Origin of the sequence: Acidovorax delafieldii, from assembly GCF_007993815.1 — a bacterium.
Lineage (GTDB): Bacteria > Pseudomonadota > Gammaproteobacteria > Burkholderiales > Burkholderiaceae_C > Acidovorax > Acidovorax delafieldii.
Map to the genome: position 1 here is coordinate 1 of NZ_VJWE01000019.1, position 55,969 is coordinate 55,969.

The 55,969-nt window shown below is 64.8% G+C and carries 51 protein-coding genes, 2 tRNA genes, 1 rRNA gene and 1 riboswitch (1 of these 55 cut by a window edge); of the genes, 31 read left to right on the forward strand and 23 right to left on the reverse strand.

Going from position 1 to position 55,969, the window contains the following annotated elements; all coding sequences use genetic code 11:
* The first annotated feature begins 187 nt into the window (after positions 1 to 187).
* From rrf to ATF69_RS22070, 12 genes are all read left to right on the forward strand, one after another.
* Positions 188 to 300, forward strand: a 5S ribosomal RNA gene (rrf, locus tag ATF69_RS22015).
* A 97-nt stretch (positions 301 to 397) separates the two neighbouring features.
* A complete protein-coding gene (locus tag ATF69_RS22020) occupies positions 398 to 1,150 on the forward strand; it encodes a 16S rRNA pseudouridine(516) synthase (protein WP_146872298.1) in 753 nt (250 codons plus the stop codon).
* A gap of 274 nt (positions 1,151 to 1,424) precedes the next feature.
* A complete protein-coding gene (locus tag ATF69_RS22025; protein ID WP_056067105.1) occupies positions 1,425 to 2,411 on the forward strand; it encodes a YncE family protein in 987 nt (328 codons plus the stop codon).
* A 23-nt stretch (positions 2,412 to 2,434) separates the two neighbouring features.
* Positions 2,435 to 3,256 (forward strand): polysaccharide deacetylase family protein, encoded by an 822-nt coding sequence (locus ATF69_RS22030; RefSeq protein WP_146872413.1) that lies wholly within the window; start codon positions 2,435 to 2,437, stop codon positions 3,254 to 3,256.
* 97 nt (positions 3,257 to 3,353) lie between these two features.
* Complete coding sequence (locus ATF69_RS22035) at positions 3,354 to 4,367, forward strand: sterol desaturase family protein (RefSeq protein ID WP_146872299.1); 1,014 nt, start codon at positions 3,354 to 3,356, stop codon at positions 4,365 to 4,367.
* Between the two features lie 35 nt (positions 4,368 to 4,402).
* A complete protein-coding gene (locus tag ATF69_RS22040; RefSeq protein WP_146872300.1) occupies positions 4,403 to 5,344 on the forward strand; it encodes an EI24 domain-containing protein in 942 nt (313 codons plus the stop codon).
* On the forward strand, positions 5,341 to 6,162 hold the full coding sequence (locus ATF69_RS22045) for a competence/damage-inducible protein A (protein WP_146872301.1): 822 nt from the start codon (positions 5,341 to 5,343) through the stop codon (positions 6,160 to 6,162). Before ATF69_RS22040 ends, ATF69_RS22045 begins: the two co-directional genes overlap by 4 nt.
* A 172-nt stretch (positions 6,163 to 6,334) precedes the next feature.
* Positions 6,335 to 7,750 (forward strand): type I glutamate--ammonia ligase, encoded by a 1,416-nt coding sequence (gene glnA / locus ATF69_RS22050; protein ID WP_056067757.1) that lies wholly within the window; start codon positions 6,335 to 6,337, stop codon positions 7,748 to 7,750.
* A 222-nt stretch (positions 7,751 to 7,972) separates the two neighbouring features.
* Entirely contained in the window at positions 7,973 to 8,494 is a 522-nt protein-coding gene (locus ATF69_RS22055; protein WP_056067114.1) for a hypothetical protein, read from the forward strand.
* An 81-nt stretch (positions 8,495 to 8,575) separates the two neighbouring features.
* On the forward strand, positions 8,576 to 9,601 hold the full coding sequence (glnL, locus tag ATF69_RS22060) for a nitrogen regulation protein NR(II) (RefSeq protein ID WP_056067116.1): 1,026 nt from the start codon (positions 8,576 to 8,578) through the stop codon (positions 9,599 to 9,601).
* 51 nt (positions 9,602 to 9,652) lie between these two features.
* Entirely contained in the window at positions 9,653 to 11,290 is a 1,638-nt protein-coding gene (ntrC, locus tag ATF69_RS22065) for a nitrogen regulation protein NR(I) (RefSeq protein WP_121943289.1), read from the forward strand.
* A 228-nt stretch (positions 11,291 to 11,518) separates the two neighbouring features.
* Positions 11,519 to 12,466 carry a ferritin-like domain-containing protein gene (locus ATF69_RS22070; protein ID WP_056067120.1) on the forward strand — a complete coding sequence of 316 codons (948 nt, stop codon included), beginning with the start codon at positions 11,519 to 11,521 and terminating at the stop codon, positions 12,464 to 12,466.
* A 146-nt stretch (positions 12,467 to 12,612) separates the two neighbouring features.
* Here the strand turns inward: ATF69_RS22070 and xth are convergent, their stop codons facing one another.
* The 4 genes from xth to ATF69_RS22090 form a co-directional block, all read right to left on the reverse strand.
* Positions 12,613 to 13,392: an exodeoxyribonuclease III gene (gene xth, locus ATF69_RS22075; RefSeq protein WP_146872302.1), complete on the reverse strand. Its 780-nt coding sequence runs from the start codon at positions 13,390 to 13,392 to the stop codon at positions 12,613 to 12,615.
* Positions 13,393 to 13,471: 79 nt separating this feature from the next.
* Complete coding sequence (locus tag ATF69_RS22080) at positions 13,472 to 13,960, reverse strand: dihydrofolate reductase (protein ID WP_146872303.1); 489 nt, start codon at positions 13,958 to 13,960, stop codon at positions 13,472 to 13,474.
* A 32-nt stretch (positions 13,961 to 13,992) separates the two neighbouring features.
* Positions 13,993 to 14,601 (reverse strand): DUF4337 domain-containing protein, encoded by a 609-nt coding sequence (locus tag ATF69_RS22085; RefSeq protein ID WP_056743682.1) that lies wholly within the window; start codon positions 14,599 to 14,601, stop codon positions 13,993 to 13,995.
* 74 nt (positions 14,602 to 14,675) lie between these two features.
* Positions 14,676 to 15,545: a thymidylate synthase gene (locus ATF69_RS22090; protein WP_146872304.1), complete on the reverse strand. Its 870-nt coding sequence runs from the start codon at positions 15,543 to 15,545 to the stop codon at positions 14,676 to 14,678.
* 112 nt (positions 15,546 to 15,657) lie between these two features.
* On the opposite strand from ATF69_RS22090, the gene ATF69_RS22095 reads away from it, so the two are divergent.
* On the forward strand, positions 15,658 to 16,170 hold the full coding sequence (locus ATF69_RS22095; RefSeq protein ID WP_146872305.1) for a GNAT family N-acetyltransferase: 513 nt from the start codon (positions 15,658 to 15,660) through the stop codon (positions 16,168 to 16,170).
* 105 nt (positions 16,171 to 16,275) lie between these two features.
* On the opposite strand, the gene ATF69_RS22100 is transcribed toward ATF69_RS22095, so the two are convergent.
* A complete protein-coding gene (locus ATF69_RS22100) occupies positions 16,276 to 16,569 on the reverse strand; it encodes a hypothetical protein (RefSeq protein ID WP_056067132.1) in 294 nt (97 codons plus the stop codon).
* A gap of 55 nt (positions 16,570 to 16,624) precedes the next feature.
* Positions 16,625 to 16,918 (reverse strand): DUF4148 domain-containing protein, encoded by a 294-nt coding sequence (locus tag ATF69_RS22105; RefSeq protein WP_146872306.1) that lies wholly within the window; start codon positions 16,916 to 16,918, stop codon positions 16,625 to 16,627.
* 439 nt (positions 16,919 to 17,357) lie between these two features.
* On the opposite strand from ATF69_RS22105, the gene ATF69_RS22110 reads away from it, so the two are divergent.
* From ATF69_RS22110 to ATF69_RS22160, 11 genes are all read left to right on the forward strand, one after another.
* Positions 17,358 to 18,689 (forward strand): ABC transporter substrate-binding protein, encoded by a 1,332-nt coding sequence (locus ATF69_RS22110; RefSeq protein ID WP_099729859.1) that lies wholly within the window; start codon positions 17,358 to 17,360, stop codon positions 18,687 to 18,689.
* 157 nt (positions 18,690 to 18,846) lie between these two features.
* Positions 18,847 to 19,710, forward strand: coding sequence for a carbohydrate ABC transporter permease (locus tag ATF69_RS22115; protein WP_146872307.1), 864 nt, complete (start codon positions 18,847 to 18,849; stop codon positions 19,708 to 19,710).
* 15 nt (positions 19,711 to 19,725) lie between these two features.
* On the forward strand, positions 19,726 to 20,571 hold the full coding sequence (locus ATF69_RS22120; RefSeq protein ID WP_056067136.1) for a carbohydrate ABC transporter permease: 846 nt from the start codon (positions 19,726 to 19,728) through the stop codon (positions 20,569 to 20,571).
* Positions 20,572 to 20,617: 46 nt separating this feature from the next.
* Entirely contained in the window at positions 20,618 to 21,661 is a 1,044-nt protein-coding gene (locus ATF69_RS22125) for an ABC transporter ATP-binding protein (protein WP_146872308.1), read from the forward strand.
* A 17-nt stretch (positions 21,662 to 21,678) separates the two neighbouring features.
* Entirely contained in the window at positions 21,679 to 22,413 is a 735-nt protein-coding gene (locus tag ATF69_RS22130) for an SDR family oxidoreductase (protein ID WP_146872414.1), read from the forward strand.
* Between the two features lie 19 nt (positions 22,414 to 22,432).
* The gene (gene dalD / locus ATF69_RS22135; protein WP_146872309.1) at positions 22,433 to 23,836 is read left to right on the forward strand and encodes a D-arabinitol 4-dehydrogenase; all 1,404 of its coding nucleotides are present in this window, start codon (positions 22,433 to 22,435) and stop codon (positions 23,834 to 23,836) included.
* 29 nt (positions 23,837 to 23,865) lie between these two features.
* Positions 23,866 to 24,801, forward strand: coding sequence for an AraC family transcriptional regulator (locus ATF69_RS22140; RefSeq protein ID WP_056743668.1), 936 nt, complete (start codon positions 23,866 to 23,868; stop codon positions 24,799 to 24,801).
* A gap of 127 nt (positions 24,802 to 24,928) precedes the next feature.
* Entirely contained in the window at positions 24,929 to 26,413 is a 1,485-nt protein-coding gene (gene xylB, locus ATF69_RS22145) for a xylulokinase (RefSeq protein ID WP_146872310.1), read from the forward strand.
* A gap of 28 nt (positions 26,414 to 26,441) precedes the next feature.
* Positions 26,442 to 27,449 carry a PfkB family carbohydrate kinase gene (locus tag ATF69_RS22150; protein WP_146872311.1) on the forward strand — a complete coding sequence of 336 codons (1,008 nt, stop codon included), beginning with the start codon at positions 26,442 to 26,444 and terminating at the stop codon, positions 27,447 to 27,449.
* 100 nt (positions 27,450 to 27,549) lie between these two features.
* Complete coding sequence (locus ATF69_RS22155; protein ID WP_146872312.1) at positions 27,550 to 27,825, forward strand: hypothetical protein; 276 nt, start codon at positions 27,550 to 27,552, stop codon at positions 27,823 to 27,825.
* Positions 27,822 to 28,310 carry a GNAT family N-acetyltransferase gene (locus ATF69_RS22160; RefSeq protein WP_146872313.1) on the forward strand — a complete coding sequence of 163 codons (489 nt, stop codon included), beginning with the start codon at positions 27,822 to 27,824 and terminating at the stop codon, positions 28,308 to 28,310. Before ATF69_RS22155 ends, ATF69_RS22160 begins: the two co-directional genes overlap by 4 nt.
* Positions 28,311 to 28,454: 144 nt before the next feature.
* Here the strand turns inward: ATF69_RS22160 and ATF69_RS22165 are convergent, their stop codons facing one another.
* From ATF69_RS22165 to ATF69_RS22180, 4 genes are all read right to left on the reverse strand, one after another.
* On the reverse strand, positions 28,455 to 29,075 hold the full coding sequence (locus ATF69_RS22165) for an SMI1/KNR4 family protein (RefSeq protein ID WP_146872314.1): 621 nt from the start codon (positions 29,073 to 29,075) through the stop codon (positions 28,455 to 28,457).
* Between the two features lie 21 nt (positions 29,076 to 29,096).
* Positions 29,097 to 29,564 (reverse strand): GNAT family N-acetyltransferase, encoded by a 468-nt coding sequence (locus tag ATF69_RS22170; RefSeq protein ID WP_146872315.1) that lies wholly within the window; start codon positions 29,562 to 29,564, stop codon positions 29,097 to 29,099.
* 134 nt (positions 29,565 to 29,698) lie between these two features.
* Positions 29,699 to 31,114 carry an FAD-binding oxidoreductase gene (locus ATF69_RS22175; protein ID WP_146872316.1) on the reverse strand — a complete coding sequence of 472 codons (1,416 nt, stop codon included), beginning with the start codon at positions 31,112 to 31,114 and terminating at the stop codon, positions 29,699 to 29,701.
* Between the two features lie 57 nt (positions 31,115 to 31,171).
* Positions 31,172 to 31,603: a DUF2069 domain-containing protein gene (locus ATF69_RS22180; protein ID WP_146872317.1), complete on the reverse strand. Its 432-nt coding sequence runs from the start codon at positions 31,601 to 31,603 to the stop codon at positions 31,172 to 31,174.
* Between the two features lie 21 nt (positions 31,604 to 31,624).
* Between ATF69_RS22180 and ATF69_RS22185 the strand changes: the two genes are divergently transcribed.
* Positions 31,625 to 32,875: a YihY family inner membrane protein gene (locus tag ATF69_RS22185; RefSeq protein ID WP_146872318.1), complete on the forward strand. Its 1,251-nt coding sequence runs from the start codon at positions 31,625 to 31,627 to the stop codon at positions 32,873 to 32,875.
* A 104-nt stretch (positions 32,876 to 32,979) separates the two neighbouring features.
* On the opposite strand, the gene ATF69_RS22190 is transcribed toward ATF69_RS22185, so the two are convergent.
* The 3 genes from ATF69_RS22190 to ATF69_RS22200 all read right to left on the reverse strand — a co-directional run bounded on the left by ATF69_RS22190 (position 32,980) and on the right by ATF69_RS22200 (position 35,620).
* The gene (locus tag ATF69_RS22190) at positions 32,980 to 33,327 is read right to left on the reverse strand and encodes an Mpo1-like protein (protein WP_099729870.1); all 348 of its coding nucleotides are present in this window, start codon (positions 33,325 to 33,327) and stop codon (positions 32,980 to 32,982) included.
* A 161-nt stretch (positions 33,328 to 33,488) separates the two neighbouring features.
* A complete protein-coding gene (locus tag ATF69_RS22195) occupies positions 33,489 to 34,307 on the reverse strand; it encodes an alpha/beta fold hydrolase (protein ID WP_146872319.1) in 819 nt (272 codons plus the stop codon).
* 2 nt (positions 34,308 to 34,309) lie between these two features.
* On the reverse strand, positions 34,310 to 35,620 hold the full coding sequence (locus ATF69_RS22200; RefSeq protein WP_146872320.1) for an O-acetylhomoserine aminocarboxypropyltransferase: 1,311 nt from the start codon (positions 35,618 to 35,620) through the stop codon (positions 34,310 to 34,312).
* Between the two features lie 158 nt (positions 35,621 to 35,778).
* Between ATF69_RS22200 and ATF69_RS22205 the strand changes: the two genes are divergently transcribed.
* Entirely contained in the window at positions 35,779 to 36,228 is a 450-nt protein-coding gene (locus tag ATF69_RS22205; RefSeq protein WP_015013536.1) for a CBS domain-containing protein, read from the forward strand.
* 63 nt (positions 36,229 to 36,291) lie between these two features.
* Here the strand turns inward: ATF69_RS22205 and ATF69_RS22210 are convergent, their stop codons facing one another.
* A complete protein-coding gene (locus ATF69_RS22210) occupies positions 36,292 to 38,529 on the reverse strand; it encodes a sensor domain-containing protein (protein ID WP_146872321.1) in 2,238 nt (745 codons plus the stop codon).
* Positions 38,530 to 38,733: 204 nt separating this feature from the next.
* Between ATF69_RS22210 and aroC the strand changes: the two genes are divergently transcribed.
* Positions 38,734 to 39,831 (forward strand): chorismate synthase, encoded by a 1,098-nt coding sequence (gene aroC / locus ATF69_RS22215; RefSeq protein WP_056067164.1) that lies wholly within the window; start codon positions 38,734 to 38,736, stop codon positions 39,829 to 39,831.
* Positions 39,832 to 39,867: 36 nt separating this feature from the next.
* The gene (locus ATF69_RS22220) at positions 39,868 to 41,673 is read left to right on the forward strand and encodes a bifunctional metallophosphatase/5'-nucleotidase (protein ID WP_146872322.1); all 1,806 of its coding nucleotides are present in this window, start codon (positions 39,868 to 39,870) and stop codon (positions 41,671 to 41,673) included.
* 47 nt (positions 41,674 to 41,720) lie between these two features.
* On the opposite strand, the gene ATF69_RS22225 is transcribed toward ATF69_RS22220, so the two are convergent.
* The 4 genes from ATF69_RS22225 to ATF69_RS22240 all read right to left on the reverse strand — a co-directional run bounded on the left by ATF69_RS22225 (position 41,721) and on the right by ATF69_RS22240 (position 45,735).
* Positions 41,721 to 42,623, reverse strand: coding sequence for a DMT family transporter (locus ATF69_RS22225; protein ID WP_146872323.1), 903 nt, complete (start codon positions 42,621 to 42,623; stop codon positions 41,721 to 41,723).
* Between the two features lie 274 nt (positions 42,624 to 42,897).
* A complete protein-coding gene (gene nrdR / locus ATF69_RS22230) occupies positions 42,898 to 43,347 on the reverse strand; it encodes a transcriptional regulator NrdR (protein ID WP_015013541.1) in 450 nt (149 codons plus the stop codon).
* A gap of 24 nt (positions 43,348 to 43,371) precedes the next feature.
* Complete coding sequence (gene glyA, locus ATF69_RS22235) at positions 43,372 to 44,616, reverse strand: serine hydroxymethyltransferase (protein ID WP_146872324.1); 1,245 nt, start codon at positions 44,614 to 44,616, stop codon at positions 43,372 to 43,374.
* Between the two features lie 35 nt (positions 44,617 to 44,651).
* Positions 44,652 to 44,805: riboswitch (ZMP/ZTP riboswitch) on the reverse strand.
* Positions 44,806 to 44,889: 84 nt separating this feature from the next.
* Positions 44,890 to 45,735: a lytic transglycosylase domain-containing protein gene (locus ATF69_RS22240; RefSeq protein WP_146872325.1), complete on the reverse strand. Its 846-nt coding sequence runs from the start codon at positions 45,733 to 45,735 to the stop codon at positions 44,890 to 44,892.
* 951 nt (positions 45,736 to 46,686) lie between these two features.
* Between ATF69_RS22240 and ATF69_RS22245 the strand changes: the two genes are divergently transcribed.
* Positions 46,687 to 49,458: a DUF349 domain-containing protein gene (locus ATF69_RS22245; RefSeq protein WP_146872326.1), complete on the forward strand. Its 2,772-nt coding sequence runs from the start codon at positions 46,687 to 46,689 to the stop codon at positions 49,456 to 49,458.
* A 150-nt stretch (positions 49,459 to 49,608) separates the two neighbouring features.
* Here ATF69_RS22245 and ATF69_RS22250 read toward each other — a convergent pair.
* Both ATF69_RS22250 and ATF69_RS22255 read right to left on the reverse strand, forming a co-directional pair.
* Positions 49,609 to 49,693, reverse strand: a tRNA-Leu gene (locus tag ATF69_RS22250).
* Between the two features lie 186 nt (positions 49,694 to 49,879).
* Positions 49,880 to 49,964, reverse strand: a tRNA-Leu gene (locus tag ATF69_RS22255).
* A 19-nt stretch (positions 49,965 to 49,983) separates the two neighbouring features.
* Here ATF69_RS22255 and rnr point away from each other — a divergent pair.
* Positions 49,984 to 52,317, forward strand: a complete 2,334-nt coding sequence (gene rnr, locus ATF69_RS22260) for a ribonuclease R (protein ID WP_146872327.1) — start codon at positions 49,984 to 49,986, stop codon at positions 52,315 to 52,317.
* Positions 52,318 to 52,410: 93 nt separating this feature from the next.
* Here rnr and ATF69_RS22265 read toward each other — a convergent pair whose 3' ends face one another.
* Entirely contained in the window at positions 52,411 to 53,421 is a 1,011-nt protein-coding gene (locus ATF69_RS22265; RefSeq protein ID WP_146872328.1) for an alpha/beta fold hydrolase, read from the reverse strand.
* A 120-nt stretch (positions 53,422 to 53,541) separates the two neighbouring features.
* Here ATF69_RS22265 and ATF69_RS22270 point away from each other — a divergent pair, with 120 nt between their 5' ends.
* Entirely contained in the window at positions 53,542 to 54,282 is a 741-nt protein-coding gene (locus tag ATF69_RS22270) for a helix-turn-helix domain-containing protein (protein WP_146872329.1), read from the forward strand.
* Between the two features lie 3 nt (positions 54,283 to 54,285).
* Here the strand turns inward: ATF69_RS22270 and ATF69_RS22275 are convergent, their stop codons facing one another.
* Positions 54,286 to 55,815 (reverse strand): NAD(P)H-hydrate dehydratase, encoded by a 1,530-nt coding sequence (locus tag ATF69_RS22275; RefSeq protein ID WP_146872330.1) that lies wholly within the window; start codon positions 55,813 to 55,815, stop codon positions 54,286 to 54,288.
* A gap of 100 nt (positions 55,816 to 55,915) precedes the next feature.
* Positions 55,916 to 55,969, reverse strand: the end of a protein-coding gene (locus ATF69_RS22280) for an FAD-dependent oxidoreductase (RefSeq protein ID WP_146872331.1). 1,179 nt of this gene lie beyond the right edge of the window; only the last 54 of its 1,233 coding nucleotides appear in the window; its start codon lies off the right edge, out of view; it ends in the stop codon at positions 55,916 to 55,918.

Here is a 55,969-nt window from a genome sequence, read left to right on the forward strand (position 1 = left end):
TGCGTTAAGCTAACTGATACTAATTGCTCGTGCGGCTTGACCCTATAACTTTGATAGCCAACACGCAACCAGCGTGAAGCTCAAAGTCTGTTATGCCAAGTTAGACGCAGTCAAAACACAAACATCTGATTCCAGACTCTATGAATTCGCCAGGCAGTTCACAAAAACTGCCCAGCACCAAGTTATGCCTGATGACCATAGCAAGTTGGTCCCACTCCTTCCCATCCCGAACAGGACAGTGAAACGACTTTGCGCCGATGATAGTGCGGGTTCCCGTGTGAAAGTAGGTCATCGTCAGGCTCTTACAGCCCAGAAAACCCCAGTCAGATATGACTGGGGTTTTTTGCTTTGGGATAACAACAAATCATCCCTTCTCGCTGACCCCCGGGTATTGACCATGCAACTACAAGACATTCTGTATTCCCAAGGTTTTGGTACGCGTCGTGTTTGCGCAGGCCTGATTCAGCAGGGATGGGTCTCGGTGCGTGAGGCATCTTCGCCCAATGCCGAGTACGCGCTCTGCACGGAGGCTACCGCAGGCTATGAGCCCGAAGGACTGCTGTTACGTGTACAGGGTGTGGATTGGCCGTTCCACGCCAAAGCCTACGTGCTGCTTCACAAACCCGCCGGCACGGAGTGTTCTCAAAAGCCTTCTACGTACCCCAGCATCTACACGCTTCTGCCTCCACCGTTGCGCCAGCGGCCTACGAAGAGTGCGGTACAAGGAGTGCAGGCGGTAGGGCGCCTTGATCAGGACACCACGGGTATGTTGCTATTGAGCGATGACGGGCAATTCATTCATCGCTTGAGTTCGCCCAAGAAGCATGTTCCGAAGGTTTATCAAGTGACGACCAAACATCCCGTGGACGAGACACAGGTGTCGAAATTGTTGGCGGGGGTTGTGCTGGACGATGATCCTAAGCCGGTGCGTGCTGCAAACTGCTCCATTGTGGATTCCCATCGCTTGGATATGACGCTGACTGAGGGCAAGTACCACCAGGTCAAGCGGATGATTGCAGCGGTTGGCAATAGGGTGGACGGGCTACATCGCTCTCGCATTGGACGCATGGATTTGCCTGCGGATTTGGCCCCCGGCCAATGGCGATGGCTCAATGCTTCCGATCTGGCACTGTTGAACAGCAGTGCTTGAGCATGTTATCCGGAGGAGCGGCCTCTTTGGACTGGCTTAGAGGGCGCGGCCAGGGCACTGTGACTCATGTCGTTGATCCCTTGACTGCCGACGCTGGGAGAGCTCTGCTGGCAAGTTGTGGTCTCGCCCTGCGAGATGGCCTGGAACCCTAGGCTGCGCCAATACCGGGATGACCTGAGTCAAAGAGAGCACGATCGTCCTGATGTTACGTGTTGTCGCTCGGGTCCGCGCTGGGCGCGGCGCTACACTTCAAGGCTGTGTTGAAAGTGGTTTTGTGAAGATTCTCTCGATTGCACGCATCTGCGTTGTGGCCCTTGGTGGGTGGTGTTACTCCTTGGCCAGTGTGGCGGCGGGCGCTCCGCCGCTTTTTGTACTCAATTCGCTGGAGGCCAACGTCAGCGTCATCGACCCGGTGACCTGGACTGAGACGGCCCGCATACCTACAGGTAAAGAGCCGCACCATCTGTATCTGACCCCCGATGAAAAGTCGATCATCGTGGCCAACGCGCTCGGTGACACGCTGACGTTTGTGGACCCCCGTACCGCCGAGGTGCAGCGAACCGTACGTGGGATTGTGGACCCCTACCATCTGCGATTCAGTCCCGACATGAAATGGTTCATCACGGCCGCCAACCGTCTGAATCACGTGGACTTTTACCGCTGGGACGGCAAGGACCTGACCCTGGTGCAGCGCGTGGCCACATCGCGCACCCCCAGCCATCTGTGGATCGATAGTCGCAGCACCACCGTCTATTCGACCATGCAGGACAGTGACGAACTGGTGGCGATTGATATTGCCACCCAGACCATCAAATGGCGCGTCAAAACAGGCCCCATGCCTGCGGATGTCTACGGCAGTCCCGATGGCAAGCACCTGTTTGTGGGACTGACGGGCGGTGACAGCGTGGAGGTGTTCGATATCTCCGGGCGTGAAGCGGTCAGCGTCAAGCGGATCAAGACAGGCAACGGTGCTCACGCCTTTCGTGCTGCTGGCGACGGGCACCACCTGTATGTGAGCAATCGCGTGGCCAACTCGATCAGCAAGATCGACATGAACACCCAGCAAGTCGTCGAGTCGTACCCCGTGCCGGGCGGGCCCGATTGCATGGATGTTTCGGCGGATGGCCGTTATATCTACGTCAGTTCGCGTTGGGCCCGGAAGCTGTCTGTGGTGGACACCCAGGCAAAGAAGGTGGTGCGCCAGGTCAACGTGGGTAAATCGCCCCACGGCGTATGGACCCTGCAACACGCGCCACGTTGAGCGCGGTGCAGCCGGTGAGAGGTATGTTTCTCAGCGCTTTTTGTGGATCACGCAGCAGGCGTCGCGATGCTATTGTGTTGATAGCTGTTTGGGCATGTTTCACTAGCGCTACCGCCCAAAATGACTGCAAAAAGCCCCTGTACCTGACCTTTGACACTGGCCACATGGAAGTGGCGCCTTTGGTGGCTGAGGTGCTCAAGCGCCAGCAGGTGCACGTGACCTTCTTTGCTGCAAACGAGCGCACGAAGGAAGGCGATGGAAGTCTGGGGGACCATTGGGCCCCATGGTGGCGTGCGCGCGCCGCGGAGGGCCATGAGTTTGCTTCCCACACCTGGAACCACACCTACTGGCGTGCCGATGCTGGCAGCGCGCCGCATCCGGCGTTTCGGGTCCGTCCCTCTGCGGGACAGCGTGAGGGTCAAAGCTTTGTGATGTCCGCAGCTGAATACTGCGAAGAAATTGCCCGTGCTGCGGATCGTTTGAAGGCCATTACCGGCAAGACGCCTTTGCCCCTGTTCCGCGCGCCTGGCGGCAAGATCTCTGCACAATTAATTGCCAGCGCGAAGGCCTGCGGTTATGTGCATGTGGGGTGGTCGCCTGCCGGCTTCTTGGGGGATGAGCTGCCCAGTGAGACGGCCAGCAACACCGCGCTGCTGAACAAGGCGCTGCGCGATGTGCGCAGTGGCGACATCCTGCTGGCGCACCTGGGGATCTGGTCGCGCAAGGACGCCTGGGCGCCCGCTGTGCTGGAGCCTTTGATTGAAGGGCTCAAGCAGCGAGGGTTTTGCTTTCGCACCTTGCGGGATCATCCTGACTATGCGGCCGCAGCAGCTCAGGTTCGCTAGATGGGCTGTGGGATCAAGTTGGATCGCGTGTGCCGTGGCTGAGGGCGCACGCGCCGCATGTTTGCATGAATAACCAGGTGCCAGGGAGCGCGACACGATGGGATGGCTAGGCGGTGTATTTGACAGCGTGCAGCAATGGCTTTTTGAGAGCGTGCTGCAGCCGCTGATGTTCACCACAGGGCTGGCCAGCCTGCTGGAGAACGGTTATGAGGCATCCGGCTGGCTGCTGGTGGGATTGCTGCAGCTGGTCGTCATCGTGGCTGTGATTGGCCCCATGCAGCGCTGGTGGCCGGTGGAGCAGATCAATGACCGCGCCACCATCCGCACTGACATCCTCTACACCCTGATTCACCGGCTGGGACTGTTCCGGCTGGCGCTGTTTTTCACGGTGGATCCGCTGGCGGATTCACTGTTTGGTGCCTTGCGTGTGGCGGGTGTCAGCACGTTCCAGCTCGATGGCCTCTGGCCGGGCGTGACGGACATCTCCTGGGTCAGCTTGCTGCTGTATCTGGTGGTGTTCGATTTTGTGGACTACTGGATCCACCGGGGGCAGCATCACTTTGAGTGGTGGTGGCGCCTGCATTCGCTGCACCACGCACAGCAGCAGATGACGATGTGGAGCGACAACCGCAACCACCTGCTTGATGACCTGCTGCGCGACGTGATTCTGGTGACGGTGGCGCAGCTGATTGGCGTTGCGCCGGGGCAGTTCATTGCCATCGTGGCCATCACTCAGCTCAGCGAGAGCTTTCAGCACGCCAACGTGCGGCTGTGGTTTGGTCAGGTGGGTGAGCGGCTCTGGATCAGCCCCCGGTTTCACCGCCGGCACCACAGCATCGGCATTGGCCACGAGACGGTCAAGCCAGCGACTGACGCTGCAGCAGGCTTGCCAGCCGCGCAGCCGCGCGTGGTGCTCGGCGGCCACAACTTCGGAGTGCTTCTGCCCTGGTGGGACATGCTGATGGGCACGGCCAACTTTGAAAAGCGCTTTGACCCCACGGGCGTGCGCGACCAGGTCGAGCCGGGCCCCGATGGCCGTGTGCGCGACTACGGCGTGGGGTTCTGGTCCCAGCAATGGCGGGGCGTACTGAGGTTGCTGGGCAAGGCCTGAGCGGCTTGGCGGGTGCTGCCTGTATGCTTGCCGCCATGGGATTACTGCTTGATTCTTTCTGGCGTGCCGCTGCCTATTGCCTGCGTCCGCGGGTGATTGCGCTGTCGCTCTTGCCTCTGTTCTTGATCGCCGTTTTGGCACTCGGCCTGGGTTACTTCTACTGGGACGCGGCGGTGCAGGGGATGCGCGCATTGCTCGATGCGTCCTCATTGCTGGCCAGCGTCTGGGGTTGGCTTCAGGGCTGGGGCCTGGGGGATGTGACTGCTGTCATGGCGCCGTTGATGGTGGTGCTGGCCGTGGCGCCTGTGCTGGTGGTGGTGTCGCTGCTGGCCGTAGCGGTACTCATGACCCCCGCCCTGGTGGCATTGGTGGCTGCGCGGCGGTTTCCGGATCTGGAGCGCAAGAAGGGCGGGTCCTTCATTGCGAGTGTGGCCTGGTCGGTAGGGTCCACGGTGTTGGCGCTGGTGGCGCTGGTGGTGTCCGTTCCGCTGTGGCTGGTGCCGCCACTGGTGCTCATCCTGCCGCCGCTGATCTGGGGTTGGCTGACCTACCGGGTGATGGTGTTCGACGCCCTGGCAGACCACGCCAGCAAGGAAGAGCGCCTGGAGATATTCCGCCGCCATCGCAGCAGCCTGCTGGGCATTGGCATTGTCACGGGCTACCTCGGGGCAGCGCCCAGCATTGTGTGGGCATCGGGCGTGGTGTTTGCCGCCGCGTTTTTTGTGCTGGTGCCGCTGGCTATCTGGATCTACACCCTGGTGTTCGCGTTTTCCTCGCTGTGGTTCACGCACTATGGTCTGGCCGCCCTGCAGCGCTTGCGTGCCGAGCGGGCCACGATGGCGCCGATGACCGGGCCCGCCCCATTGGCCGAAGCGGCTGTGCACCCCAAAGAAGCGCCAGCATTGAACATGGCGGCACCCCCAGCCCCCGCGCTGCCGCCCCCTGCAAATCCGAACCCTGGAGACAATCCCCCATGACCCCCACCTTTGGTCTCATCATCGTCGGTGACGAGTTACTGTCAGGCAAAAGGGCCGACAAGCACATGCCCAAGGTGATCGAGCTGTTATCGGCGCGGGGCCTGTCGCTGGCCTACGCCGACTATGTGGGCGACAGCCCGGACCGCATCACGGCCACTTTGCAGCGGGCGTTCGCGTCGGCCGATGTGGTGTTCTCGTGTGGCGGCATTGGCGCAACCCCTGACGACCACACGCGGCAATGTGCTGGACGTGCCCTGGGCCGGGATCTGGCCCTGCACCCAGAAGCCGAGACGCTGATCCGCGAACGCATGCAGGATGTGGCGCGCGAGCAGGGCGTGCCCTATGAGCCCGACCGGTCCGACAACGTGCACCGCCTCAACATGGGCATGTTCCCGGTGGGCGCGCGCATCATCCCCAATCCCTACAACAAGATTCCCGGCTTCAGTTGCGACGGGGCTGGGGGCGGTGCAGTGCACTTCGTTCCGGGCTTTCCTGTCATGGCCTGGCCCATGATCGAGTGGGTGCTGGAGCAGCACTACGCAGCCCATTTCAACCGGGCACCGCAGACCGAGCAGTCGGTGGTGGTTTATGGTGCGATGGAGGCAGCCTTGACGCCCCTCATGGAGCAGATTGAAAAATCGCACCCGGATGTGCGGGTGTTCAGTTTGCCCAGCGTAGATCATCCACAATACGGGCGGCATATCGAACTGGGTGTCAAAGGGCCCGCGTCCTCGGTGCCTGCTGCATGGCAGGCTTTGAAAACAGGATTGCACGAATTTGGTGCAAATTGCGGCCCCGAATTGGTGCGCAACCTGTGAGACTCAGATTTGGTAGATAGATTGCACCGTATTGGTGCTTTTTGGCGCATGCCACGCCGACCTGTCGCGGGTAGCGCTCCTTCATAGTGCGGTGCTGCACTCGGCTGGCACGCAAACTGCTTTTATTTCGGCAAACTCTTTTTTCAACAAGCGCTTTATCCAGGAGAACCTGATGGCCAAGACCGTTGCAGACGTGATGAAGATGGTGAAGGAGAACGAAGTCAAGTTCGTTGACTTCCGTTTCACTGATACCCGTGGCAAACAACAGCACACCACGGTGCCCGTCTCTCACTTCGACGAAGACAAGTTCACTTCGGGCCATGCCTTTGACGGCTCGTCGATCGCCGGTTGGAAGGGCATTGAAGCCTCCGACATGCAGCTGATCCCCGACCCGAGCACGGCCAACATCGATCCGTTCTTTGAAGAAACGACGCTGATTCTGACTTGCGACGTGATCGAGCCCACTGATGGCAAGGCCTACGACCGCGATCCCCGCTCCATTGCCAAGCGTGCTGAAGCCTATCTGAAGGCCTCCGGCCTGGGCGACACGGCCTACTTCGGTCCCGAGCCAGAATTCTTCATCTTCGACGGCGTGCGCTGGAGCACTGAACCCAACAACACGTTCTACGAAATCGAAGAGTACGAGGCCCCCTGGAACACAGGCGCCAAGCTCGAAGGCGGCAACCGTGGCCACCGCCCCACCGTCAAGGGCGGCTATTTCCCCGTGCCTCCCGTCGACAGCACGCAAGACATGCGCGCCGAGATGTCCCTGATCCTCGAATCCCTGGGCATTCCGGTCGAAGTGTTCCACCACGAAGTGGCGGGCGCCGGCCAGAACGAAATCGGTACCCGTTTCAGCACCCTGGTTGAGCGCGCCGACTGGACCATCCTGCAAAAGTACGTGATCCACAACGTGGCCAACGCCTACGGCAAGACCGCCACTTTCATGCCCAAGCCTTACCACGGCGACAACGGCTCCGGCATGCACGTGCACCAGTCCGTCTGGAAGGACGGCAAGAACCTGTTCGCTGGCGACGGCTATGCTGGTCTGTCGGACTTCGCGCTGTACTACATCGGCGGCATCATCAAGCACGCACGTGCCCTGAACGCCATCACCAACCCCGGTACCAACAGCTACAAGCGCCTGGTGCCTCACTTCGAAGCCCCGGTGAAGCTGGCCTACTCGGCCAAGAACCGTTCCGCTTCGATCCGTATCCCTTACGTGGCCAACCCCAAGGGCCGTCGCGTGGAAGCCCGCTTCCCCGATCCACTGATGAACCCCTACCTGGGCTTCGCAGCCCTGCTGATGGCCGGTCTGGACGGCGTGGAAAACAAGATCCATCCTGGCGAAGCCGCTACGAAGGACCTGTATCACCTGCCTCCAGAAGAAGACAAGCTGGTGCCCACCGTGTGCCACAGCCTGGACCAGGCCCTGGAACATCTGGACAAGGACCGCGCGTTCCTGACCAAGGGTGGCGTGTTCACCGACAGCATGATCGACGCCTACATCGATCTGAAGATGAACGAAGTGACCCGCTTCCGCATGGCAGTGCACCCTGTCGAGTACGACATGTACTACTCGCTGTAATCGTCTGCCTGCAGACCATTGCTCAAGAAAAGGCGGCGCAAGCCGCCTTTTTTCATGGGCGGGCGGCGGCGCTACCTGCGCCGAACGCGTGCGGCGGAACCAAGACGCCAGGTGTTGCATCCGTATACACAGCCCTTCAAGGGTCTGCCCTTGTTGGATTGGAGATGTAGGGTGATTGGGGGATACTCCCCTGTCCCCTGCATGTCAGTGCGAGGAAACCGAATGAATAAAACGCTCATCACCCTGCTCCTCATCGCCGCCACCGTCCCCGCAGTCCAGGCGCAAGACCGCATCTACCGTTGCGGCAACGAATACACCAACAACGCCCAGCAAGCCAAGGAGCGCGGCTGCAAGCTGGTGGAGGGCGGCAACGTTACCGTGGTGCAGGGCACCCGCCCAGCGTCTGCCGCAGCTCCTGCAGCGGGTGGTGCGGCAGCCCCGTCGTCTGCGACCTCGCCTGCCAACGCTCCACGCGTCAGCAACAACGAACAAAAATCTCGCGACTCGGATGCCCGCGCGATTCTGGAGTCCGAGCTGCGCAAGGCGGAAACGCGCCATGCCGAACTGCTCAAGGAATACAACAACGGCGCCCCCGAGCGCAACGCACTCGATCTGCGCAACCCCCAGCGCTACACCGAACGCACGGCTGAACTCAAGGCCAGCGTGGCCCGCAGCGAGAGTGACATTGCGGGTATCAAGCGCGAGATTGCCCGCCTGCCTGCCCCTGCTGCACCCACCAACTGATAGCGGTGATTGCGTGTGAGTGCCCCTTCTTCCTCCGACCTTCCCGGCACTGACACCGGGCGTTTTCATTCCCTGGACCTGATGTCCACCCTGGTGGCGGTGCTGCGCGCTGACGATGGCGCGGTGCAGTTTGCCAATGCCGCGCTGGAAAACACACTGGGCCTCTCGCGCCGTACCCTGGAAGGGGCGGACTTCTCCACCTTCTTCACCGACCCGGCACTGCTGCAGACCGCACTGGCGGGCGCCCGGGGCAAGGACTTTGCCGCGCTGCGCTACGAGGCCAGCCTGAAGCGCCTGCACCAGGACCCGGTGCCCGTGCACGTCAACGTGGCCGATGCCGAGCAGGTGGGCGAAATCCTGGTGGAGCTGTGGCCGCTGGAGCAGCAGGCCCGCCAGGACCGCGAAGAGCGCCTGCGTGACCAGGCCCAGGCCAACAAGGAGCTGATCCGCAACCTGGCCCACGAGATCAAGAACCCGCTGGGCGGCATTCGGGGCGCGGCACAGCTGCTGGAGATGGAGCTCGACAACCGGGAGCTCACCGAATACACCCAGGTCATCATCCACGAGGCCGACCGCCTGCAAAGCCTGGTGGACCGGCTGCTCGCGCCCCATCGCCACCCGCACCTGGTGGGCGATGTGAACATCCACGAGGTGTGCGAGCGCGTGCGTTCGCTCGTGCTGGTCGAATACCCGCAGGGCCTCAGGGTGCAGCGCGACTACGACACCTCGATTCCCGAGTTTCGCGGGGACCGCGCGCAGCTCATTCAGGCGGTGCTGAACATCGTGCAGAACGCAGCCCAGGCGCTGTCAGAGCGAATCGCCAAGGGGGATGCCGTGATCACGCTGCGCACGCGTGTGGCCCGCCAGGTCACGTTCGGCCGACAACGCTACCGGCTGGCACTGGAATTGCATGTCATCGACAACGGACCGGGCGTACCCGATGCCATCAAGGAGCGGATTTTTTATCCACTGGTATCGGGTCGGGACGGCGGATCAGGGCTGGGGCTGACGTTGGCGCAAACCTTCGTGCAGCGTCACCACGGGTTGATCGAATGCGACAGCGTACCGGGTCGCACCGACTTCCGAATCCTGATCCCCTTGCCCTGACAGCGCATGACGGTCCCTGACACGCAACCACAGGGAAGGTAAGAAAAACATATGAAGCCGATCTGGATAGTAGATGACGACCCCTCGATCCGCTTCGTCCTGGAAAAGGCGCTGGCCCGCGAGAACCTGCCCACGCGCAGCTTCACGCACCCCCGCGAAGTGCTGGACGCACTGGCCGATGTCACCGCAGGCGACCCCGCGCGCCAGGGCCCCCAGGTTCTGGTGAGCGACATCCGCATGCCGGGAGGTTCGGGCCTGCAACTGCTGGAGAAGGTGCGCGAGCTGCAGCCCGGCCTGCCCGTCATCATCATGACGGCGTACTCGGACCTCGACAGTGCGGTGTCGGCCTTTCAGCGCGGCGCGTTCGAGTATCTGCCCAAGCCGTTTGACCTGCCCAAGGCGGTGGAACTGATCCGCCGCGCGGTCGAAGAAAGCCAGCGCGAAGAAGTCACCGAAGAGCGCCAGACCGCGACCCCCGAAATGCTGGGCCAGGCGCCCGCCATGCAGGATGTGTTCCGCGCCATCGGGCGGCTGTCGCAAAGCCAGGTCACGGTGCTCATCACCGGCGAATCGGGCTCGGGCAAGGAGCTGGTGGCGCGCGCGCTGCACAAACACTCGCCCGTGGCAGACGGCCCCTTTGTGGCCATCAACACCGCCGCCATTCCCAAGGACCTGCTGGAGAGCGAACTCTTCGGCCACGAGCGCGGCGCCTTCACCGGCGCCCAGACCCAGCGGCGCGGCCGCTTCGAGCAGGCCGAGGGCGGCACGCTGTTCCTCGACGAAATCGGCGACATGCCGTTTGATTTGCAGACGCGCTTGCTGCGCGTGTTGTCCGACGGCCAGTTCTACCGTGTGGGCGGCCATGCGGCCGTCAAAGCCCATGTGCGCGTGATCGCCGCCACCCACCAGAACCTGGAGCAGCGCGTCAAGGAAGGCGGCTTCCGCGAGGACTTGTTCCACCGCCTCAACGTGATCCGCCTGCGCCTGCCCGCGCTGCGCGAGCGGCATGAAGACGTGCCCATGCTCACGCGCCACTTTCTGCAGCAAAGCGCGCGGCAGCTGGGCGTGGAGCCCAAGCGCATTGCCGATTCGGCACTGGCGCGGCTGGAGCAGTTTGCCTTCCCGGGCAACGTGCGCCAGCTGGAGAACATCTGCCACTGGCTCACGGTGATGGCGCCTGCCCAGGTGATCTCGCTGCAGGACCTGCCGCCCGAGGTGCTGGAAGCCCCGGTGTACCAGCCGCCCGTGCGCGCCACGGCGGGCGCCGAGCCTGCGGCGGCCACGGTGACATCGATGCCGGTGGCCCCGCTGGCGCCCGTTGCGCCAGTGGCGCAGCCTGCACCCGAATTGGTGGGGGGCCTGCACCCTGCAGCGCAGGTGTCCGCTCCAGTGTCGGCGTCTGCACCTGCGGCCGTTGCGTCCTGGTCGGCCGACGCCGCCGCAGCCCCTGTGGCTGCTGCCCACAGCTGGGAGCAGGCACTGGAAACCGAAGCGCAAAAACTGCTCGCAGGCGGTCAGCCCGAGGTGTGGGACGCGCTCACGCGGCGCTTTGAGTCGCGCCTGATCCGCACGGCCCTGGTGGCCACCCATGGCCGCCGCATGGAAGCCGCGCAGCGCCTGGGCATTGGGCGCAACACCATCACCCGCAAGATCCAGGAGCTGGGCCTGGATGCGCCGGATGAAGCATGAAAATGGCTGCAGGTGCTTGTTTATCATGCCTCTGCAGCTATTGAAATCGTAGCAATGCAAGTTGCCATTACATCGCTGGTGGCATCGCTGTAACCGGGCCCGTATGCGCGCTGCGCATCGCACTGCATGGCGGGCCATGTCCTACATGCAGGCCCTCCCTGGGCCGACCCGGCACTTCGGAGGTGGCTTCAACAATGAAGTCACTGTCAACCAACCGGAGATGTTCCTATGTCGGATTTCAACGATGCCAACCGTGACCCCTTGACCAATGAGCCAGGTGCTCACCCCGTCGGAACGGGCGTGGGCGCCGCCCTCGGGGGCGCCGCTGCCGGGGCTGCTGCAGGTGCTTTTGGCGGCCCGGTCGGCGCTGCCATTGGTGGCGTGGCGGGTGCTGTGGCGGGCGGCCTGGCAGGCAAGGCGGCTGCCGAGGCCGTCAACCCCACCGAAGAAGACGCCTACTGGCGCGAGACCTACCACCGCGAGCCCTACTACGTGGGCGGCCGCACGTACGACCAATACCGTCCTGCCTATGAACTGGGCTGGTCGTCGGTAGGCCGCTACGAGGGCGACTTTGACGCCATCGAGCCGCGCCTGGCCGACGACTGGCGTGCACGCCACGGCAGCGATGGCCTGGCCTGGACCGATGTGCGCCCCGCCACCCGCGCCGCGTGGGAGCGCGCCGCCAACCGCACTGCGCTGGCCAGCGACCGTCCGATGGACGTGATCGACGCCGAAGACGTGGTCGATGTGCTCAACGACCTGCTGGAGTCTGCACGTGACGGCGAATACGGCTTCCATGCCTGTGCCGAGCACGCAGAGTCGGGCCAGCTCAAGGGCATCTTCCAGCGCCACTCGCGCGAGTGTGCGGCTGCCGCCGTGGAGCTGGAACACGAGATCCGCCGCCTCAATGGCGACCCTGCGCAGGGGGGGACCGTGGCGGGCGCGTTGCACCGGGGCTGGGTGTCGGTGAAGACAGCGTTGTCCACCCAGGACGATAAGGCCGTGCTCGAAGAGTGCGAACGTGGCGAGGACGCTGCGGTGGCCCGCTACCGCAAGGCGCTGAAGGCGACGCTGCCTGCCGATGTGCGCGCTCTGGTGGAGCGCCAGGCCCAAGGCGCCCAGCGCAACCACGACGAGGTGCGTGCGCTGCGCGACGGGTTCTCGCCCCGGCCCTGATCCCAGGTGCCAAGGGCGACCCTTGGGTAAACCGCACCTGACCGGGCGTCGGTTGCTGCGCTGAGGGCTGACCCCAAGAAAAAGGCTGCCAGAGCATTCCTCTGGCAGCCTTTTTTGCATCGCGTGCGGAGCGGCTCAAGGGTGCATCAGGCGCTCATCGTGACAACCACCGGCGCATGGTCGCTGGGCTGTGGGTTCTTGCGCGGGGCGCGGTCCACCACGCAGGCCGTCACCGTGGGCTTGAGGGCCTCGCTCACCAGAATGTGGTCAATGCGCAGGCCCCGGTTTTTCTGAAAACCCAGCATGCGGTAGTCCCACCAGGAATAGCTCTTCTCGGGCTGCTCGAACATGCGGAAGGCATCGGTCAGCCCCAGGGCCAGCAGGGCCTGGAAGTGGTTGCGCTCTTCGGTGGTGTGGTGGATGGTCTCGCGCAGGCCCTCGGGGTCGTACGAGTCGCGGTCTTCGGGCGCCACGTTGAAGTCGCCCACCAGCACCAGGCGCGGGTGGGCGGCCATCTCGGCGCGCACCATGTCCTGCAGCGCCTGCAGCCAGCGCATCTTGTAGGCGAACTTTTCCGAGCCCGGCTCCTGGCCGTTGACGAAGTAGCCGTTGAGCAGGCGCAGCGGGCCTGCCGGCGTGTCCAGCGTGGCGGCTATGACGCGGGCCTGCTCGTCGCCAAAGGCGGGGATGTTGCGCACCACATCGCGCAGCGGGTGGCGGCTCAGGATGGCCACGCCGTTGTAGGTCTTTTGGCCGAAGGCCACGGCTTCGTAGCCGACCTCTTTCAACGCGTCGTGGGGAAACTTGTCGTCGGTGAGCTTGAGCTCCTGCAGGCACAGGGCATCGACCGGGTTGGCGGCCAGCCAGGCCAGCACCTGGGGCAGGCGCACCGACAGGGAGTTCACGTTCCAGGTGGCAATTTGCATGGTTTTTGGCCGGTAGCGCTAGTGGATCATGCGCTGGCAGCTATCAAAATGTGAGTGAATGAGGGAAGAGGCAGAAGCGTCAGGCGCGGCGCACACGGGTCACAAAGCTGAACGGCAGCCCGTTGGTGCTCACGTGGTGCTCGCGGGCGGTTTCTACCCATTCTGCGCCCAGCACGGGGGCATAGGCATCGCCGTCAAAGTCCTGGGCGATCTCCGTCACCTCCAAGCAGTCCGCCAGGGGCAAGGATTCGGCATAGATCTGCGCGCCGCCAATGATCCACACGGTTTTGCCTGCGTCGCACAGCGCCAGGGCTTCGGCCAGGCTGCCTGCGCGGTGGGCACCCTCGGCCTGCCAGTCGGCCTGCCGCGTCACCACGATGTTGGTGCGGCCGGGCAGGGGGCGAAAGCGCGGGGGCAGCGAGTCCCAGGTCTTGCGGCCCATGACCACCGGGCAGCCCTGGGTGAGCTGCTTGAAGTGCGCCATGTCCTCGGGGATGTGCCAGGGCAGGCGGTTGTCCTTGCCGATGACGCCGTTGGCCGCGCGGGCGTAGATGAGGTGCAGGGGCATGGGGCTCGCTCGGTGCGTGAGTGGGGAGGGGATCAGATGTGCAGGAACGCCAGCGCGCCCACACCCAGGCCCACGGCGGCCACGCCGTACATGCCGTATTCCAGCCACTTCTTCTTGGTCAGCAGCGCAATCGCGGCCAGGGCAATCGCCACCTGCAGCGCGGTGGTGGCCTGGGCCCAGCGGTGGTGCTGGTGCATCTGGGCCTCGCTTTGCTGATCGAAGGCGTGGGCATCGGCCTCCAGCTTTTCGGCCGCGGTCTTGATCTCGTTCTTCTCTTTTTCGTAGCGGTCGATCTTGGCCTGGTATTTAACCTTCTCGGCTTCGGCCGGGGTCAGGTCACGGGCCAGCTCTGCCAGGCTTTGTTTGGTGCTTTTGGACTGGAAGTAATTCCACTGGTTGGAGGCCTCGGTCTTTTTGATGGCCGCATCGTTCTTCATCAGGCCCGCATTGGCCTGGGTGGCGCCGCCCATGTAGGCAAAGATGGCACCCACCGTCGCCACGATGGCCGTGAACATGGCGATCTTGTTGGTGGACGAGCCGCCGCCATGGTCCGCGCCGTGGTGCGCAGCATCGTGGCCGTGGGTGGCATGTTCGACCGCGTGGTCGTGGGGGCCGTGTACGTGGAATCCGCCGGAAGACATAGATAGAAGCTCGTTGTATTGGTTATGGGTGAAAGCGGGGCCTGTGCCGCAGGCTGGCTGGTGCAGTGGTCAGGTCAGACTGCCACGGGCGCCTTGATGGCAGGGTGGCACTGGTAGTCCACCACTTCAAAGTCTTCGTACTCGTAGTCGAAGATGCTGTCCGGCTTGCGTTTGATGTTCAGCACAGGGTAGGGGTAGGGCGTGCGCGCCAGCTGGGTCTGCACTTGCTCGTGGTGGTTGCTGTAGATGTGGCAGTCGCCACCCGTCCAGACGAAGTCGCCCACCTCCAGGTCGCACTGCTGGGCCACCATGTGGGTCAGCAGCGCATAGCTGGCGATGTTGAACGGCACACCCAGAAAGATGTCTGCACTGCGCTGGTACAGCTGGCAAGACAGCGTGCCGCGCCCGCCGGGCTCTTGCGCCGGGGCTACGTAAAACTGAAAGAAAGCGTGGCACGGCATGAGCGCCATCTTGTGCAGCTCGGCCACGTTCCAGGCGCTCACGATGATGCGGCGCGAGTCGGGGTTGGTCTTGAGCGTTTGGATGACGTCGCTGATCTGGTCGATGTGCCCGCCGTCCGGCGTCGGCCAGCTGCGCCACTGCACGCCGTACACCGGGCCCAGGTCGCCGTCCTCGCGCGCCCATTCGTCCCAGATGGTCACGCCGCGCTCTTTCAGCCAGTTGTTGTTGCTCGATCCGGTCAGGAACCACAGCAACTCCTGGATGATGGACTTGAGGTGCACCTTCTTGGTCGTGACCAGCGGAAAACCTTCCTTCAGGTCAAACCGCATCTGGTGGCCGAACACGCTCTTGGTGCCGGTGCCGGTGCGGTCCGACTTGTCCACGCCGTGGGTGAACACATGGCGCATGAAATCTTCGTACTGGGAGCGCACGGGGCGGGTGGGCAAGGCAGGAACTGCCGGGGCAGCAGAAGGCTGGGTCATGGGATGGATCACTCAGGGTAGGGCGCCGCCATCAAGGGGTGGCCGTTGCCGACGGCGGATTTTATGCGGAGCGGGAGAATGCCAGACTCGCCATCCATCCACTGCACTTCCCATGACGACTTCCGATACCCCCGTCACCATCCGCCCCCTCCAGGCTGCCGACTGGCCCGCCGTATGGCCCATCCTGCGCACCACCTTCCAGGCGGGAGACACGTATGCGTTTGCCCCCGACAGCACCGAGGCCGAGATCCACAAAGCCTGGGTAGAGCTGCCTGCTGCGACCTTTGTCGCCTTGGGCGTGGGCGGGGAGATTCTGGGCACCTACTTCATCAAGCCGAATCAGCCTGGGCAGGGCGCCCATGTGTGCAATTGTGGCTATGTGGTGGCGCCGACCGCGCAGGGGCAGGGCGTGGCCTCGTTGATGTGTGAGCACTCCCAGCAGCAGGCCGTGGCCATGGGCTTTCGCGCCATGCAGTTCAACCTGGTGGTGGCCAGCAACGTGCGCGCCGTGCGGCTGTGGCAGCACCTGGGCTTTGCGATCGTGGGCACGCTGCCCGGGGCCTTCCGGCACCACACGCTGGGCTATGTCGATGCCCACGTGATGTTCAAGACGCTGGTGGCCTGAGCTTTTTGCCTATAAAAAAGGGCTCCCACATGGGAGCCCTTTCTGAGAGTCCGGGGGCACATGTCCACAACAGTGAGAGGCCGCCACCCGGGAAGGTCCGCGTTCTTACATCGCGCTGATTTCGCCCGATGGGATCTTGCCGGTGCGCACGGCTTCGGCCGCTGCGGCGCGCACTGCAGCACGGTCGGCAGTCGACTTGTAGGTCACGACACGCGAACCAGCGGGTTCGATGCTGCGTGTTTGGGCCACGGTAGAGGCTTCAGCAGCCACTTCGGCACGGGTGCGGTTGGTGTCGAACTTGAGTGCGAATTGCGAGCTGTCGGCTTCGTCAGCGTGGGCGCCGAAAGCGGAGAAAGCAGCCACAGCAGCGATGGACAGGAAACGTGTTGTCTTGTTCATGGTGATCTCGATTCTTGATGGGGTGGGGGGCGAGGTCCGTTGATTCCGGGACGGCTTACAGAGCGCCGAGTTCGCCGGAAGGGATCTGGCTAGTGCGCACTGCTTCAGCAGCCTGGGCACGCACGGCAGCACGGTCGGCCGTGGACTTGTAGGTCACCACACGCGAACCAGCGGGCTCGATCGAGCGGGTCTGGGCCACGGTAGCGGCTTCAGCAGCCACTTCAGCGCGGGTGCGGTTGGTTTCAAACTTGGTGGCGAACTGCGAAGCATCGGCTTCGTCAGCCTGGGCGCCAAAAGAAGCGAAAGCGGCGACAGCGGCGATAGACAGGAAACGTGCGGTGTTGTTCATGATGGATAAGTCCTTGAAGTTGAAAAGCGTCTCAAAAAAGCCGGGTCAAAAACCATTCCTGAACCGGGTTCGGTGAGTCGCCTTGCGGGTTCGGCTCATCGATGGGTTGAACTGTACGCCGATGGTGTTCATGGAAAAACCACTGAGTCGCAAACTGACTGTTCCAGTTTTGGAAACAGTAGGCCCACTCAGGACGCGCCCTTGGGTCAAATGAGCGCAGCGCCCCGCAGCGCCAGGGCGGGCACCCCAGGCCAACAATGCACATACCCAATTGATGCGACTAGGTATAAATCCTGAGATTCTGGCGAAATTTAGTATGTGTAGTGCTTTTCAAAGTATCAACTGAGCATCAGAGCATCGGTATCGTTCAGCCCATCAATGCCGAGATTCGACTGGCGTTGAATGGCAGATCCATACCAACTACGCAGGAGACGTTCCGATGCACCGTTCCACTCGTCCACACACTCGCCTGGCTCTGGCCGTTGCCGCCCTGGCGGCATCGCTGTGCGGAGCCGCTGCGCATGCGCAGACAGAACTCGTGATTGCCACTGTGAACAACGGCCACATGATCGAGATGCAAAAGCTCAGCAAGAATTTCGAGCAGGCGAACCCCGACATCAAGCTCAAGTGGGTCACGCTCGAAGAAGGTGTGCTGCGCCAGCGCGTGACGACCGACATCGCCACCAAGGGCGGCCAGTTCGACGTGATGACGATTGGCATGTACGAAGCGCCCATCTGGGGCAAGAAGGGCTGGCTGCAGGAGCTGAAGACCGATGCTGCCTACGACGTGGATGACCTGCTGCCCGCCGTACGCAATGGCCTGACGGTGGACGGCAAGCTGTTTGCTGCGCCGTTCTATGGCGAAAGCTCCATGCTGATGTACCGCAAGGACCTGGCCGACAAGGCCGGCGTGCAGGTGCCTGAGCGTCCCACCTGGCCGCAGATCAAGGACCTGGCCGCCAAGATGCACGACCCCAAGAACGGCGTGTACGGCATCTGCCTGCGCGGCAAGCCAGGCTGGGGTGACAACATGGCGTTTTTGACCACGCTGGTCAACACCTTCGGCGGCCAGTGGTTCGACATGCAGTGGAAGCCGCAGCTCGAATCCAAGCCCTGGAAGGACGCGATCACCTTCTACGTCGATCTGCTCAAGAACTATGGCCCGCCCGGCTCGTCGGCCAACAGCTTCAACGAGATCCTGGCGCTGACCAACTCCGGCAAGTGCGGCATGTGGGTGGATGCCACCATCGCCGCATCGTTCGTGGCCGACCCCAAGCAGTCCAAGGTGGCCGACCAGATGGCCTTTGCCCAGGCGCCCACCATGAACACGCCCAAGGGCGCGAACTGGCTGTGGTCGTGGAATCTGGCCATCCCGGCTGGTTCCAAAAAGGTCGACGCCGCGCAGAAGTTCATCACCTGGTCCACCAGCAAGGACTACATCCAGCTGGTGGCCAAGACCAACGGCTGGGCCAACGTGCCCACCGGCACGCGCAAGAGCACCTACGCCTCGCCGGAATTCCAGAAGGCCGCGCGTTTTGCCGCCGCAGAGAAGACCGCCATCGACTCGGCCAACCCCACGGATTCGACCTTGCCCAAGAGCCCGTATGTGGGCGTGCAGTTCGCGGCCATTCCGGAGTTCCAGGCCATCGGTATCGCCGTGGGTCAGCAGATGAGTTCTGCGCTGGCAGGCAAGACGACGGTGGACGCGGCACTCAAGGCCGGCCAGGTGGCGGCTGACCGCGAAATGAAGAAGGCCGGCTACTACAAATAGGCAAGCACCCATTGGGCTACTGCGCGGCCCGATCTGGGGGCGGTGTTCCTCGCCGTACGGGAGTACGACTGCGGTACAGCACCCCCACCTCGGGCCGCTCGCTACGCCAACTGGGCGCTTGCCTCACTGCGCTGTGTAAGTCTGTATCGGAATTCCCATGAACCGCCGCCTGCTACCCCGCCTGCTGCTCACGCCTGCCATGGCCACGCTCTTCCTGTGGATGATCGTGCCGCTGGTGATGACGATCTACTTCTCGCTCATCCGCTACAACCTCATGCAGCCGGACCAGACCGGCTTTGCCGGGCTGGAGAACTTTGAGTATTTCGTCACCGACCCGTCGTTTGGCACGGCGGTGGTCAACACCATCTTGCTGCTGGGTAGTGTGATTCTCATCACGGTGGTGTTCGGCATTGCGATTGCGCTGCTCATCAACGAGCCGTTTGCGGGCCGTGGCATCGTGCGGGTGCTGTTGATTTCGCCGTTTTTCGTCATGCCCACGGTGAACGCGCTGATGTGGAAGAACATGATGATGAATCCCATCTACGGCGTGCTCGCCCAGGTGTGGATGTTCTTCGGCGCGGCCCCGGTGGACTGGCTCACGGACCACCCGTTGTTCTCGGTGATCGTCATGGTGTCGTGGCAATGGCTGCCGTTTGCCACGCTGATCTTCATGACCGCATTGCAGAGCATGAACCACGAGCAGCTCGAAGCCTCGCGCATGGACGGCGCCAACTACCTGCAGCAGCTGCGCTACCTGTATGTGCCGCACCTGGCGCGCTCGGTGGCGGTGGTGGTGATGATCGAACTCATCTTTTTGCTCAGCATCTTTGCCGAGATCTACACCACCACGGGTGGCGGGCCGGGCGATGCGAGCACCAACGTCACCTTCTTGATCTTCAAGCAGGCACTGCTCAACTTCGATGCGGGCGTGGCCTCGGCAGGTGCGCTGTTCGCAGTGTTGCTGGCCAATATCGCGGCGGTGTTTCTGATCCGCATGGTCGGCAAGAACCTTGACAAGTAAGACGGGGCAACGCTCATGACAACGACAAAACGACGCCGCTCCAACTTCCCGCTGGGCCTGCTGGCCCTGCGCACTGCCGCTGCCTGGGGCGTGGCCCTGCTGCTGTTTTTCCCGCTGGGTTGGCTGTTCCTCACGGCGTTCAAGACCGAGTTGCAGGCCATCGCCGTGCCGCCGCAGCTGTTCTTTGTCCCCACGCTCGAAAACTTTCACGAGGTGCAGGAGCGCAGCGACTACTTGCTGTACGCCAAGAATTCGGTCATCACCAGCGTGGTCTCTACCCTGGTGGGGCTCATGCTGGCTGCGCCTGCGGCCTACGCCATGGCCTTCTTCAAGGGCAAGTACACCAAGGACATCCTCATGTGGATGCTCTCGACCAAGATGATGCCCGCCGTGGGCGCGCTGGTACCCATTTATGTGCTGGCGCAAAAGAGCCACCTGCTCGATACGCAGCTTGCGCTCATCATCGTGTTTGCGCTGTCCAACCTGCCCATCATGGTCTGGATGCTGTATTCGCACTTCAAGGACATCCCGCGCGAGATTCTGGAAGCCGCGCGCATGGACGGCGCCACGCTGTGGCAGGAGGTGCGCCTGGTGCTGCTGCCGCTGGGCATGGGCGGCCTCGCGTCCACCGGCCTCTTGTGCCTGGTGCTGTCATGGAACGAGGCCTTCTGGAGCCTGAACCTCAGCGCCGCCAAGGCCGGCACGCTGGCTACGCTGATCGCGTCGTACTCCAGCCCTGAGGGCCTGTTCTGGGCCAAGTTGTCCGCCGCCTCGCTGATGGCCATTGCGCCCATCGTGGTCTTTGGCTGGTTCAGCCAGAAGCAGCTGGTGCAGGGCCTGACGTTTGGTGCGGTCAAGTAAGCCGCAGTTTTCCTCTCAGTTTTCAAGATTTCAGGAACCCGATTCCATGGCCTACCTTCAACTGCGCGGCATCGAGAAATTCTTTGGTGAGCATCGCGCCATCAAGGGCATCGACCTCACCATCCAGCAAGGCGAGTTCATCGTCTTCGTCGGCCCCTCGGGCTGCGGCAAGTCCACGCTGTTGCGGCTGATCGCGGGGCTCGAAGCCACCGACGGTGGCACCCTGATGCTGGACGGCCGCGACATCACCGACCAGCCATCCAGCAAGCGCGACCTGGCCATGGTGTTCCAGAGCTATGCGCTGTACCCGCACATGAGCGTGTACGAGAACATGAGCTTCGCGCTCAAGCTCGCCAAGGTGGACAAGCAGGTGATCGACGAGAAGGTGCAGAACGCCGCGCGCATCCTCAACCTCACGCAGTACCTGCAGCGCACGCCCAAGGAGCTGTCGGGCGGGCAGCGCCAGCGCGTGGCCATCGGCCGCGCCATCGTGCGCGCGCCCAAGGTGTTCCTGTTTGACGAGCCACTGTCCAACCTCGACGCGGCGCTGCGCGGGCAGACCCGTGTGGAGATCGCCAAGCTGCACCGCGACCTGGGCGCCACCACCATCTACGTCACACACGACCAGGTCGAGGCCATGACGCTGGCCGACCGCGTGGTGGTGCTGCGCGACGGCGTCATCGAGCAGGTGGGCACGCCCCTGGAGCTGTACGACCGACCCGCCAACCAGTTCGTGGCCCAGTTCATCGGCACGCCGCAGATGAATGTGGTGCCCTTGCCGCAGCTGCCATCGCCTGTACAACAGCAGGCACCCTCCGGGGCGGAGGGCGGCGCCATCGGCCTGCGCCCCGAGAACATCACGGTGCGCAACACCGGCGCGACGCCGGTGCCGGGCCAGGTGGACCTGGTGGAAGCATTGGGTGCAGAGACGCTGATCTATGTGAGCACGCCCAGCGGGGCGCAGTTTGTGGCGCGCCAGAACGACCGCACAAGCCTGCGTGCGGGCGATGCGGTGAGCCTGGACATCGACGCGTCGCACGCCCATTGGTTCGACCCGAACGGCCGCGTGGTGGCCCGCCAGACCGTATGACCGCCATGACTGCTTCCATGCCCCCCGGACAAGAACTTCAAGGCAAGGTGGCGGCCGTTACCGGCGCTGCATCGGGCATCGGCTTTGCCAGTGCCCAAGCCATGGCCCACGCTGGCGCGCGTGTGGTGCTGATAGACCGTGACGAGGCCGCGCTGACCAAGGCGTGTGCAGCCATTGGCCCCGGCGCATTGCCGCTGGTGCTGGACCTGCTCGATGCCAGGCAATGCGCCAGCCTGCTGCAGCGCACGCTGGCGTTGGCTGGTCAGCTCGACATCTTCCACGCCAACGCCGGGCTGTATGTGGGCGGCGACCTGGTGGATGCCGACCCCGACGCCATCGACCGCATGCTGCACCTGAACGTCAACGTGGTGATGAAGAACGTGCACAACGTGCTGCCCCACATGATCGAGCGCGGCACGGGCGACATCATCGTCACCAGCTCGCTGGCCGCGCATTTCCCCACGCCGTGGGAGCCCGTCTACGCATCGTCCAAGTGGGCGGTCAACTGCTTCGTGCAGACCGTGCGACGCCAGGTGTTCAAGCACGGTATTCGTGTGGGCTCCATCTCGCCCGGCCCAGTCATCACCTCGCTGCTGGCCGACTGGCCCGCGGAGAAGCTCGCCGAGGCCAAGGCCAGCGGCAGCCTCATCGAGGCTTCCGAAGTGGCCGACGTGGTGCTCTTCATGCTCACCCGCCCGCGCGGCATGACCATCCGCGACGTCGTGATGATGCCCACGAACTTTGATCTCTAGAAACCTGCAGTCACGCACCATGAATTTCATCCTGCACCTGGGCCTGGGCTCGTTCCACCGCGCTCACCAGGCCGTTTACGTTCACGCATTGCGCCAGCAGGGCGACACGGGTTGGGCCATCGCAGGCGGCAACCTGCGCCCCGACATGGCCGATATCATCGCGGCGCTGCAAGCGCAGGATGGACGCTACACGCTCGAAACCGTCACCCCCCAAGGCGAGCGCAGCTACACCGTCATCGAGTCGATCCAGCGGGTGATCCCCTACCAGGACGACCTGGCCCCGCTGATTGCCATGGGCGCCGACCCCGCAACCCGCATCATCAGCTTCACGGTGACCGAAGCGGGTTACTACCTGGATGCACAGAACCAGCTGGACTGGCCCACGTTTGCCGACCTGCGCGCCGACCTGGCGGCCGTGAAGGCGGGCCAGGCAGGTCACACCATCTATGGCGGCCTGGTCAGCATCCTGCGCGCGCGCAGGGCAGCCGGTGCGGGCGCTGTGACGCTGATGAACTGCGACAACCTGCGCCACAACGGCGACCGCTCGCGCGGCGGGCTGCTGCAGTTCATCGAGGCGCTGGGCGATGCGCCACTGAAAGAGTGGGTAGAGCAGAACACCACCAGCCCCAACGCCATGGTGGACCGCATCACGCCGCGCCCCACGCCCGATGTGGCCGAGCGCGTGAAGGCTGCAACGGGTTGGGGCGACAAGGCCGCACTCATGGGTGAAAGCTTTATCCAGTGGGTCATCGAAGACGACTTCATCGCAGGCCGCCCCTCGTGGGAAACGGTCGGTGTCGAGATGGTGCAGTCGGTGCAGGCCCATGAAGAGGCCAAGATCCGCCTGCTCAACGCCACCCACAGCTGCATTGCCTGGGCGGGCACGCTGGCGGGCTACCAGTACATCCACGAAGGCACACACGACGCGGCCATTCGCCAGATGGCCTACGACTACGTCACCGACGACGCGATCCCGGTGCTCCACACCCCAGAGCAGCCATGCCCCATCAACCTGGAGCAGTACCGCGACGTGGTGCTGGACCGCTTCGGCAACCCTGCCATCGCCGACACCAACCAGCGCGTGGCCATGGATGCGTTCTCCAAGATCCCCGGCATGATTGCGCCCACCATCCGCGACCGACTGGCGCGCAACGCGTCGTTCGACAGCGTGGCCATGCTGCCCGCGCTGTTCCTGGCCTACCTGCAGCGCTGGCACGCGGGGCAGATCCCCTACAGCTACCAGGACCAGGCCATGGACCCCGCCGTGGCCCATGCCATCTGCGATGCCGCTGACCCTGTGGCGGCCTTTGCGGCCGACACGACCCTGTGGGGCGAGATGGCCAGCCACCCCCAACTGGTGGACGCGTTGCGCAAAGCCTATGCCCGCGTGCTGGCTTTTGTGGCGGAGCGGACAGGCGCCTGATGCTGGTGTAATTTGAGCCCACTATCGCCATGACCGTGAAGATGCCCATCGCCCCGCGCCAGACCAAGCCCGAGCTGGAGCACGACTATGTGCGCTCGCCCGCTCTGGGCTACGAGTCGCCCGAGACGGCGGGCTTCATCCGTTGTTTGTCGCACGGGTTTCCCACGCCGCTGGCGCGCTGGCATTACCACGACGAGTACGAGTTGCACCTGATCACCGCGACCTCGGGCAAGGTGTTCGTGGGCGACTGGATCGGGCAGTTCCAGCCCGGCCACCTGGTGCTGACGGGTCCGCGCCTGCCGCACAACTGGATCAGCATGGACCTGCCCGAAGGGGGCGTGCCGCTGCGCGACCTGGTGATCCAGTTCTCGCACGCGCCCCTGGTGGCCAGCAGCGAAACCATCCCCGAGTTGCGCGAGGTGCTGCCTCTGCTGGAGCGCGCGCGCCACGGTGTGGAGTTCTTTGGCATGGAAGCGCAGGCGCAAGAGCATTGGCACCGCATCAAGGCGCGCCAGGGGCTGGCCCGGTTCGGCGCGTTCTGCGAATTCATGAGCGACTTGGCGCGCTGCACCGACTTTCGTCTGCTGTCGAGCACGCAGCTGCAAAGCGAGGACAACGACACCCAGCTCGACCAGATCAACGCCATCGTGAGCCGCATCACCGACCACCTGGCCGACCCGCTGTCGGCGGCCGACCTGGCGCAAGAGCTGGGCATGACGGAGAGCCGCTTTTCGCGCTTCTTCCGCCGCGCCACGGGCAATACCTTCACCGACTTCGTGAACCTGGTGCGCGTGAACCGCGCGTGCCAGTTGCTGATGGAGACAGAGCGCTACATCACGCACATTGCTTATGACGTGGGCTTCAACAACATGGCCAACTTCAACCGCCGCTTTCTGGACATCAAGGGCATGACGCCCAGCGAGTACCGCAAGCAGGGCGCTGGAAGGTTTGGAAAGACTTCCTGATCCCCAGCCGGATCTGCACCCCGAGAGGGGGGGAGGCCCTTGTTGCGTGACCCCTGCGCGCAGCCCGCCAAAGGCAAAGGCCGGGCCATGGCTTTCACTGTGAATCACTGACATCCGTCCATCACCCATGTACCTCGGAATCGATTTAGGCACCTCGGGTGTCAAGCTCCTGCTGCTGGACGATGCGCATACTGTGGTCGCTACGGAAGATGCCGCCGTGCCCCAGCTGCGCCCCCAGCCCACCTGGAGCGAGCAGCACCCCGCCGACTGGTGGGCCGCCGTGGAGACTGCCGTGGCGCAGTTGCGCGCGCAGGCTCCCGCAGCGTGGGCGCAGGTGCGGGGCATCGGCCTCTCGGGCCACATGCATGGCGCGGTGGTGCTGGACGCGCAGGGCCAGGTGCTGCGCCCGGCCATCTTGTGGAACGACGGCCGCGCCAGCGCCGAATGTGCGCAGCTGGAATCGGCTGTGCCCACCTCGCGCCAGATCACCGGCAATCTCGCCATGCCCGGCTTCACCGCGCCCAAGCTGCTGTGGCTGCGCAAGCACGAGCCCGCCGTGTTTGACCAGATCCGCACCGTGCTGCTGCCCAAGGACTGGCTGCGCCTGCAACTCACTGGCGATATGGCGAGCGACATGTCCGACGCATCGGGCACGCTGTGGCTGGACGTGCAGGCGCGCGCCTGGAGCCCGGCCATGTTGCAAGCCTGTGGGCTCGATGTTTCGCACATGCCTGCGCTGGCCGAGGGCAGTGCGCCCACCGGCACACTGCGCAGCGATGTGGCACGCCGCTGGGGGCTCGGTGACAGCATCGTCGTGGCTGCTGGCGCGGGCGACAACGCCGCCAGTGCCGTGGGCGTGGGCGCCCGTACTGCGGGGCAGGGCTTTGTGTCGCTGGGCACCTCGGGCGTGGTCTTTCGCGTGACGGACGCTTTTGCGCCTGCCACCGAGCGCGCCGTGCACGCCTTTGCCCATGCGCTGCCGCAGCGCTGGCACCACATGTCGGTCATGCTCAGTGCAGCGAGTGCGTTTGGCTGGATCACCCGGCTCACGGGGCGGGGCGACGAGGCGCAACTGTCTGACGCCGTGGGAGCCCTTAGCGCCAGCCGCCAGGCGCAGGCGCCACTGTTTCTGCCGTACCTGAGTGGCGAGCGCACACCGCACAACAACGCGGCTGCCACCGGCGTGTTCATGGGCCTGCGGGCCGAGCATGAAGCGGCGGACCTGGCCTATGCCGTGATGGAAGGCGTGGGCTTTGGCCTGCTCGATGGCCTCAACGCCATGCGCGCCGCAGGGCCGGGGAAGGGTAGTGACACAGGTCGGAGTGATGCGCCCCTGGCGCTCGTCGGGGGTGGCGCACGCAGCAACCCTTGGGCGCAGCTGCTGGCCAGCGCGCTGGGCACCCCACTGCAGCGCCCGCAGGGCGCACATGCTGCCGCAGCCCTAGGCGCCGCGCGCCTGGCCGCCATGGCCTGCGGTGGTGACGAAACCCACTGGTGCCAGCCCCTGCCCGCTGACGCTACCTTCATGCCACAGCCCGCACAACAAGCCCAGCTGGCCGAACGCTATGCCCGCTTTGTCGCGCTGTACCCCGCGCTGCAATCGCAGTTCTGACGCACTGTCTGCTTCCTTCCAAACGTCCATGACTTCCGCATCCACGATTTCCAACGGCACAGCGCCCATCCACGCTGCCATTGCCGGCGAGGCCCTCATCGACCTGATCCGCCGCCCCGATGGCAGCTACCTGCCGTGCCTGGGCGGCGCGCTCTACAACCTGTGCCGTGCGCTGGCCCGCCAAGGCGTGGGCACCCAGTACCTCAACCCCCTGTCGCGCGATCGTTTTGGGCGTGAACTGGCTGCGCAACTGGTGGCTGACGGCGTGGTGCTGGCCCAGCCCGAGCCCGTGCAGCAGGTCACGTCACTGGCCGTGGTCAACCTCGACGCACATGGCCACCCCGACTACGCCTTCTACCGCGAAGGCGTGGCCGACCGCGCCGCGTCCGCCGCAGGTCTGGGCGATAGCTGCGCCGCCTTGCCCGCGCTGCAGTTGGTGTGCACCGGCGCGCTGGCGCTCGACGCGCGTGACACTGCCATCTACCTGCCGTGGCTGGCCGCCCAGCGCGCCGCAGGCCGCTGTGTGGTGGTCGATGCCAACCTGCGCCCCTCCGTCATGCCCGACCTGGCGGCCTACCGCACCACGGTGCACGCCGCGCTGGCCCACGCCCACATCATCAAGGCCAGCGACGAAGACCTGGAGCATCTGGCCGTGCCTGGTGTGGATGCCCTGGCCCGCGCGCAGCACCTGCTGGCCGCGAACCCACAGGCCCATCTGCTGGCGCTCACGCTGGGCGCGGAAGGCGCCTGGCTGCTGCACCGCAACGGCGTGCAGCGTTTTGCCAAAGAGGCCCAGCCGCTGCCAGTGGTAGACACCGTGGGCGCGGGCGACAGCTTTCTGGCAGGGCTGCTAGCGCATTTGCTGCGGCAATCGCAGGCTGCCGGTGGTGCGAGCTTTGTGCGGTTTGTCGAAGCGCTGGCGGCCGATGCGTGCCAGCAGGCGCTGCGCCATGCGCTGGCCAGCGCCAGTTTGTGCGTGATGGAGCAAGGCTGCGTGCCGCCGGGCTGGGAGGCTGCCCGCGCATGGAGCCAGTAGCATCCCGCAGCCCAAGACCCGCGCGGACATGGGGGTTGCGCCCGCACCCTTGGAGGCGGGCCGTCTATGATCCAACGTCGCCGATTCGCTGGGGATGCCAATGACTGATCTTGTGGTTGCGGTGCTGTGGTCAGCCGTCGATGTGCTGCTGATATTCACTGGCGCATTGGTGGTGCGTGTGCTCAGCCTGGGTCGCTGGCGCACAGAGCATGTGCGCCACCAGGAAGCCCGCATGTTCGCTCCCGCCGGAGCGTTGTCGTTTCGGCGCGAGGGTCAACGCGTGGTGACTGCGAGCGGCCTGTACATCGCCGGATCTTTGTTCTACGCATTGCTGGCGGTGTTGCTGGTGGGCTTGTCGCGGGCCGCATCGGCATGAGGCCCGCCAACGCAGCCTCCGAAGCCCTCCGCATCGTCCCTGTGGGCCCCGATGCCGCAGAAGCCGCCTGCGCGGTCATCCGCCAGTCCATCACCCACTGCTGTGCGCTGGACCACGGCCATGACCCCACCATCCTGATGGCCTGGCTGGCCAACAAGACGCCCGAGAACCTGGCTGCGTGGATCTCCGCGCCGGGCGCTGCAGCATGGGGGGCATACCGAGGCGACACGATGGTGGGCTTTGCGCTGCTGGCGCGGCCCACGCTGGCGCTTTGCTATGTGGTGCCAGAGGCTTTGCACCAAGGGGTGGGGCGGGGCCTGCTGCAGCACGTGGAGGCCCATGCACGCGAGGTGGGGCTCGCAGCTTTGGGGTTGGAGAGCACGCGCACTGCGGAGGCCTTTTATCGCCGCCATGGCTATGCGCCGCATGGAGCAGTGCAAATCTGGGCGGGGCTACAGGCACAGCCAATGCGCAAGGTGTTGTGACGTCACCTTTTCGGCGGCGGCGTGACCCCTCGGGTCACGGACGGGAGAGCGAATGTTCTAGTAAAAATGGCCTCTGGCGCGCAATTTATATGCGCTGAAAGCTCTCATTTTTATAGCGATAGGTGCTTCCTGCCCTGCCGCAGCTCACACGTCGGTACGCACCGGGTGGCCCTGGTTGTCGCTCATTTCCAGAATCCACCACTGTGCCCCCGTGTTCTTGTCGATGAAGCGCATGTGCGAAGCGATGTTGGCCAGCGTGGGGCTGTCGAGGTGGAGCAGGCGCTGCACGTAGTCCACCAGGTCGTCAGCCACGTGGGTGAATTCAAAACCGTCGTGGTCGAACTCGAACACCTGGCCGGCGCACTCGCCATCGGTCGCCATCAGGATGTAGTTGCCCGAATGGGGTGTCTCGCCAATCACTTGGCAGTGCTCGATCCAGTCGGGCAGGATCTCTTCGCGTTCTTCGTCGCTCAGATGTTCCGTCCAGCCCTCAAACGCCTCTTGCAGCTCGGCCCATTCGGCGGGCGGGGCGATGTAGCGGGCCGCATCGCCGGTGTTGGCGTCGTGGTACAGCAAAACGCCGCCCATCGTGGCGTAGAACGCTGGCAACTGGCCCACGTCGGGCAGTGGCGCATCCAGCGCTGCAGGCGGCTGGATGTGGTGCTGGAAGTTCACCGTTTTGGTTTCTTGCGGCTTGTTGATGCGCTCGCAGAGGAAGGTGCCGGTGTGTTCGGCAATGGCGCGGTGCAGGTCGGGCAGGGTCATCGCAGGTCCTTGGGGCAGCGGTCAGAGTTCTTGGGCGTACACGATGAAGCCATGGTGCTTGGCCAGCTTGTCGTACAGCTGGCGCCCGGCGGTGTTGCTCTCATGGGTTTGCCAGTACACGCGCGACGACTTTGCGGCGCGCGCTGCGTCGTACACGGCGTGGATGAGCGCCCGCCCCACACCCCGGCCGCGTGCGACCTCGCGGGTGAAGAGGTCGCTGAGGTAGCACACGGGTTCGATGCGCGTCATGCTGCGGTGAAACACATAGTGCGTGAGGCCCAGGAGTTCGCCGCTGGCATCGTCCTGCGCCACCAGGCAGAACATGGGCTCTGCCGCGTCATGAAACCGCTGCCAGGTGGCTTGCGTGATGTGCTCAGGCAGCGCGGTGGCGCCAAAGCGGCCGTAGAACGCGTTGTAGCCGTCCCAGAGCGGTCGCCAGGCGGCGTAGTCTTCGGGTTGAGCCGGGCGCACGGTGATGGCAGCGGTCATGGGTCAGCTTTCTGTGGGTGTAGAGCGGCTCACAAAACTCTTCTGGCGTCGTTGCTGTGACTTGTCGTACTGCTCGTACTGCCTGCGACACAGCGCCTAGCCAGAACCGCTTCGCGGAGTGTTTTTAGCCGCTCTTACTGCAGCACGCGCTTCGGGTTCATGATGCCCTGCGGGTCCAGCGCCTGCTTGATGGCGCGCATCATGGAGAGCGCCACGGGCGACTGGTACTTGGCCAGCTTGTCGGCCTTGAGTTCGCCGATGCCGTGCTCGGCCGAGAACGAGCCGCCAAACTCGGCCACGGCCTCGTACACCAGGTGGTTCACATGGTCCTCGTATTCGCGCAGGAAGGCCTTGGGGTCGCCTTCTGCCGGCGCCTGCACGTTGTAGTGCAGGTTGCCATCGCCCAGGTGGCCGAAGTTGACCAGGCGCACGCCCGGGATCTCGCGCTGCAGAACCGCATCGGTGTGCGCCACGAAGGCGGGGATGCGCGAGATCTGCACCGAGATGTCGTGCTTGATGTTCAGGCCCTCTTCGGCCTGGGCGAGGGGAATGCTCTCGCGGATGTGCCACAGCTGGTGCGCCTGGGTGAGGTTCTCGGCCACCACGGCGTCGGTCACGCAGCCCATTTCAAACGCGGTTTCCAGCAGCGCTTCAAAACGCGCGCGCGCGTGCTCTTCGGATTCGCTGTCGGAGTTTTCGAGCAGCACGCACCACGGTGCGTTGTCGTCGCCGAGGAAGGGTACGCGCAGCTGCGGCATGTGTTTGCCCACCAGGCTCAGCGCAAACTGGCCCATCACCTCAAAGCCCGTGAGGCCCGCGCCCAGCTGCTTGTGTGCCAGACCCAGCAGCGCCACGGCGTGCTCCATGGATGGCACGGCGGCCCAGGCGGTGAGGCGTGCGGCGGGCTGGGGGTAGAGCTTCATCGTCGCGGCGGTGATGATGCCCAGCGTGCCTTCGCTGCCGATGAACAGGTCGCGCAGGTCGTAGCCGGTGTTGTCCTTGCGCAGGCCCTTGAGGCCATCCCACACCTCGCCCTGCGGCGTGACGACTTCCAGGCCCAGGCACAGGTCGCGCGCATTGCCGTAGCGCACCACCTGCGTGCCGCCCGCGTTGGTGCCCAGGTTGCCGCCGATGGTGCAACTGCCCTCGGCCGCGAGGCTCAGGGGGAAGAGCACGCCCGCGTTCTGCGCCACGTCCTGCAGGTTCTGCAGGATGCAGCCCGCTTCCACGGTCATGGTCAGGTTGTCGGTGTCCACGCTGCGCACCGCGTTCATGCGCGTGAGGCTCAGCACGATCTGCGTGCCGCTGTCGTCGGGCGTTGAGCCCACAGCCAAGCCGGTGTTGCCGCCCTGGGGCACGATGGCCGTGCCCGCTGCCGCGCAGGCCTTGACCACGGCGGCCACCTCTTGCGTGTTGGCAGGGCGCACCACGGCCAGGGCCTTGCCGCGCACGCGGCGGCGCCAGTCCTGTTCCCAGGCGGTGAGATCGCCTTCGTTGAGCACATGGGCGGGGCCGACGATGGTGCGCAGGGTGTCGAGCAAGGTGGTCATGGGTGAAGCGACGTGTTCAGTGGGTTGATCGGGTAGCGGAGGGCTGCGACATAGGCATCAGGGGGCGGGTGGCGCTGCGCTGGCTTCCGCCGCAGCGGCGGCTGCCTTGGCGTTGCGCTGGCGCACGCGCACATGCAGCGTGCAGGCGGTGAACAGCACGAGGCACAAGGCCACTTCGCCCCAGGCCAGCCATTGCGATGGGGGCTTGTCGCCCCAGCCGCGCACCACGCCTTCGGTGAAATACAGCCAGATGACCAGGCTGACCCAGCGGTAGGTGTACATGCGGTTCTTCAGGATGCCCGCCAGCGGGATGCACAGCGGCAGTGCCTTGATGGCCAACCATGAGCCGCCAGGCCTGACTGGGGCCAGCACCAGCTCCCAGGCCAGGCACAGAACAATCAGGGCGAGCAGGCTGCCAGCGGCAAGCCAGCGGGTGGCGGCGACACCGCTGTCGGACGGTGGGAGAGAGTTGGCGGGGGAGGCAGTCATTGGGGTGGCATCATATCGGCCATGCCTCTTTCCCTACAGACAGTCGGCTCGCGCACCGAGGCGCTGATCAATGAGCTGTCGCACTTCCCCTGGAAGACCACGGCCCAGACGCTGCGTGAGCGCTTCCGCGAGGACCACCTGGGCCTCACGGCCAGCAGCCTGACCTTCACCACCATCCTGGCGCTGGTGCCGTTTTTTACGGTGGCGCTGGCGGTGTTCACCGCATTTCCCATCTTCGGCAAGCTGCAGGACGCGCTGCAGGGCTGGCTGGTCAGCAGCCTGGTGCCTGACAGCATCTCGCGGCAGGTGCTGGGCTACCTCACGCAGTTTGCGGCCAAGGCCAGCAGCCTGGGGGTGGCGGGGTTCAGCATCCTGCTGGCCACGGCGCTGGCGCTGATCCTGACCATCGACCGCACGCTCAACGACATCTGGCGCGTGCAGCGTCTGCGCCCGCTGGGGCAGCGGGTGCTGATCTACTGGGCGGCCATCACGCTCGGCCCGTTGCTGATGGGCGCGAGCCTGGCGCTCACGTCGTATGTGATGTCGGCCTCCGGCGGGCTGGTCAAGCGCCTGCCGGACGGCGTGCAGTTGCTGTTCGATTCGATCCAGTTTGTGGTGCTGGCGGGCGGCATGGCGTCGCTGTACCACTATGTGCCCAACACGCCAGTGAAATGGCGGCACGCCTGGACGGGCGGCTTTTTTGTCGCGGTGTGCATCGAGCTGGCCAAGAAGGTGCTGGCGGTGTACCTGGGCAAGGTGCCCACCTACTCGGTGGTGTACGGCGCGTTTGCCACGCTGCCCATCTTGCTGGTCTGGATCTATGTGGCCTGGGTCATCGTGCTGCTGGGGGCGGTGGTGACCGCGTACCTGCCCAGCCTGCTGGCGGGGGTGGCACGGCGCGGCACGGTGGCGGGCTGGACGTTTCAGCTGGCGGTGGAGGTGCTGCAGGCGCTGCACCGTGCGCGCCAGCAGCCCGTCAAGGGCCTGCGCCCCAGCCAGCTGGCCCAGTTGCTGCGGGTCGATGGATTGCAGCTGGAGCCGGTGCTGGAAGCCCTGACCGCGCTGGACTGGGTCGGACAGGTGGCCGATGCTGCGGTGAGTGCGGCCGACGTGCCCGAGTCCCGCTATGTGCTGCTGGCCGACCCGGAAAGCACCTTGCTTGCGCCCCTGGTGCAGCGCTTGCTGCTGCAGCGCGTGGACAGCCTGGGGCCGCTGTGGGTCAACGCCAGGCTCGAAAGCTTGTACATGGCGGATGTGCTGCAGGCGCGTTGACCGGGGTGGATGACTGCCTTCAAGTGGCGGCTCATTGCTATACAAATAATAGCTAACGAGGCATGTTGCACTAGCGCTTCCAGCCTCTGGGGCTCCAAGTCATCTCACAGGGGCACTTTACCCGTCCAGATGTCCTTGTACATGACCCAGTCGCCCATGAAGCTGTACAGCGGGCGTTTGAAGCTGGCGGGCTTGTTCTTTTCAAAGCCGAAGTGCCCTAGCCAGGCAAAGCCGTAGCCGCAGAGCAGGCCGTACAGGAGGTACTGGGGCTTGCCCGTGGCCACCAGCATGGCCAGGCAGACCAGCGTGAGCGTGGAGCCCACAAAATGCAGGCGGCGGCACGTGCGGTTGCTGTGTTCGCTCAGGTAGAACGGGTAGAAGTCCGCGAAGCGCTTGAAGGCCCGAGGGTCCGTGCTGGGCGCTGGTTGCGGGGTGGCAGTCTGGGTGGTCATGGCGTTGTCTCCGGGCGGCGTTGGGGCTCTGCCCGCGTTATACGCCGTGACCCCGGCGCGCACCAGCGGGGCAGTGCGGGTGTGGTGTCGCCAACGGGTCTGCCGCTTTGAACAGGTTCTGAAAGCCCCGGCGGGCCTGCCAGCGCGCCGGGGTTTGGGAGTCACCGGGCAAGGAAGTCCCGGATGGCGGCCAGTGTTTCTTCCGGCGCCTCGGTCATCTGGTTGTGGCCCACGGGCAGGTGGGTGATCTGCACCTGCTTGCCCGCCGCCTGGGCGGCCTTGACAAGTCCCTGTGCGGCCTTGGGCGCCGTCATCTGGTCCTGGCTGCCCAGCGCAAACAGCACGGGGCAGGTCAGTTGCGCCATGGCCGCTTCGCCACCGGCATAGCTGTCACAGGCCACAAATCCCCGGTGGAACACATTGACTGCTGTGTTGCTGCGCAGCACCTTGCGCCCCAGCGCCATGCCTGCACCAAACACCCAGGTGCCTGGGCCCAGGGCCGATGGGGGCGCAGACAAGGTGCTGCGCGAGAACACGTTGACCATGCGCATCGCCTTCTCCGGGTCGGTCTGCGAGGCCTCGATGAGTGCGGGCGACACCTTCATCGGGAAGGCGGTGCCCACCAGCACCAGGTGGCTGATGCGGTCCTTCAGGCGCGCAGCGGCTTCCATGGCGATGAGGGAACCCCAGCTGTGGCCTACCAGCGCCGCGCGCTGCACGCCCGCGGCATCGAGCAGCGCGCCGATGAAGTCCGCGCCTTGCTCCACCGTGGCGGGGGCATCGCCGCCACTGCGGCAGTGGCCGGGCAGGTCGATGGCCAGAATGTTCCAGCCGTGGTTGGCCATGTAGCGGCTTTGCAGGGCCCACACGCTGTGGTCGTTGAGCACGCCATGGATGAACACCACGGTCGGTTTGGCGGCATCAAATGCCTTGCCGCCGGTGTAGCAGTAGATGGCGGCGCCGTTGACTTGGATGTGCATGGTCAGGCCCCCGCCTTTTCTGCGGCTTTGAGCGCGCGTTTCAGGTCGTCAATGAGGTCGTCGGCATCTTCGAGGCCTATGGACAGGCGGATCGTGCCCTGGCTGATGCCCGCGCCCGCCAGCGCTTCGTCGGTCATGCGGAAATGCGTGGTGCTGGCCGGGTGGATCACCAGGCTGCGGCAGTCGCCCACGTTGGCCAAGTGGCTGAAGACCTTGAGGGTTTCGATGAATTTCTTGCCCTGCTCGCGGTTGCCCTTGAGGTCAAAGCTGAACACCGAGCCCGCACCGCGTGGCAGCAGCTTTTGCGCCAAGGCATGGCTGGGGTGAGACTCCAGCAACGGGTGGCCCACGCGCGACACAAACGGCTGCGCGGCCAAAAATTCGACCACCTTCTCGGTGTTGCGCATGTGCTGTGCCATGCGCAGCGGCAGGGTCTCGATGCCTTGCAGGATGAGCCAGGCGGTGTGCGGGCTCATGCAGGCGCCAAAGTCGCGCAGGCCCTCGCGCCGCGCGCGCAGCAGAAAGGCGCCCACGGTGCTCTCTTCGGTGAACACCATGTTGTGAAAGCCGTCGTACGGCTGCGCCAGCTCGGCAAATTTGCCGGCCGATTTGGGACCGTCCCAGTCAAAGCTCCCTCCGTCCACCACGATGCCCCCCACCACCGTGCCGTGGCCCGAGAGGAATTTGGTGGCCGAGTGGTAGACCAGATCCGCTCCATGTTCAAAAGGCTTGATGAGCCAGGGCGAGGTGAGGGTGGAGTCCACCAGCAGCGGCACGCCGGCCTCGTGCGCGATGGAGGATACGGTGGGGATGTCCAGCACATCCAGGCCGGGGTTGCCCACGGTCTCGCCAAAGAACAGCTTGGTGTTGGGGCGCACCGCAGCGCGCCAGCCGTCGATGTCGCCGGGTTTGACGAAAGTGGTCTCGATGCCGAAACGCGACAGCGTGTAGTGCAGCAGGTTCTGCGATCCGCCATACAGCGCCGTGCTGGCCACGATGTGGCTGCCCGCGCCCATCAGCGTGGCAATCGCCAGGTGCAATGCAGCCTGGCCGCTGGCGGTGGCGATCGCGCCCACGCCGCCTTCCAAGGCGGCCACGCGCTGCTCCAGTACCGCATTGGTGGGGTTGCTGATGCGGCTGTACACATGGCCGCCGCGCTCCAGGTTGAAGAGGGACGCTGCGTGGTCGCTCGACTCGAAGACGAACGAGGTGGTCAGGTGGATGGGCACGGCGCGCGCGCCGGTGGTGGGGTCGGGGCTGGCGCCTGCGTGCAGCGCCAGCGTGTCAAAGCCGGGGTCGGAGTAACCGGGCATCTGTGTGTCTCCCATGTTGTCAATGCAGGCGGGCATTGTGGGCTATATTTGCTGACAAACAGCCTGCAGCACCTGGGCAACCCCAGCGGATGTGCTGGTGTGTGCGGGCCCACACATACTCTTTCCGATTCTTCCCGATCCCCCGGAGACTCCGCACCATGAAAGTCAGCGACATCCTTCGCGTCAAAGGCAACACCCTCTACACCGCATCGCCGGACGAGCCGCTGGCGGGTGCCGTGAGCCTGATGGCAGAGCGCGACATTGGCTCGCTGGTGGTGATGGAGCATGGCGACCTGGTGGGCATGCTCACCTTCCGCGAAGTGATCCAGGCGCTGGTCAAGAACGGCGGCAGCGTGGGCACGATGCTGGTGCGCACGGCCATGGACGATGCGCCCCTGACCTGCACCCTCGAAACCGACATGGACGAAGTGCGCCGCATGATGCTGGACCGCCACGCACGCTACATGCCCGTGATGGACCGCCGCATGCTGATGGGCGTGATCAGCTTCTATGACGTGGCCAAGGCCGTCGTGGACAGCCAGAACTTCGAGAACAAGATGCTCAAGGCCTACATCCGCGACTGGCCGGAAGAAGAACCCCGTACCTGAGGTTGTGGGCGGGGCGCGAGGCCGGCGTCCCGGCGTGACGGCACAGACGTGCCTCTAGCCAAGTCAGCGATAGGGGCGAGGCGCCTGGGCGCACAGCCAGGCCTCGATCTCATCGGATGGTAGCGGCTTGCCGAACAGGTAGCCCTGCATGACCGGGCAGCCGTGGGCCTGCAGCCACTGCTGCTGGCCGGTGGTCTCCACCCCCTCAGCCACCACCACCATGCCCAGGCTGTGCGCAATGCTCAGCACCGACACCGTGAGGGCGCGCGCCGTGGCGCTGGTGGTGAGGTCCTGCACAAAAGCCATGTCGAGCTTGAGCTCGCTGATGGGCAGGCGGTGCAGGTAGCTCAGGCTGGAATAGCCGGTGCCGAAGTCATCCAGCGACAGCTTGAAACCCTGGTGGTGCAGGGCCTCGATGTTCTGCAGCGTGACGGGTCGCGCATCCATCATCACACTCTCCGTGATCTCCAGCAGCACATCGCTGGCGCGCAGGCCATGGCGCTGCAGCGCATCACTGATCTCCTGCGCAAACTCCGGCCGGTGGAAGCTGCGGCCCGACAGGTTGATGGCCACGCAGGGCACGTCGTGGCCTGCAGCGCGCCAGGCCGCCAGCTGGCGGCAGGCTTCGTCCAGCAACCACAGGGTCAGCTCATGGATCAGCCCGGCGTCCTCGGCCACGGGGATGAACTGCGACGGCGGCACCATGCCCCACTGCGGGTGGTTCCAGCGCGCCAGAGCCTCCACACCGTGCAATGTGCCGGGGGAGCTGCTGAGAACCTGCGGCTGGTAGTGCAGCGTGAGGCTGCGGTCGGACAGTGCCTGCTGCAGCGCGCGCTCCAGCGAGGCGCGCTCCTGGGCACGGCGGTTCATCTCGGCGCTGAACAGCTGCAGGCTGTGGCGATGGTCGCTTTTGGCCTGGTGCATGGCTTGGTCGGCATGGCGCAGCAGGGTGTCGATGGTGTCTCCATCGTTCGGAAACATCGCAATGCCGATGCTCGCGTGGGGCACATGGGTCTGCCCGAAGATGTCCAGCGGCTGGGCAATGTCGTGCAGCACGCGCTGGGCGCTTTGCACGGCCTGTTCGGTGGTGCATTCGGAGAGCAGCAGCACAAATTCGTCGCCCGACAGGCGCGCGATCAGGTCACGCGCACGCAGGCCTTGGGTCAGGCGCTGGGCCACCTCGCTCAGCAGCGCATCGCCTGCGGCGTGCCCCTGGGTGTCGTTGATCTGTTTGAATCGGTCCAGGTCCAGAAACAGCAGCGCGCCGGTATGGCGCCCCCGCTGCAGGTCGGCCAGCGCCCGCTCTCCACTGCTGCGAAACAGGGCCCGGTTGGGCAGCCCCGTCAGCACATCAAAAAACGCGAGCTGGTGGATACGCTCGTGTGTGCTGTTGCGTTCGATGGCCAGCGCACACAGGTGCAGGCATACATCGACAAGGCGCTGATGCAGCGCGTCGGGTGCGCGCGGTTCGCGGAAGTAAAACGCAAAGGTGCCAATCGGCTGACCCCAGTGGTCGCGAATGGGGCTGGACCAGCAGGCGCGCATGCCGCTCGGGGCAAACAATTCCTGGTAGTCAGCCCAGAGGGGGTCTGTGGCCATGTCGGTGACCACCACGGGTGCGTTGCGGAAGGCGGCGGTGCCACACGACCCTACCTTGGGGCCAATCGCCAGTCCGTCCAGCGCGCGGCTGATGGTGGCTGGCAGGCTGGGCGCTGCCAGCGGGTGCAACCGGCCTTGTGCATCTACCGCCAGGATGGAGGCGGTGACCTCGGGCGCGATGCGTTCGACCTCGCGGCAGACCAGGGCCATCAGCTCGGGCAGGGGCAACTCGTTGACCATGCCCTCCAGCACATGCGTCTGCAGGACCTCGTGCATCTTGGTGAGCGTGATGTCGGTGAGGATCGAAATGCTGCCCCCCGGTCCGCCGGAGCTTTCGTCGGACGCATTGATCACCAGGGACACCCAGCGGGGCTGCCCCGCCTTGCTGTAAAGCAAGGTATCCGTGCGAAAACTGCCTTTGGCCAGCACATTGCCCCGGATGCTTGCGAGCAGATCCGGATCGGAGTGGGGTCCCAGCAAGACCTCGCTCAGGTGCCGGCCCAGCACCTCGGCGGGCTGGTAGCCAAATAATCGCGTGAACCCTTCGTTGATATAGACCACACACTTGGAGCTGTTGGTCATCACCACAGCGTTGTCGCTGGCGTCCAGTGCGCGGCGAAGGGGAGCATCTGCCAGGGCGGCAGTCAGAAGGGTGCGGGAAGGTGATGTCGGACCCGGAGAGGGTGGCGCGAGGGCGGGCATGGAGATCCCAAAAATCGATGTTTACATGCTAACAAGCGTCCAGAACCCTGCCAAGCAGGATATGTCATGCCTGTGCAAACGCGCCACGTATCGGGCGTGTGGTGCCTCGTGGGTGCGGTGACGTAGCAGCTGTGGGGGAGTACACCACAGCAAACCGGTGTGGCCGTGCGTCGGGCACCCGGGGCTCTGGGATAATCCCGCCCCATGAGCGGCAACACCATCGGTACCCTATTCGCAGTCACCAACTTTGGTGAATCCCACGGCCCGGCCATTGGCTGCGTGATCGACGGCTGCCCGCCCGGCATGCCGCTCACCGAGGCTGACATCCAGGCCGACCTGGACCGGCGCCGCCCTGGCACCAGCCGCCACGTCACGCAGCGCAACGAGCCCGACGCGGTGGAGATCCTCTCTGGCGTGTACGAGGGCAAGACCACCGGCACCCCCATCGCCCTGCTGATCCGCAACACCGACCAGCGCAGCAAGGACTACAGCAACATCGCCGAGAGCTTTCGCCCCGGCCACGCCGACTACACCTACTGGCACAAGTACGGCATCCGCGACCCGCGCGGTGGCGGCCGCTCGTCGGCCCGCCTGACGGCGCCCACGGTGGCCGCAGGCGCCGTGGCCAAGAAGTGGCTGGCACAGCAGTACGGCGCCCAGTTCCGCGCCTGCATGACGCAGCTGGGCGAGCTGCCCATCCCGTTCGAGAGTTGGGATCACGTACGCGCCAACCCCTTCTTTGCCCCCGTGGCCGACGTGCAGCAGTACGAGGACTACATGGACGCCCTGCGCAAGGCCGGTGACTCGTGCGGCGCCCGCATCCGTGTGCAGGCCACGGGCGTGCCAGTGGGCCTGGGCGAGCCGCTGTATGACAAGCTCGACGCCGACATCGCCCACGCCATGATGGGCTTGAATGCCGTGAAGGGCGTGGAGATTGGCGCGGGCTTTGCCAGCGTGGCCCACCGGGGCACCATGCACGGCGATTCGATGACGCCGCAGGGTTTTCGCACCAACAACGCCGGTGGCGTGCTGGGCGGCATCAGCACGGGGCAAGACCTGGAGGTGAGCATTGCGATCAAGCCCACCAGCTCCATCATCAGCCCGCGCGAGTCCATCGATATCCACGGCAAGAGCACCGAGGTGATCACCAAGGGCCGCCACGACCCCTGCGTGGGCATTCGCGCCGCGCCGATTGCCGAGGCGCTGCTGGCGCTGGTGGTGATGGAGCACGCGCTGCGTCACCGTGCCCAGTGCGGCGATGTGGTGCCACCTGTGCCGCCGATCCAGGCCTCGTTTCTGTAACACCAACTCCCACCGTCCCTGGGGCGGTGCCTCTGTATGAGCAACCGCTTGTTCCGGGCCTTTTACCGCAGGGCGCTGGCCGCCTTGGCGGTGCCGCTGTGGCTGGCTGGCTGTAGCGGCATTGCGTCCATCGCCCCTGCGGCGGGTAGCGCGCCGGCCCACATCGACATCACCCTCATCGGCTTCAACGACCTGCACGGCAACCTGGAGCCGCCCCACATGGCGCATCGGGTGCAGGGGCCCACAGGCCCGGTGCTGGCACCTGCTGGGGGCATGGCGTATTTCGCCAGTGCCATGGCAGCCCTCAAGGCCCAGTCGCCGCACCATGCGGTGGTGTCGGCGGGTGACATGGTGGGTGCCTCGCCGCTGGTGTCGTCGCTGTTCCTGGACGAGCCCACCATTGAGGCCGTCAACCGCATGCAGATCGACTTCAACGCGGTCGGCAACCACGAGTTCGACCGGGGCTGGCGCGAGCTGCTGCGGCTGCAGAACGGTGGCTGCGAGAAATTCACCTCGCGCGAGCCTTGCCGCATCAGCAAGCCTTTTGAGGGCGCCCAATTTGGCCTGCTGGCGGCCAACACGGTGCGTGAAGACGGGCGCACCCTGCTGCCCGCCACAGGGCTCAAGCGGTTTACCGAAGGCGGTGTCACCGTCACCATGGGGTTTATCGGCCTCACGCTGCAGGCCACACCGACCATGGTCAGCCCGTCCGGGGTCGCTGGGCTGCGTTTTGAGGACGAGGCGGCCACGGCCAACGCGCTGATCCCTCAGCTCAAGGCCCAAGGCGCCGATGTGATTGTGGTGGCCATCCATGAAGGCGGGGGCACCACGGCGGGCGTGCAGGAGACCAGCTGCGCAGGTCTGTCGGGCGACATCGTGCCCATCCTGGAGCGCCTGGACCCGGCCGTGGATGTGGTGGTCTCGGGCCACACGCACCAGGCCTATGTGTGCGACTACAGCCGCGTGAACCCGGCCAAGCCGTTTTTGCTGACCAGCGCAGGCCAGTACGGCACGCTGCTCACCGACATCCAGCTGCGCGTGGATACGCAGACCCGCCGTGTGGTGAGCAAGACGGCGCGCAATGTGGTGGTGCAGGGCGAGGCCTTCACGGGCGCCCAGGGGCCGGTGCCGCTGACAACGGCCGTGCCGACGTTCCCTGCAGATCCCGGCGTGCAAAAGATCATCGACACCTACCGCGCTGCCGCCATTCCGCTGGCCCAGCGTCCAGTGGGGCAGGCCCAAGGGGCCATGCGCCGCCAGCCCAACGCGGCGCTGGAGAGCGTGCTGGGCAATCTGGTGGCGGACGCCCAGCTGCTGGCCACACGAGCGCCTGCGGATGGTGGTGCGCAGCTGTCCTTCATGAACCCGGGCGGCCTGCGCGCTGACCTGGTGCCGGATGAGCAAGGGCTGGTGCGTTACGGCCAGCTGTATGCGGTGCAGCCTTTTGGTAACCAGCTGGTGATCAAGACCTTCACGGGTGCGCAGATCCGCGCGGTGCTGGAGCAGCAGTTCGCCAGCGGTGGCAACACCGTGCAGCGGCCCCGGGTGCTGTCGGTGTCCAGCGGGTTCAGTTACCGCTACGACCTGAGCCAGCCCGCCGGGGCGCGCATCAGCCACATGGTGCTGAATGGTGCGCCGGTGACAGACCTGCAGTCCGTGCGTGTGGTGATGAGCAGCTTTCTGGACAGCGGTGGTGACAACTTCACGGTGCTGACGCAAGGCCAGGACCGGCGCGTGGGTGAGCTGGACCTGGATGCGCTGGAGGCGTACTTCCGGCTGCAGAGCCCGGTGGCACCACCCGCTACCCACCGCATCACCCGCGTTGCGCCTGCCGCGCGCTGAGGAGCACCAAAGGCGTTTGGTGCACGCTGCGTGGGGGAGTCCGCCGCTTAGTCGTCTGTGCGGCGCAGCGCGCCCAGCCATTGCAGCGGGTTGAAGCCGGTGACCAGCCCGGTCGCCACCAGCACCAGCGCGCCGCCCCAGAGCATGCCCGGCCCCAGTGCCTCGCCCAGAAAGATATGGCCCCAGGCCACGCCGAACAGCGGGATCATGAAGGCGGAACTCATGGCGGCCACGGGCGAGACATGTTTGAGGACCCGCAGGTTGAGCCAGTAGGCGAGCCCCGAGGTCACGATGCCCATCACGGCCACGGCGGCCAGCGCCTCGGGAGTGAAACGTGCGGTGGGCAATGTCCAGGCCGCCCCGGGCAGCAGCAGAACCAGGGCAGCGGCGTGGATGCCGGCCGCGATCGACAGCGGTGACATGCGGGTGGTCGCCCGCTTCATCCAGGTGAGGGACAGGCCGTAGCACGCCGCAGCGGTCACGCACGCGCCTGCCGCAAGCAGTACCGCCGAGGTGGGCGCCACAGGCCCCAGCTGCACGATCAGCGCGACCCCTGCAAAGCCGCAGAGGCAGCCCGCCCATTTGCGCGTGCTCAGCGTGTCTTCCTTCATCCAGGCGGCGGCGATCACGCCAAACGGCACAGCCATGGTGTTGAGCAGAGAGCTGTAGCCCGCTGGCAGGTGCAGGGCCGCCCAGGCGTACAGCAGAAAAGGCGCTGCCACCGTCAGCGCACCCAGCCCCAGCAGCTCCCGCCAGTGGCGCCAGGGCCAGGGCTCATCCGCCCAGCGCATGATGCCGATCAGCGTGAGAGTGGCCAGCCCAATGCGCAGCGCGGCCATCACATTCGGACCCAGTACCGGGCTGGCGATGCGGATGAACAAAAAGGAAGCGCCCCACAGGGCAGACAGCAGCACCAGCTGCAGGAAGTGGCGGGTTTTCACCGCGCGCATTGTCAGGCACCTGCGCAGTGCTTGCCGGAGTGTTGGATGGCAGTTTTGATGCAAAAAACTGCTTGAAGCGTTAGTCCATCATGCTGCGATAGCTATCAAATTAGTAGCAATTGCAGAGTAGCTTGCGCGACACACGCGCAGGGCCATGGCAGAACCTGGGAGTGCGCAATGTGTGCCAACGGTGCCGCGCTCTGCATTGGCCAGACGAGGTAGCAGGGGCGGGGGCTGCGTAGGGGCGGTCATCCGCGTGACGGCCACCCTGGAGCGCGATTGGCTACTTGCGCACCTCATCCACCATGGCGCGAAAGTCGTCGATGTCTTCAAAGCTGCGGTACACGCTGGCAAAGCGGATATAAGCCACCTTGTCGAGCTTCTTGAGCTCCCGCATCACCAGCTCGCCAATGCGGCTGGAGATCACTTCGCGCTGGCCCAGGTTGAGCAGCTTTTCTTCGATGCGCTCGATGGCGCTGTCGATCTGGTCGGTGCTGACCGGGCGCTTGCGCAACGCCAGGTTGAAAGAGCCCAGCAGCTTGCTGCGGTCGTATTCGATGCGCCGGCCGTCCTTTTTGACGATGGCCGGGAAGTTCACTTCCGGCCGCTCGTAGGTGGTGAAGCGCTTGTCGCACGCGCCGCACTGGCGGCGGCGGCGGATGAAGACCCCATCCTCAGACACCCGCGTTTCAACAACTTGCGTTTCGAGGTGGCTGCAGAAGGGGCACTTCATGGGCGCTGAGGACCGGCTTGTTGCTTAACGGTAGACCGGGAAACGAGCGGTCAGTGCGTTGACCTTGGCACGCACGGCGGCGATGTTGGCTTCGTCGCGGGGGTTGTCCAGCACGTCGGCAATCAGGTTGGCCGTGATGCGGGCTTCTTCTTCCTTGAAGCCACGCGTGGTCATGGCGGGGGTGCCAATGCGCACGCCGCTGGTCACCATCGGCTTTTCAGGGTCGTTGGGGATAGCGTTCTTGTTGATGGTCATGTGGGCGGCGCCCAGCACGGCCTCGGCTTCCTTGCCGGTAATGCCCTTGGCGCGCAGGTCCACCAACATCACGTGGCTTTGCGTGCCGCCGCTCACGATGCGCAGGCCGCGGGCAGTCAGCGTCTCAGCCACCACCTTGGCGTTCTTGGCCACTTGCTCCTGGTAGGCCTTGAACTCGGGCTGCAGCGCTTCCTTGAAAGCCACGGCCTTGGCCGCGATCACGTGCATCAGCGGGCCACCTTGCAGGCCGGGGAAGATGGCGCTGTTGATGGCCTTCTCGTGCTCTGCCTTCATCAGGATGATGCCGCCGCGGGGGCCGCGCAGGCTCTTGTGCGTGGTGGATGTGACCACGTCGGCGTGGGGCACGGGGTTGGGGTACACGCCCGCGGCAATCAGGCCGGCGTAGTGGGCCATGTCGACCATGAAGATCGCGCCCACGTCCTTGGCCACCTTGGCAAAACGTGCGAAGTCAATGTGCAGGCTGTAGGCCGAGGCACCGGCGATGATCAGCTTGGGCTTGGTCTCGTGCGCCTTTTTCTCCATCGCTTCGTAGTCGATGGCTTCGTTGGCATCCAGGCCATAGGACACCACGTTGAACCACTTGCCAGACATGTTCAGCGGCATGCCGTGTGTCAGGTGGCCGCCTTCGGCCAGGCTCATGCCCATGATGGTGTCGCCGGGCTTCAAGAAGGCCAGGAACACGGCCTCGTTGGCCGATGCGCCGCAGTGGGGCTGCACGTTGGCGGCTTCTGCGCCGAACAGCTGCTTGACCCGGTCGATGGCCAGTTGCTCGGCCACGTCCACATGCTCGCAGCCACCGTAGTAGCGCTTGCCGGGGTAGCCTTCTGCGTATTTGTTGGTCAGCTGGGTGCCCTGGGCCCACATCACGGCGGGGGAGGCGTAGTTCTCGCTGGCGATCAGCTCGATGTGGTGCTCTTGGCGCGCGTTCTCCGCCTGGATGGCAGCAAACAGCTCGGGGTCGGTTTGTTCGACAAGAATTTTGCGGTCGTACATGATTGGCAGTCCTATGAACTTGTGTCCCTTGAAACAAGGGCTGCCCAGGCGAACGGCTGAACGCATGGGGCAGGGCCCCTGCGGCACGCTTCCCAGTGGTTCACAAGAAGTAGGTTCTTGCTGGTTTCCACGTCAGCGGCAACATCCAGTGGCAGGATGTTGCGCCTATCGCCAGTCGCGTACCCCGTTAGTGTAGCCGACACGGCGCCAGTGCCGCACCGTCCGAACCGCTGGGCGCCAGGGTTGTTGCCTGGGTGCCGGGAGCCCGCAGGGTTACAGGCCAGGTGTCAGCAAAGCCACCTTGTCGCTGACTGCTGCAGGGGCTGTGGTGCGGGGTACCGCTGCGGGGATGCTCTGCACGGGAGCCTGGGTAGACAAGGAGGGCGGAGGATTGAAAGGCACTGCGCGACCACCGGCCACCTGGCGCAGGCGTAAATGTTCCGCCATCACCTTGGCGGCATAGCCTCCGTCGTCGGCCATGTTGCCTGCACCCACATAAAAGCGCAGGCCGCCTTCGAGCGAGCCAGCGCGAGCAATGCATTCCTGCAGCACCTTCACACCGACCCGCAGGTTGCTCACCGGGTCAAAGGCTGCAAAGTGACCGCCGAAGTTCTGGTACTTGTCAGTGTGCACGCGGGTCATCACCTGCATGAGCCCCTGTGCGCCCACGGCGCTTTCGGCAAATGGGTTGAAGCTCGACTCAATGGCCATGATGGCCAGGATCAGGGTGGGGTCGATCTTGGCGCGGGTGCCAATCTCGTAGGCCTCGGCCACCAGAGCGCTCAGGGGCTCAGGCGCCACGCGGTACTTTTTGCTGAGCCAGAAGGCCACGGCTGCCTGCTCTTTGGGCAGGTCCTTGGGGTTTACCGCCGTAGCGCGCTCGCTGGCTTCCGGTTCGATGGGCATACCCAGCATTTCAACCTGGCGGGCTTGCAGCCAGTTCATCAGTTGCTCTTCACCAGCCTGGCGCAGGTCGGGCCGTGCAGTGAGGGCAATGACGACAAAGGCAACGGCCAAGCCGATAAGGGCGAAGCTGTTGTGGGTGATTTCAAGAAAACCTTCGGTCACGTCGGCCGCGAAGGTTCGCACGCCGGAGACTATTTTTCCTGACGCTGTCATAGCTCTTCCTTTCTGAAGCGGGCCAGTGGAGCGGGGCAGTCGCAGTGGACTGTGCTTTGCTGGCAGATCGCCTGGATTGGTACGCCATCAAGTCCGGGCTGCACGTCTGTGGAGTGCTTGGCGCCCTGGATTGACTTAGCCGGGTTCGGCAGCGATTGGGGTTTGTACTAGCCCTGTTTTTGGGGCTGGCGGATTCTAGAAGCTCACTAAATGCATAGTCAATACTAACAAAACTATTTTTAAGACATAAAAATTATGAAAAACATGTGAAAAATCACAGTTTTTGTGGGGTGAGGGGCTGTTCAGCGCTGTGGGTGGGCCGGTGGTGGCTGACATCACCATGTCAAATTCAATCGGGCTTTTCTCCGCCATTGAGAATCCGATTTGAGTTGGCCGAGTGAGTTTGATAAGGTGGAGGCGCCTGTAGATTTCAGGCATCGCCAGACGAAGCGAAGTCTCCCTCCGAGGGCATTCAGTGCCAAGGTGCAGCAGATGCCGCTTCCATGGCAACCCCTGGAGGCAATACCTTGCCTCCTCGCCATGCGGACCTTTCTCTCCGCATCGCGACCGATGGCAAAGACCGTTGTGTCAGCCGTCAAGCCCGGCGGGCAGGCCCTTCAGGCACTGCTCGTCGGGCTTTCTTATTGGTGCTTCGCCTTGTGGGTGGGCGGCGCTGTCTTATATATAGATAATGGGGGCTGTTCCCTAGAGCGGCGACCCTTCGCCCGGAGTGTCGCGCGGCGTTCTCGCAGAGGTCCATCGGCGGGGCGGCCTGCCTCGCAAAGCCTTGTGCCAGATCACCTGGCTGGTGTGGACGATGCTCCCCGCCATGGCTTGCTGGCCCAATCCGGTGAAAATAGCCCTTTTGTTGCCCTGGCGTGCGCATGGTGCGGTCGCTCGGGCACGGCCCCAGGCCCTGCGCCAGGGATGCCTTCGTAATCCATTGGATCCATGTTTCCATTTTTTTCCCGCAGCAAAATGTCCGACGCACCTGAAGTGAATCCGGCCCCGGCCAAAACCCACGAGCCGCACCCGCTCGATGCGCTGACCGGCGGCGCTTTTTCTGCCGCTACATCGGGTGAGCGCGCTTCCCGCATCCGTGACTGGCTGGCCACGCAGCCAGCGCCTGAGCAGCTGCAGGAGGTGTTCAAGGAGTTGAGCGGACGTGACAAGGGCGCAGCCCGCGCCGTGCGCGAACGGCTGGACGAAATCCGCCGTGCCAAGGGGCAAGAGGCTATTGCGGCCGAATGGGCGGACAAGGCCCAGGCACTGCTGGCGGCCCCCAAGCTCAATATTGCAGATGCCCTGGCCTGGCAGCGGGATGCCGCCAAGGCGGGTGCGCCTCTGTCGCGCGAGCCGCTGTCGCTGCTCAAGGTGCAGCTGGCGGACCGTGTGAAGGTCATTGAAGACCTGCAGCACCGCGTGCAGGTGCAGCGCGAGGCCGCTGTGCTGCTGGCGCAGCGCATTGAAGTGCTTTCCACCAAACCCTGGCGTGATGCCCATGCTGCGCTGGAGCTGCTGCGCGCCGATGTCGCGCGCTGGCAGGAGCAGGCCCAGGAGCTCACGGGCGATGCGAGCTGGGCGAGCGTCGAAGCGCGGTTCCCCCCTTTGCTGGATGCCTCTCGCACCCAGTTGCTGGTGGTGTGGGAGGCTTTTCAGCCCGCAGTCGCCCAGGCGGCTGCAGCGGCAGAAGATGTCTCCGCGCCTCTGCCTCCCGTGCCGGTGTGGGCGGACGAATTGCGCGCTGCCCGTGGCCTGCCCACGGAGGCCGCCGCCGCTGCGGCTGCTTCAGCAGCGGCCAGCAAGCCGGCCCGTGTCGCCAAACCCAAGGTGGCGCCAGAGGTGATCGAAAAGGCGCACCAACTGGTGCGCGATGCGCTGGCGACGCTCGAAAAAGAAACCGCTGAAGGCCATGGCAAGGCCAGCGCTGGCGCAGCGGCTGCGTTGCGCGCCGTGCTCAAGGTGCATGGCAAACACATTGACAATGCCCTGGAGCAGCAGGTGCACACGGCGCTGGTGGCTGCCGGTGAGCTGGAAGGCTGGCAACGCTGGAGTGCCGACCAGGTGCGTGAAGACCTGGTGGCCAAGGCCGAAGCGCTGCTCAACCGCCCCGAGGGCCAGGCCCTGGGTGGCCGCAAGATGCAGGAGACCCTGCGCAATTTGCGAGACCAGTGGAAGCAGGCAGACCAGGGTGGTGCGCCTAACCACGCCCTGTGGAAGAAATTTGATGAAGCCTGCAACGCGGCGCACAAGGTGGTCGAGGCCTGGCTGGACAAGATCCGCACTGAAGCGGCCGAGCACAAGGCTCAGCGCCTGGCGCTGATCGAGGAGGTCAAGGCCTGGGCGCAAGAACACGCTGCGTCGGGCGACTGGAAGGCCATCAACCGCTCGCTGTATCAGTTCGGCGATCGCTGGCGCGAAGGCGGGCATGTGGGCGAGAAGATTTTTGCAGAGCTGCAGCCCCTGTGGAAACAGGCCATTGCCCTGGCCGCTGCCCCCCTGGAGGCTGCACAGAAGGAAAGCCTGGCGCGTCGCCACGCGATGATCGACGAGGCCACAGCCTTGGGCGCGGCACCCGCTTTGCGCATCGACGCCGTCAAGGCGTTGCAACAGCGCTGGCAGGCTGAGGCACAGACCGTGCCGCTGGACCGCAAGCACGAGCAAAAGCTGTGGGACGCATTCCGCAAGCCCATTGACGAAGCGTTCAACCGCAAGTCGGCGGATCGTGACCGTGCTGTCACCGAGTTGAGTGCGCGGGACCGCGTCGTTCTGGACGCCTCCAAGGCCCTGGAGGCTGCCAACGCCACGGGTGATGCGCAGCAGATCCGTGCCGCGATGCAGGCGCTGGAGGCTGCATTGCGCGGCCAGGCCCAGGCGGCGGAAGCGGTCGCCACGGCCAACAAGGATGCCCAGTCGCATGCTGAAGCGCAGGCGAATGCTGCTCCAGCTGCTACTGAAATTGCAGCAGAGGCCTCTGCCGAGGCTGCGGAAGGTGGTGACACCGCTGCAGCCGCGCCTGCGCCAGCACCTGCGGCCCCCAAGCCTGCTGCACGACCTGTTGTGGCGGTGCGTGGGGATGACCGCCCTGGCATGAAGAAAGACGCTCCGGTGGCCCCCGGCCGTGGTGCGCGACCGGGTGACCGCCGCGATGGTCGTCCTGGCGACCGTGACGGTGCCCGCGGCCCACGCAGTGATGGCCGCATGGGCGATCGCGCTGACCGGGGAGGCCGTTTTGGTGATCGTCCAGCCTTCGAGGACCGTGGCCCTCGCTTGGGGGACACGGCATTCCGTGCTCAGCGCGAGGCGATGGAGCACGCGCAGCTGGCTCTGAAGAAGTTGGCCGCACAGGCCCACGGCGAAGCCTTGACCCAGCTGTTGACCGCATGGGAAAAGCGCGATGCAGCGCTGGTCCCCGGCACGCAAGATCTGGGTTCGGGTGTGACGGCATCGGTGCGCAGTGCCTGGACACAGGCATTGTCGGCTGCGCCCAAGGGCGATGCGGCAGAAGCGCTGCTGCGCCTCGAAATGGCGGCCGAGGCCCCAACTCCTGCAGAGCACATTGCCGCGCGGCGCATGTTGCAACTGCAGTTGCTGACGCGCCGCAACGACCCTGCGCCCACCCAGACCTGGGGTCAGGATGTGGCGCGCGTGCTCGCGAGCAATAGCGATGCGGCCAACGCACGCCGTTTGCAGAACGTGCTCAAGACGTTGCTGCGCAAGTAATTGAAGGGCTGGGACGCGCGCTGCGGCGCGTGTACCCTCAGGGCAGCAGACAGAACGAAAAACGAGACCGCCAGCGGTCTCGTTTTTTTCTTTGCTTTGAGGGTTTGAAAACAAAAAAGCCGTTGCAACTGCAACGGCTTTTTATGTGTTTGGTGCCCAGGAGAGGACTCGAACCTCCACGATGTTACTCGCTAGTACCTGAAACTAGTGCGTCTACCAATTCCGCCACCTGGGCTTTCAGATCAGCCTCGAATTATAGGACAAGAAATTCGGGCTTCTGAAGAGTTTTCAAAAAAATGTGCCGTCGGCTCAAAAATCTTTGGCCGCAGCAGGGCATGCAAAACATCTCAGCAAATAAAAAAGCCGCTGGGTGTACAGCGGCTTCGATATTTTGAAAACCATCGCTGGTTCTCGTTAAACTTGGTGCCCAGGAGAGGACTCGAACCTCCACGATGTTACTCGCTAGTACCTGAAACTAGTGCGTCTACCAATTCCGCCACCTGGGCATTTCAGGAAAGACTAAGATTGTATAACAAAAAATCCACCCCCGGCACGCAGCCAGCCACACATTTGTCGCAAGAGATCGAAGGCAGCGTGCAAGGGCACCGTGATGGACACGGTTTCGTCATCCGCGACGATGGCGAAGGCGACATCTATATTCCCCCGAACGAAATGCGCGCAGTTCTGCACAAGGACCGTGTGCGCGTGCGCATCGTGCGCCAGGACCGCCGTGGCCGTCCCGAAGGCCGCGTTGTGGAAATCATCGAACGTCCACCCCAGCCCATCATCGGCCGGCTGCTGCAGGAAAGTGGTGTGTGGCTCGTGGCTCCCGAAGACAAGCGCTATGGCCAGGATGTACTGATCCCCAAGGGCGCCACGGGCGCCGCGAAGCCCGGGCAGGTCGTGGTGGTTGAGCTGACAGAACCTCCGGCCCTGTTCGGCCAGCCTGTGGGGCGTATCACCGAAGTGCTCGGCGAAGTGGACGACCCTGGCATGGAGATTGAGATCGCGGTGCGCAAGTACGGCGTGCCACACGAGTTCTCTGCCGAGTGTCTCGCCCAGGCCAAGGAGCTGCCCGACAAGGTGCGCGCGCAGGACAAGAAACGCCGCGTGGACCTGACCGACGTGCCATTGGTCACCATCGACGGCGAAGACGCGCGCGACTTCGACGATGCCGTGTACTGCGAGCCCGCCAAGGTCGGCCGCAGCAAGGGCTGGCGTCTGCTGGTGGCGATTGCCGACGTGAGCCACTATGTGGAAACGGGCAGCGCCATCGACATCGATGCCTACGACCGCGCCACCAGCGTGTACTTTCCGCGCCGCGTGATTCCCATGCTGCCCGAGAAGCTCAGCAACGGGCTCTGCTCGCTCAACCCCGAGGTGGAGCGCCTGTGCATGGTCTGCGACATGCTGGTCACCGCCAAGGGCGAGGTGCACGCCTACCAGTTCTACCCGGCTGTGATGTTCAGCCACGCGCGCTTCACGTACACCGAGGTCGCCGCCATCCTGGCCAATACGCGCGGCCCGGAAGCCAGCAAGCGCAAGGACCGCGTCAAGGACCTGCTCAACCTGCATGACGTATACCGCGCGCTGCTCATCGCGCGCCAGGCGCGCGGCGCCGTGGACTTCGAGACCACCGAGACGCAAATTGTGTGTGACGAAAACGGCCGCATCGAAAAGATCGTGCCGCGCACCCGCAACGACGCGCACAAGCTCATCGAGGAGGCCATGCTGGCCGCCAACGTGTGCAGCGCCGACTTCATTGCACAGGGTGGCCAGCCGGGCCTGTTCCGTGTGCACGAAGGCCCCACGCCCGAGAAGCAGGAGACCCTGCGCAACTACCTCAAGGCAATGGCCGTGGGCATGACGATTGGCGACGACCCCAAGCCGGGCGACTTCCAGGCGATTGCTACGGCGACCAAGGATCGGCCCGACGCACAACAGATCCACACCATGCTGCTGCGCTCCATGCAGCAGGCCATCTATACGCCCATCAACAGCGGCCACTTCGGCCTGGCGTTCGATGCCTACACCCATTTCACCAGCCCCATTCGTCGGTATCCCGACTTGCTGGTGCATCGGGTCATCAAGGCCATCCTGAGCAAGACGAAGTACGCGCTGCCGTCCTTGCCCACACCCGGCGAAGCCCATGCCAAGCTGGCCAAACGTCTGGCTGCGCGCGTGGCCGCACCTGGCACCAAGCCACGCAAGGATGTGAAACCGCCCAGCCGCGACACCCAGGCCTGGGAGGCCGCAGGCCTGCACTGCAGTGCCAACGAGCGCCGCGCCGACGAGGCCAGCCGCGATGTGGAAGCCTGGCTCAAGTGCAAGTACATGCGCGAGCACCTGGGCGAGGAATACAGTGGCGTGGTCAGTGCTGCGACGAGCTTCGGCATCTTCGTGACGCTGGACGCGATGTACGTCGAGGGGCTGGTGCACATCACCGAATTGGGCGGCGAATACTTCAAGTTCGACGAGGCGCGCCAGGAGCTGCGCGGCGAGCGCACCGGCATCCGCTACGCCATCGGCGCGCGGGTGCGGGTGCAGGTGAGCCGTGTGGATCTGGACGGGCGCAAGATCGACTTCCGCCTGGTGCGCGAAGGCGAGGAACTGCTCGGCCGCGCGCTCAAGGACAAGGGTGTGGGTACCGAGGGGGCTGGTGGTGGTGCCCGCAAGGCGGGTGGTCGGTCCGGCGGACGCAAGGCCGACAAGGCCGCAGGTCCATCTGCCACCGAGCAGGCCGGCCTGACCCGCGAGCGGGCCGCGCGTTCGCCGATCCAGTCGCTCAAAGCATCGGTCAAGAAGGCGGTGGCGGGTAAGTCCAGCAAAGGCAAAGCGCGCAAGCCACGCCGCGGCTGAGGTCGTCGAGCTGGTGGACCAAGGCCCTCCAGCTCGTCTCACCATTGCTATTTAATTGATAGCTGCTAGCGCATATAGAACATGCGCTTGCGGCTATTTTTTATTGAAGTGTGCATGATTGGCGGCTTGAGGGGCGCTCGATGGCTCCAGAAAGCGCGCATACCGTTGTGCCGTGTCGGCGGGGGCTTCCATCATGGGCAGGTGCCCGATGCCAGGCAGTGCGGCGATGTGTGCCTGCGGAAGCAGCTTCTGCACCGTCTGAAGGCCGCTTCGGTCGAACACGCGGTCGCTGTCGCCCCACAGGACCAGGGTGGGGTGCTGCTGCAGGCGGGCCAGGTGTTGTTCCAGCAGATAGCGGTCTTTCAGCTGCGCGTCCCACAGGCGGGTGTTGGATGCAGCGTTGCGCAGCGCGTCCTGCTCGGAGGCATGCAGGATGGGGTAGGGCAGGAAGGGGCGCTTTTCAAACACCAACTCCATCATCGCTTTGAAGGCGGTGGCATTGTGGGCCACCAGCGGGCGTTGCCCGGCGTCGATGAGGCGGTCCATGGTGCTGGGCTGGGGCGAGCGTATGCCGTGGGGCGCGCCGATGAAGGCCACGCTGGCTACGCGCTCAGGGTACCGCAGGGCAAAGAGCGCTGCGATCGTGCCACCCATCGAGTTGCCAGCCAGATGCACTTGCGCCAAGCCGAGTACATCCAGAAACGCGGCGAGGCGCGTCACGTGGGCGGCATAGTCGTAGGCTTGGTCATCGCGCCGCGTGCTTTCGCCAAAGCCCGCGATATCTGGGGCAATCACCCGGTACTGGCCGGTGAGGGGACGCGCAAAATCGACCCAATGGTCCTTCTCCGCAAAAATGCCGTGCAGCAGAACAATGGGCGTTCCAGCATCTGCTCCACTGCCGACAGCTGGCGCGGGGGTTGGGGGCGTGCCGTTGTCCAGGTAGTGGATGGCGTGCATCGCCGCGTTGGTGGTTTTTTCTTCCAGGCCAGACAGATGGCGATTGGCCCTGAGCAGGGGCTCTTTGAACAGTGAAGGGGCCCCGTAGTAGAGGCCGGCTGTGCCCAGTACCAGTGCCGTTGCAACAGAAATAGTGATGCGTTTCAAGAAGCGTTCTCCAGGGATATGGCTGCGTACACGTCAGGGGCCCTGTTTGCACACCGGCAGGCCCCCTGGCAAGAGGCAAGGCTACGGAGATTTCGGTAAAAAAACTTGTAGGTTTGGGCTATGCCGGCACGCAACACACTGACCCTGGGCACTGACCGCGCGCTCTACGTCGGGGAGATCCCGGCCACGGGCTGGCACTGCCATGCGTCGCCGGTGCTGTTGATGGGGCTCTCGGGCCGGTTTGCGGTGCACTGGGGGGCAGGGCGTGTGGAGACCTGCCACAGCGCGTTGGTCGATGCCGGGGTGGAGCACCTGTTCGACCCCTGTGGTGAAGTGGTGGCGCTGGTGTACCTGGAGCCAGATTCGGCGCAGGCGCGCGGCCTGCGGGGGCTGTTCGGGCAAGAGGGGGGTGTGGTGGTGGACGTCGCAGTCCCGGTGGGCGCGCGCAGTGCCATGGAGGGTTATCTGCATCACTTCGACCTGCCCGCCTTGCTGCGTTGCCCGCTCGATAGCGAGGTGGCGCCACTCGACCCACGCGTCGTCCGCAGCCTGCATCTGCTGCGCCATCCGCAGGCGGGGAGGGTGGCTCGGGGTGATCTGGCCTCGGGCGTCCAGCTTTCGGCATCGCGTTTCAACCACCTGTTTCGCGCCGAGATGGGCGTGAGCTTGCGCACCTATCGGGTCTGGTCCCAGGTGCGGTTGGCGATGGCGGGGCTGGCGGTCAGCCCGCGCCTGACCGACGCGGCGCTACATGGCGAGTTTTCTGATTCGGCCCACTTCAGCCGCATGTTCCGGCAGACCTTTGGCATGACACCGTCGAGCGTGCTCAAGCCGCTCAAGAAGGTGACCTTGCTGGCCTGAGGCTCAGCTTCCGCCCACGCGCCGCGCCAGTGCGCTGGCCGTCAGCGCCTGGCGCGCTGGCCAATCATCAGCCGCCTGGCCATGCTGGTACACCGCTTCACTCGCCGCGCGCAAGGCGCTGGCACCGGCGGCCAGGTGGGCGCCCACCATGCCTGCCAGCACATCGCCCGTACCCGCCGTGGCCAGCCGCGCATTGCCCGTGGGGTTGATGGCCGGGACGCGGTCGGGTGCGGCAACCACGGTGCCCGAGCCCTTGAGCACGGCCACGCAGTTGAACTGGTTGGCCAGTTGCTGCGCAGCATCCAGCCGGTGGGCCTGGACCTCGGCCGTGGTCAGGCCCAGCAGGCGCGCAGCCTCCAGCGGGTGCGGTGTGAGCACCGTGGGTTGTCCGTGCTGTCCGCGTGCCACCACCCGCGCGTGCAGTGCGGCCTGGGTGGCGATGGTGTTGAGCGCGTCGGCATCCAGCACCAGTCGGGCCGCGCGGGTGATGACCTCGGGCAGTACGCGTGTGATGGCCTGCCCGCCGCCACAGCCGCAGACCACGGTGAGCTGTTCGAGCGCGAGGGCGTCAAAGCGGCGGAACATCAACTCGGGTTGCTGCAGGTCCAGTTGCAGATGCCCATCGTCCAGCAGGGCCACCAGCACCCGGCCCGCGCCGCTGTGCAGAGCGGCCGAAGCGGCCAGCAATGCGGCGCCCGCCATGCCCATGCCCCGCGCTGCCAGTCCTTCGCCACCCACCACGGCCACGTCGCCATAGCTGCCCTTGTGGCTGGCATGGGTGCGGAGGGCGGGCAGGGCGGGGCCAGAAAGCCAGGCGTTGGGCGGTTCATGCCCGGGTTCTACGCCCAGATCATCCAGCCAGACCTGGCCTGCTGCGTCCCGCCCGGCAGCGGTGAACAGGCCGGGCTTGAGGGTGAGCAGACTCAGCGTGTGGCGTGGCGGGGGCGCTTGGTGGTGCAGGTGGGGTGGGGTGTCGGGCGCCAGGCCCGCGGCAAACTGGCCGGTGTCCGCGTCCAGCCCGCTGGGCAGGTCCACGGCCAGCACAGGGGCCGGGCTGCGGTGCAGGGCTTGCAGGCAGGCTCTGAGCCTTGCGTCGGGCGCGTGTGCGAGGCTGTGGGGTGACGAAGAGACGCCAATGCCCAGCAGCGCATCAATGCACAGGTCGTTGGCCCCCAGATCGTCGGGGGCAGTGTCTGCCCAGGATACGCCCGCATCCCGCGCGCGCTGCCATGAGGCCCTGGCATCCGCCGGGGCCGTATCGGGCTGGCCCAGCCAGGTCACGACCACTCTGCGGCCACTGTGCTGCAGGTGCATGGCAGCCTCCAGCCCGTCACCCCCGTTGTTGCCGGGGCCGCAGGCAATCCACACGGTGCGTGCGTAGGGTGCCAGCGCCTGGGCCAGTTGCGCGACGGCTAGGCCGGCGCGCTGCATGAGCGTGTGCGGGGGCAGGGCGGCTGCCGCCGCTTTTTCCAGGCGGCGCGTGGCGGCCGTGTTGAACAGGGGATAAGGCTGGTGGGCGGTGATGCGGTGCATGGGCTGCAGGGGGCAAGGGCTGCTGCCAGCGGCAGCGCGCCTGCCATTGTGCGCCGATGCCCCGTGCGGGCAAAGCGCAGGCGGGCCTGTGAACAGGCTCTTAGAACCGCCGCATGCCCAGCCCGTCCAGCGACACCTCGGGTTCCCGCTGCGC

Excerpts from the sequence above, each read along its gene's own strand:
- ATF69_RS22030 (WP_146872413.1), top strand. The coding sequence starts at position 2,435 with ATGTTTCTCAGCGCTTTTTGTGGATCACGCAGCAGGCGTCGCGATGCT.
- ATF69_RS22045 (WP_146872301.1), top strand. The coding sequence starts at position 5,341 with ATGACCCCCACCTTTGGTCTCATCATCGTCGGTGACGAGTTACTGTCA.
- glyA (WP_146872324.1), bottom strand. The coding sequence starts at position 44,616 with ATGTACGACCGCAAAATTCTTGTCGAACAAACCGACCCCGAGCTGTTT.
- ATF69_RS22070 (WP_056067120.1), top strand. The coding sequence starts at position 11,519 with ATGTCGGATTTCAACGATGCCAACCGTGACCCCTTGACCAATGAGCCA.
- ATF69_RS22085 (WP_056743682.1), bottom strand. The coding sequence starts at position 14,601 with ATGTCTTCCGGCGGATTCCACGTACACGGCCCCCACGACCACGCGGTC.
- ATF69_RS22240 (WP_146872325.1), bottom strand. The coding sequence starts at position 45,735 with ATGACAGCGTCAGGAAAAATAGTCTCCGGCGTGCGAACCTTCGCGGCC.
- ATF69_RS22195 (WP_146872319.1), bottom strand. The coding sequence starts at position 34,307 with ATGCACATCCAAGTCAACGGCGCCGCCATCTACTGCTACACCGGCGGC.
- ATF69_RS22275 (WP_146872330.1), bottom strand. The coding sequence starts at position 55,815 with ATGCACCGCATCACCGCCCACCAGCCTTATCCCCTGTTCAACACGGCC.
- ATF69_RS22160 (WP_146872313.1), top strand. The coding sequence starts at position 27,822 with ATGAGGCCCGCCAACGCAGCCTCCGAAGCCCTCCGCATCGTCCCTGTG.
- ATF69_RS22140 (WP_056743668.1), top strand. The coding sequence starts at position 23,866 with ATGACCGTGAAGATGCCCATCGCCCCGCGCCAGACCAAGCCCGAGCTG.
- ATF69_RS22210 (WP_146872321.1), bottom strand. The coding sequence starts at position 38,529 with ATGCCCGCCCTCGCGCCACCCTCTCCGGGTCCGACATCACCTTCCCGC.
- ATF69_RS22130 (WP_146872414.1), top strand. The coding sequence starts at position 21,679 with ATGCCCCCCGGACAAGAACTTCAAGGCAAGGTGGCGGCCGTTACCGGC.
- ATF69_RS22150 (WP_146872311.1), top strand. The coding sequence starts at position 26,442 with ATGACTTCCGCATCCACGATTTCCAACGGCACAGCGCCCATCCACGCT.
- ATF69_RS22040 (WP_146872300.1), top strand. The coding sequence starts at position 4,403 with ATGGGATTACTGCTTGATTCTTTCTGGCGTGCCGCTGCCTATTGCCTG.
- ATF69_RS22100 (WP_056067132.1), bottom strand. The coding sequence starts at position 16,569 with ATGAACAAGACAACACGTTTCCTGTCCATCGCTGCTGTGGCTGCTTTC.
- ATF69_RS22080 (WP_146872303.1), bottom strand. The coding sequence starts at position 13,960 with ATGCCCCTGCACCTCATCTACGCCCGCGCGGCCAACGGCGTCATCGGC.
- ATF69_RS22165 (WP_146872314.1), bottom strand. The coding sequence starts at position 29,075 with ATGACCCTGCCCGACCTGCACCGCGCCATTGCCGAACACACCGGCACC.
- ATF69_RS22055 (WP_056067114.1), top strand. The coding sequence starts at position 7,973 with ATGAATAAAACGCTCATCACCCTGCTCCTCATCGCCGCCACCGTCCCC.
- ATF69_RS22120 (WP_056067136.1), top strand. The coding sequence starts at position 19,726 with ATGACAACGACAAAACGACGCCGCTCCAACTTCCCGCTGGGCCTGCTG.
- ATF69_RS22225 (WP_146872323.1), bottom strand. The coding sequence starts at position 42,623 with ATGCGCGCGGTGAAAACCCGCCACTTCCTGCAGCTGGTGCTGCTGTCT.
- ATF69_RS22270 (WP_146872329.1), top strand. The coding sequence starts at position 53,542 with ATGCCGGCACGCAACACACTGACCCTGGGCACTGACCGCGCGCTCTAC.
- xylB (WP_146872310.1), top strand. The coding sequence starts at position 24,929 with ATGTACCTCGGAATCGATTTAGGCACCTCGGGTGTCAAGCTCCTGCTG.
- ATF69_RS22190 (WP_099729870.1), bottom strand. The coding sequence starts at position 33,327 with ATGACCACCCAGACTGCCACCCCGCAACCAGCGCCCAGCACGGACCCT.
- ATF69_RS22245 (WP_146872326.1), top strand. The coding sequence starts at position 46,687 with ATGTTTCCATTTTTTTCCCGCAGCAAAATGTCCGACGCACCTGAAGTG.
- ntrC (WP_121943289.1), top strand. The coding sequence starts at position 9,653 with ATGAAGCCGATCTGGATAGTAGATGACGACCCCTCGATCCGCTTCGTC.
- dalD (WP_146872309.1), top strand. The coding sequence starts at position 22,433 with ATGAATTTCATCCTGCACCTGGGCCTGGGCTCGTTCCACCGCGCTCAC.
- ATF69_RS22205 (WP_015013536.1), top strand. The coding sequence starts at position 35,779 with ATGAAAGTCAGCGACATCCTTCGCGTCAAAGGCAACACCCTCTACACC.
- glnL (WP_056067116.1), top strand. The coding sequence starts at position 8,576 with ATGTCCACCCTGGTGGCGGTGCTGCGCGCTGACGATGGCGCGGTGCAG.
- ATF69_RS22090 (WP_146872304.1), bottom strand. The coding sequence starts at position 15,545 with ATGACCCAGCCTTCTGCTGCCCCGGCAGTTCCTGCCTTGCCCACCCGC.
- xth (WP_146872302.1), bottom strand. The coding sequence starts at position 13,392 with ATGCAAATTGCCACCTGGAACGTGAACTCCCTGTCGGTGCGCCTGCCC.
- nrdR (WP_015013541.1), bottom strand. The coding sequence starts at position 43,347 with ATGAAGTGCCCCTTCTGCAGCCACCTCGAAACGCAAGTTGTTGAAACG.
- ATF69_RS22125 (WP_146872308.1), top strand. The coding sequence starts at position 20,618 with ATGGCCTACCTTCAACTGCGCGGCATCGAGAAATTCTTTGGTGAGCAT.
- ATF69_RS22095 (WP_146872305.1), top strand. The coding sequence starts at position 15,658 with ATGACGACTTCCGATACCCCCGTCACCATCCGCCCCCTCCAGGCTGCC.
- ATF69_RS22220 (WP_146872322.1), top strand. The coding sequence starts at position 39,868 with ATGAGCAACCGCTTGTTCCGGGCCTTTTACCGCAGGGCGCTGGCCGCC.
- ATF69_RS22170 (WP_146872315.1), bottom strand. The coding sequence starts at position 29,564 with ATGACCGCTGCCATCACCGTGCGCCCGGCTCAACCCGAAGACTACGCC.
- aroC (WP_056067164.1), top strand. The coding sequence starts at position 38,734 with ATGAGCGGCAACACCATCGGTACCCTATTCGCAGTCACCAACTTTGGT.
- ATF69_RS22175 (WP_146872316.1), bottom strand. The coding sequence starts at position 31,114 with ATGACCACCTTGCTCGACACCCTGCGCACCATCGTCGGCCCCGCCCAT.
- ATF69_RS22115 (WP_146872307.1), top strand. The coding sequence starts at position 18,847 with ATGAACCGCCGCCTGCTACCCCGCCTGCTGCTCACGCCTGCCATGGCC.
- ATF69_RS22155 (WP_146872312.1), top strand. The coding sequence starts at position 27,550 with ATGACTGATCTTGTGGTTGCGGTGCTGTGGTCAGCCGTCGATGTGCTG.
- ATF69_RS22110 (WP_099729859.1), top strand. The coding sequence starts at position 17,358 with ATGCACCGTTCCACTCGTCCACACACTCGCCTGGCTCTGGCCGTTGCC.
- ATF69_RS22105 (WP_146872306.1), bottom strand. The coding sequence starts at position 16,918 with ATGAACAACACCGCACGTTTCCTGTCTATCGCCGCTGTCGCCGCTTTC.
- ATF69_RS22035 (WP_146872299.1), top strand. The coding sequence starts at position 3,354 with ATGGGATGGCTAGGCGGTGTATTTGACAGCGTGCAGCAATGGCTTTTT.
- ATF69_RS22185 (WP_146872318.1), top strand. The coding sequence starts at position 31,625 with ATGCCTCTTTCCCTACAGACAGTCGGCTCGCGCACCGAGGCGCTGATC.
- ATF69_RS22020 (WP_146872298.1), top strand. The coding sequence starts at position 398 with ATGCAACTACAAGACATTCTGTATTCCCAAGGTTTTGGTACGCGTCGT.
- ATF69_RS22180 (WP_146872317.1), bottom strand. The coding sequence starts at position 31,603 with ATGACTGCCTCCCCCGCCAACTCTCTCCCACCGTCCGACAGCGGTGTC.
- glnA (WP_056067757.1), top strand. The coding sequence starts at position 6,335 with ATGGCCAAGACCGTTGCAGACGTGATGAAGATGGTGAAGGAGAACGAA.
- ATF69_RS22200 (WP_146872320.1), bottom strand. The coding sequence starts at position 35,620 with ATGCCCGGTTACTCCGACCCCGGCTTTGACACGCTGGCGCTGCACGCA.